The 57,671-nt window shown below is 37.1% G+C and carries 53 protein-coding genes (1 of these 53 running past the window's edge); 37 read left to right on the forward strand and 16 right to left on the reverse strand.

Features of this window, described 5'->3' with window-relative positions:
* Window positions 1-142: 142 nt before the first annotated feature.
* Window positions 143-1,189, forward strand: coding sequence for a TonB family protein (locus CDA10_RS13540; protein WP_089606110.1), 1,047 nt, complete (start codon window positions 143-145; stop codon window positions 1,187-1,189).
* A gap of 190 nt (window positions 1,190-1,379) precedes the next feature.
* Here the strand turns inward: CDA10_RS13540 and CDA10_RS13545 are convergent, their stop codons facing one another.
* From CDA10_RS13545 to CDA10_RS13560, 4 genes are all read right to left on the reverse strand, one after another.
* Window positions 1,380-2,123 carry an amino acid ABC transporter ATP-binding protein gene (locus CDA10_RS13545; protein WP_089606111.1) on the reverse strand — a complete coding sequence of 248 codons (744 nt, stop codon included), beginning with the start codon at window positions 2,121-2,123 and terminating at the stop codon, window positions 1,380-1,382.
* A 13-nt stretch (window positions 2,124-2,136) separates the two neighbouring features.
* Entirely contained in the window at window positions 2,137-2,814 is a 678-nt protein-coding gene (locus tag CDA10_RS13550) for an amino acid ABC transporter permease (protein ID WP_089606112.1), read from the reverse strand.
* A gap of 2 nt (window positions 2,815-2,816) precedes the next feature.
* Window positions 2,817-3,659 (reverse strand): amino acid ABC transporter permease, encoded by an 843-nt coding sequence (locus CDA10_RS13555; RefSeq protein ID WP_089606113.1) that lies wholly within the window; start codon window positions 3,657-3,659, stop codon window positions 2,817-2,819.
* Window positions 3,660-3,753: 94 nt separating this feature from the next.
* Entirely contained in the window at window positions 3,754-4,605 is an 852-nt protein-coding gene (locus tag CDA10_RS13560; RefSeq protein WP_407640380.1) for an amino acid ABC transporter substrate-binding protein, read from the reverse strand.
* Between the two features lie 572 nt (window positions 4,606-5,177).
* On the opposite strand from CDA10_RS13560, the gene CDA10_RS13565 reads away from it, so the two are divergent.
* From CDA10_RS13565 to hisG, 5 genes are all read left to right on the forward strand, one after another.
* Entirely contained in the window at window positions 5,178-6,632 is a 1,455-nt protein-coding gene (locus CDA10_RS13565; RefSeq protein ID WP_089606115.1) for an RNA polymerase factor sigma-54, read from the forward strand.
* Window positions 6,633-6,814: 182 nt separating this feature from the next.
* Window positions 6,815-7,153 carry a ribosome hibernation-promoting factor, HPF/YfiA family gene (gene hpf / locus CDA10_RS13570; RefSeq protein WP_089606116.1) on the forward strand — a complete coding sequence of 113 codons (339 nt, stop codon included), beginning with the start codon at window positions 6,815-6,817 and terminating at the stop codon, window positions 7,151-7,153.
* 140 nt (window positions 7,154-7,293) lie between these two features.
* Window positions 7,294-7,545 (forward strand): BolA family iron metabolism protein IbaG, encoded by a 252-nt coding sequence (gene ibaG, locus CDA10_RS13575; RefSeq protein ID WP_089606117.1) that lies wholly within the window; start codon window positions 7,294-7,296, stop codon window positions 7,543-7,545.
* Between the two features lie 6 nt (window positions 7,546-7,551).
* A complete protein-coding gene (murA, locus tag CDA10_RS13580) occupies window positions 7,552-8,817 on the forward strand; it encodes a UDP-N-acetylglucosamine 1-carboxyvinyltransferase (RefSeq protein WP_089606118.1) in 1,266 nt (421 codons plus the stop codon).
* Window positions 8,817-9,506, forward strand: coding sequence for an ATP phosphoribosyltransferase (gene hisG, locus CDA10_RS13585; protein WP_089606119.1), 690 nt, complete (start codon window positions 8,817-8,819; stop codon window positions 9,504-9,506). Before murA ends, hisG begins: the two co-directional genes overlap by 1 nt.
* A gap of 78 nt (window positions 9,507-9,584) precedes the next feature.
* On the opposite strand, the gene CDA10_RS13590 is transcribed toward hisG, so the two are convergent.
* Window positions 9,585-9,926, reverse strand: coding sequence for a hypothetical protein (locus CDA10_RS13590; protein ID WP_089606120.1), 342 nt, complete (start codon window positions 9,924-9,926; stop codon window positions 9,585-9,587).
* A gap of 193 nt (window positions 9,927-10,119) precedes the next feature.
* Here CDA10_RS13590 and hisD point away from each other — a divergent pair, with 193 nt between their 5' ends.
* Both hisD and hisC read left to right on the forward strand, forming a co-directional pair.
* Window positions 10,120-11,421: a histidinol dehydrogenase gene (hisD, locus tag CDA10_RS13595; RefSeq protein WP_167374969.1), complete on the forward strand. Its 1,302-nt coding sequence runs from the start codon at window positions 10,120-10,122 to the stop codon at window positions 11,419-11,421.
* A 214-nt stretch (window positions 11,422-11,635) separates the two neighbouring features.
* Window positions 11,636-12,733: a histidinol-phosphate transaminase gene (hisC, locus tag CDA10_RS13600; protein ID WP_089606122.1), complete on the forward strand. Its 1,098-nt coding sequence runs from the start codon at window positions 11,636-11,638 to the stop codon at window positions 12,731-12,733.
* Between the two features lie 24 nt (window positions 12,734-12,757).
* Here the strand turns inward: hisC and CDA10_RS13605 are convergent, their stop codons facing one another.
* Window positions 12,758-14,089 carry an anthranilate synthase component I family protein gene (locus tag CDA10_RS13605; protein WP_089606123.1) on the reverse strand — a complete coding sequence of 444 codons (1,332 nt, stop codon included), beginning with the start codon at window positions 14,087-14,089 and terminating at the stop codon, window positions 12,758-12,760.
* 260 nt (window positions 14,090-14,349) lie between these two features.
* Here CDA10_RS13605 and filA point away from each other — a divergent pair, with 260 nt between their 5' ends.
* From filA to filF, 6 genes are all read left to right on the forward strand, one after another.
* Window positions 14,350-15,330, forward strand: a complete 981-nt coding sequence (filA, locus tag CDA10_RS13610) for a putative pilus system protein FilA (RefSeq protein WP_089606124.1) — start codon at window positions 14,350-14,352, stop codon at window positions 15,328-15,330.
* Window positions 15,331-15,525: 195 nt separating this feature from the next.
* Window positions 15,526-16,362: a putative pilus system C39 family peptidase FilB gene (gene filB, locus CDA10_RS13615; protein ID WP_089606125.1), complete on the forward strand. Its 837-nt coding sequence runs from the start codon at window positions 15,526-15,528 to the stop codon at window positions 16,360-16,362.
* A 51-nt stretch (window positions 16,363-16,413) separates the two neighbouring features.
* Window positions 16,414-17,664, forward strand: coding sequence for a putative pilus system protein FilC (gene filC / locus CDA10_RS13620; protein ID WP_089606126.1), 1,251 nt, complete (start codon window positions 16,414-16,416; stop codon window positions 17,662-17,664).
* Window positions 17,665-17,675: 11 nt separating this feature from the next.
* The gene (filD, locus tag CDA10_RS13625; RefSeq protein WP_089606127.1) at window positions 17,676-19,340 is read left to right on the forward strand and encodes a putative pilus system OmpP1/FadL family transporter FilD; all 1,665 of its coding nucleotides are present in this window, start codon (window positions 17,676-17,678) and stop codon (window positions 19,338-19,340) included.
* Window positions 19,340-20,689: a putative pilus assembly protein FilE gene (gene filE, locus CDA10_RS13630; protein ID WP_089606128.1), complete on the forward strand. Its 1,350-nt coding sequence runs from the start codon at window positions 19,340-19,342 to the stop codon at window positions 20,687-20,689. The genes filD and filE overlap by 1 nt, the downstream gene beginning before the upstream one ends.
* Before the next feature lie 10 nt (window positions 20,690-20,699).
* Window positions 20,700-22,646 (forward strand): putative pilus system protein FilF, encoded by a 1,947-nt coding sequence (gene filF / locus CDA10_RS13635; protein ID WP_089606129.1) that lies wholly within the window; start codon window positions 20,700-20,702, stop codon window positions 22,644-22,646.
* Window positions 22,647-22,734: 88 nt separating this feature from the next.
* Here filF and CDA10_RS13640 read toward each other — a convergent pair whose 3' ends face one another.
* A complete protein-coding gene (locus CDA10_RS13640) occupies window positions 22,735-23,283 on the reverse strand; it encodes an NUDIX hydrolase (protein WP_089606130.1) in 549 nt (182 codons plus the stop codon).
* A 124-nt stretch (window positions 23,284-23,407) separates the two neighbouring features.
* Between CDA10_RS13640 and CDA10_RS13645 the strand changes: the two genes are divergently transcribed.
* From CDA10_RS13645 to CDA10_RS13725, 17 genes are all read left to right on the forward strand, one after another.
* On the forward strand, window positions 23,408-24,022 hold the full coding sequence (locus CDA10_RS13645) for a CoA pyrophosphatase (protein ID WP_089606131.1): 615 nt from the start codon (window positions 23,408-23,410) through the stop codon (window positions 24,020-24,022).
* A 24-nt stretch (window positions 24,023-24,046) separates the two neighbouring features.
* The gene (locus CDA10_RS13650; RefSeq protein WP_089606132.1) at window positions 24,047-24,583 is read left to right on the forward strand and encodes a gamma carbonic anhydrase family protein; all 537 of its coding nucleotides are present in this window, start codon (window positions 24,047-24,049) and stop codon (window positions 24,581-24,583) included.
* A 155-nt stretch (window positions 24,584-24,738) separates the two neighbouring features.
* Complete coding sequence (gene tsaB, locus CDA10_RS13655) at window positions 24,739-25,404, forward strand: tRNA (adenosine(37)-N6)-threonylcarbamoyltransferase complex dimerization subunit type 1 TsaB (RefSeq protein ID WP_089606133.1); 666 nt, start codon at window positions 24,739-24,741, stop codon at window positions 25,402-25,404.
* Between the two features lie 33 nt (window positions 25,405-25,437).
* The gene (locus CDA10_RS13660; RefSeq protein WP_089606134.1) at window positions 25,438-26,262 is read left to right on the forward strand and encodes an undecaprenyl-diphosphate phosphatase; all 825 of its coding nucleotides are present in this window, start codon (window positions 25,438-25,440) and stop codon (window positions 26,260-26,262) included.
* Window positions 26,256-27,074 (forward strand): class I SAM-dependent methyltransferase, encoded by an 819-nt coding sequence (locus tag CDA10_RS13665; protein WP_089606135.1) that lies wholly within the window; start codon window positions 26,256-26,258, stop codon window positions 27,072-27,074. Before CDA10_RS13660 ends, CDA10_RS13665 begins: the two co-directional genes overlap by 7 nt.
* 121 nt (window positions 27,075-27,195) lie before the next feature.
* Window positions 27,196-28,632 (forward strand): C13 family peptidase, encoded by a 1,437-nt coding sequence (locus CDA10_RS13670; protein ID WP_089606136.1) that lies wholly within the window; start codon window positions 27,196-27,198, stop codon window positions 28,630-28,632.
* Window positions 28,633-28,687: 55 nt separating this feature from the next.
* Window positions 28,688-29,524 carry an S-formylglutathione hydrolase gene (gene fghA, locus CDA10_RS13675; RefSeq protein ID WP_089606137.1) on the forward strand — a complete coding sequence of 279 codons (837 nt, stop codon included), beginning with the start codon at window positions 28,688-28,690 and terminating at the stop codon, window positions 29,522-29,524.
* Between the two features lie 237 nt (window positions 29,525-29,761).
* Window positions 29,762-30,868 (forward strand): YjgN family protein, encoded by a 1,107-nt coding sequence (locus CDA10_RS13680; RefSeq protein WP_089606138.1) that lies wholly within the window; start codon window positions 29,762-29,764, stop codon window positions 30,866-30,868.
* Between the two features lie 33 nt (window positions 30,869-30,901).
* Window positions 30,902-32,035 carry a M48 family metallopeptidase gene (locus CDA10_RS13685; RefSeq protein ID WP_089606139.1) on the forward strand — a complete coding sequence of 378 codons (1,134 nt, stop codon included), beginning with the start codon at window positions 30,902-30,904 and terminating at the stop codon, window positions 32,033-32,035.
* A gap of 193 nt (window positions 32,036-32,228) precedes the next feature.
* Window positions 32,229-32,915: a ribulose-phosphate 3-epimerase gene (gene rpe / locus CDA10_RS13690; protein WP_089606140.1), complete on the forward strand. Its 687-nt coding sequence runs from the start codon at window positions 32,229-32,231 to the stop codon at window positions 32,913-32,915.
* 445 nt (window positions 32,916-33,360) lie between these two features.
* On the forward strand, window positions 33,361-33,741 hold the full coding sequence (locus CDA10_RS13695; protein ID WP_228704640.1) for a hypothetical protein: 381 nt from the start codon (window positions 33,361-33,363) through the stop codon (window positions 33,739-33,741).
* A gap of 58 nt (window positions 33,742-33,799) precedes the next feature.
* Complete coding sequence (locus CDA10_RS13700; RefSeq protein ID WP_089606142.1) at window positions 33,800-35,695, forward strand: copper resistance system multicopper oxidase; 1,896 nt, start codon at window positions 33,800-33,802, stop codon at window positions 35,693-35,695.
* Window positions 35,682-36,755, forward strand: coding sequence for a copper resistance protein B (locus CDA10_RS13705; RefSeq protein WP_089606143.1), 1,074 nt, complete (start codon window positions 35,682-35,684; stop codon window positions 36,753-36,755). Before CDA10_RS13700 ends, CDA10_RS13705 begins: the two co-directional genes overlap by 14 nt.
* Before the next feature lie 251 nt (window positions 36,756-37,006).
* A complete protein-coding gene (gene sugE / locus CDA10_RS13710) occupies window positions 37,007-37,324 on the forward strand; it encodes a quaternary ammonium compound efflux SMR transporter SugE (protein ID WP_089606144.1) in 318 nt (105 codons plus the stop codon).
* A 214-nt stretch (window positions 37,325-37,538) separates the two neighbouring features.
* A complete protein-coding gene (locus CDA10_RS13715) occupies window positions 37,539-38,018 on the forward strand; it encodes a methylated-DNA--[protein]-cysteine S-methyltransferase (protein ID WP_089606145.1) in 480 nt (159 codons plus the stop codon).
* A 14-nt stretch (window positions 38,019-38,032) separates the two neighbouring features.
* Window positions 38,033-38,833, forward strand: a complete 801-nt coding sequence (locus CDA10_RS13720) for a hypothetical protein (protein WP_089606146.1) — start codon at window positions 38,033-38,035, stop codon at window positions 38,831-38,833.
* A 92-nt stretch (window positions 38,834-38,925) separates the two neighbouring features.
* On the forward strand, window positions 38,926-39,591 hold the full coding sequence (locus CDA10_RS13725; RefSeq protein WP_089606147.1) for a nuclease-related domain-containing protein: 666 nt from the start codon (window positions 38,926-38,928) through the stop codon (window positions 39,589-39,591).
* Window positions 39,592-39,656: 65 nt separating this feature from the next.
* Here CDA10_RS13725 and CDA10_RS13730 read toward each other — a convergent pair whose 3' ends face one another.
* Window positions 39,657-40,139 carry a hypothetical protein gene (locus tag CDA10_RS13730; RefSeq protein WP_089606148.1) on the reverse strand — a complete coding sequence of 161 codons (483 nt, stop codon included), beginning with the start codon at window positions 40,137-40,139 and terminating at the stop codon, window positions 39,657-39,659.
* 593 nt (window positions 40,140-40,732) lie between these two features.
* Entirely contained in the window at window positions 40,733-41,500 is a 768-nt protein-coding gene (locus CDA10_RS13735; RefSeq protein WP_089606149.1) for a hydroxymethylpyrimidine/phosphomethylpyrimidine kinase, read from the reverse strand.
* A gap of 104 nt (window positions 41,501-41,604) precedes the next feature.
* Here CDA10_RS13735 and CDA10_RS13740 point away from each other — a divergent pair, with 104 nt between their 5' ends.
* Entirely contained in the window at window positions 41,605-42,249 is a 645-nt protein-coding gene (locus CDA10_RS13740; protein ID WP_089606150.1) for an HAD-IA family hydrolase, read from the forward strand.
* Window positions 42,250-42,308: 59 nt separating this feature from the next.
* Here the strand turns inward: CDA10_RS13740 and CDA10_RS13745 are convergent, their stop codons facing one another.
* Window positions 42,309-43,052: a sporulation protein gene (locus tag CDA10_RS13745; RefSeq protein ID WP_089606151.1), complete on the reverse strand. Its 744-nt coding sequence runs from the start codon at window positions 43,050-43,052 to the stop codon at window positions 42,309-42,311.
* Window positions 43,053-43,131: 79 nt separating this feature from the next.
* On the reverse strand, window positions 43,132-43,596 hold the full coding sequence (locus CDA10_RS13750) for an Lrp/AsnC ligand binding domain-containing protein (protein WP_089606152.1): 465 nt from the start codon (window positions 43,594-43,596) through the stop codon (window positions 43,132-43,134).
* 138 nt (window positions 43,597-43,734) lie between these two features.
* Here CDA10_RS13750 and CDA10_RS13755 point away from each other — a divergent pair, with 138 nt between their 5' ends.
* The 5 genes from CDA10_RS13755 to CDA10_RS13775 all read left to right on the forward strand — a co-directional run bounded on the left by CDA10_RS13755 (window position 43,735) and on the right by CDA10_RS13775 (window position 49,408).
* A complete protein-coding gene (locus CDA10_RS13755) occupies window positions 43,735-44,994 on the forward strand; it encodes a D-amino acid dehydrogenase (protein WP_089606153.1) in 1,260 nt (419 codons plus the stop codon).
* Between the two features lie 81 nt (window positions 44,995-45,075).
* A complete protein-coding gene (alr, locus tag CDA10_RS13760; protein ID WP_089606154.1) occupies window positions 45,076-46,179 on the forward strand; it encodes an alanine racemase in 1,104 nt (367 codons plus the stop codon).
* 32 nt (window positions 46,180-46,211) lie between these two features.
* The gene (locus CDA10_RS13765; protein ID WP_213062851.1) at window positions 46,212-46,583 is read left to right on the forward strand and encodes a RidA family protein; all 372 of its coding nucleotides are present in this window, start codon (window positions 46,212-46,214) and stop codon (window positions 46,581-46,583) included.
* A 139-nt stretch (window positions 46,584-46,722) separates the two neighbouring features.
* A complete protein-coding gene (locus CDA10_RS13770) occupies window positions 46,723-48,153 on the forward strand; it encodes an amino acid permease (protein WP_089606155.1) in 1,431 nt (476 codons plus the stop codon).
* Between the two features lie 142 nt (window positions 48,154-48,295).
* Complete coding sequence (locus tag CDA10_RS13775) at window positions 48,296-49,408, forward strand: acyltransferase family protein (protein WP_089606156.1); 1,113 nt, start codon at window positions 48,296-48,298, stop codon at window positions 49,406-49,408.
* 62 nt (window positions 49,409-49,470) lie between these two features.
* Here the strand turns inward: CDA10_RS13775 and hemJ are convergent, their stop codons facing one another.
* From hemJ to CDA10_RS13800, 5 genes are all read right to left on the reverse strand, one after another.
* Complete coding sequence (gene hemJ, locus CDA10_RS13780; RefSeq protein WP_089606157.1) at window positions 49,471-49,923, reverse strand: protoporphyrinogen oxidase HemJ; 453 nt, start codon at window positions 49,921-49,923, stop codon at window positions 49,471-49,473.
* Window positions 49,924-49,999: 76 nt separating this feature from the next.
* A complete protein-coding gene (locus CDA10_RS13785; RefSeq protein WP_010115198.1) occupies window positions 50,000-51,232 on the reverse strand; it encodes a beta-ketoacyl synthase N-terminal-like domain-containing protein in 1,233 nt (410 codons plus the stop codon).
* 286 nt (window positions 51,233-51,518) lie between these two features.
* Window positions 51,519-55,352 (reverse strand): DUF4132 domain-containing protein, encoded by a 3,834-nt coding sequence (locus tag CDA10_RS13790; protein WP_089606158.1) that lies wholly within the window; start codon window positions 55,350-55,352, stop codon window positions 51,519-51,521.
* A gap of 117 nt (window positions 55,353-55,469) precedes the next feature.
* Window positions 55,470-57,614, reverse strand: a complete 2,145-nt coding sequence (locus tag CDA10_RS13795) for a hypothetical protein (RefSeq protein WP_089606159.1) — start codon at window positions 57,612-57,614, stop codon at window positions 55,470-55,472.
* A protein-coding gene (locus tag CDA10_RS13800; protein WP_089606160.1) for a VWA domain-containing protein crosses the window boundary here: on the reverse strand, window positions 57,611-57,671 show its 3' end. 1,136 nt of this gene lie beyond the right edge of the window; only the last 61 of its 1,197 coding nucleotides appear in the window; its start codon lies beyond the right edge, outside the window; the stop codon is at window positions 57,611-57,613. Before CDA10_RS13800 ends, CDA10_RS13795 begins: the two co-directional genes overlap by 4 nt.

Below are 57,671 nucleotides of genomic sequence, written 5' to 3' on the forward strand. Positions count from 1 at the left end.
CAATAGCAGAGGGTGTTTTTTTATGTTTCGTTTTTCTATTGAAAAATAATCTTGCCCATAAATTAAAAACTAAATACAGTATAAATAATCCGTGATTTAGATTTGCTAATCGTGTTTATTGAAAAATAAAAATGGAATTCTTATGAAGTTTGTTTGGGTATTAGCTGCATCAATATTTGTTAATTTAGCGGCATACGCACAGCCTGAAGCTTTGCAAGATGCAAGTCCAAAATTATCAGAAATCAAAGGATCGAGTCTAGAGCCATTAATAATACCTAAAATGGTTTATCCGAAAAACTTACTTAAGGTAGGAAATGGTGGGAGGGTAAATATAAAAGTTGTAATTAATAAGCAAGGGGAGGTGAGTAAAGTTATAGTCTTAGAATCAATTCATCCCGATTTAGAAAAAGTGGTTGTTCAAAATATTCTAGCGGCTAAATTTAAGCCTATAAAAGAAGAAGTTGAAATTGAAATACCATATGATTTTATGATTCAGGAGCTAAAAGAGAATAACGGAGATGCTCCATTTAAAACATCAAGTGCTTCTGTTCATTTACAAGAAAAATTTCAGTTTGATGTCGCGCCACAAATAAAAATTGTTGTCCCTGTTGTTTATCCTTTGGATTTATTGGAAAAAAATCAAACTGGCAAAGCAAATATAATGATCATTATTGATCCTAATGGTCATATTGTGGAATCTAAAATATTGTCATCAACACAACCTGAATTTGGTTTATCAGCCCAAGCTTCATTTAGTTCATGGGTTTTTGAACCAGCAATTAAAAATGGGCAACCAAGTTGGGCTGCACTATCGAAAGAGTATAATTTTAAACCAATGAACAGAGATACTGGGGTAAATCCTTCAGCTAAAAGAATTTTAAAATATATTGAAAATAATGATGGAAGACTGGTTAACGCCAATCAGTTAGATTCGATCCCAGTAGCATTGTATAGTCCATATCCAAATATACCTTCAGAACTCATTAATAGTAAAAAGTACAAAGAGGTTCTTATTGAATTTTATTTGGATGAAGAGGGAGTGGTTCAGTTACCTAAAGTTATTTCTGCAGAAAATGATGATCTTACGTGGTTGTTGCTTACACAGGTGCAACGTTGGCAATTTCAGAAGCCTTTGAAAAACGGAAAGCCCGTCATTACTAAATTACAATTACCAATCTCGATTGAGTAATTAAAAGTAAATTTGTTGGTAAGTTATTGATATTAATATTTTTTGTGTGTTGAATGAAACTGGTCTTTGCAGAGAATTAATTATTTAAAAGATCTTACTTTTTTGTTTTGATAATGTGTTAATCATCTATTTGAATTGCAATTTCCTAGATAGAAAAATGCCTCAACAAATGATGTTGAGGCATTATTTGTTAATGCACCATCGAAATCTTATCTAAGAAAAATTTAGTTCTTTCATGGCGTTCTTCAGGTTTGTTAAAGAAGTCTTCTGTTTTACAGTCTTCAATAATTTTTCCTTGATCCATAAAGATAACACGACTTGAAACTTTACGTGCGAAGCCCATTTCATGGGTAACACACATCATCGTCATGCCTTCTTTCGCAAGCTGACTCATTACATCAAGCACTTCACCGACCATTTCCGGATCAAGAGCAGAGGTCGGTTCATCGAATAACATGCACACAGGATCCATGCATAGACCACGAGCAATCGCAACACGTTGTTGCTGACCACCTGAAAGCTGACCAGGGAATTTGTCTTTATGCGCAGATAGTCCAACTCGATCTAAATATTGTAATGCTTTCTTCTTCGCTTCTTGCTCAGAACGTTTAAGCACTTTCATCTGACCAATAGTTAAATTGTCAAAAACAGTCATATGCGGAAAGAGTTCAAAGTGTTGGAATACCATACCTACACGTGAACGAAATTTAGCTAAATCTGTTTTAGAATCTTTTAGGGTAGTTCCATCTACAACAATATTGCCTTCTTGAAAAGGCTCTAATGCATTCACTGTTTTAATAAGTGTTGATTTTCCAGAACCAGATGGTCCGCAAACTACGACAACTTCACCTTTTTCAATAGAGGTTGTGCAATCAGTTAGAACCTGAAAATCTCCATACCATTTTGAGATATGTTGTATTTCTATCATTGGCATATCGATTCTCCAATTAACGAATAATTGCTATTTTTTGATGTAAACGCTTCACAAGTCTAGAAAGCGCAAAGGAGATACAGAAGTAAACAACAGCTACAACTAGGTAGAAAGTTGCTTTTGTTTCAGCACCATAAGTATTTGCTAATGTATTAGCATTGCCTAAGAAGTCGGGAGCACTAATGACGTAAACCAATGATACATCTTGGAAAAGTACAATGGATTGAGTGAGCAATACAGGGAGCATGTTTCTAAATGCTTGTGGTAAAACAACATTTGACATGGTCTGTCCATAAGTGAAACCAATTGCATAGCCTGCATTGACTTGACCTTTGGATACAGACTGAATACCTGAACGCACGATTTCCGAGAAGAATGCTGCTTCAAAAATTGCAAATGTTACGACGCTTGAAAAAAGTGGTCCGTAATATGTGTCTGACTGAAACTCAAAAAACTTTGGCAGTAGAAAGTAGAAAATAAAGATGACTTGAATCAGTGGTACACCACGAAAGAAATCAACATAAAATTTAGCAAAACTACTGGCAATTTTATTATTAGACAGTCTCATCATTGCAAGTGGCGTACCGATGAGGATACCGCCAATCACAGAGAGAACTGTAACTGTAACTGTGAATTTGAATCCTGCGAGCAAAGTTTGGATGACATCTTCATTTTGTAATATGCTGAAATCCATAATTATTTACCCCCTGATCCAAGTCCAGGAACTGCCATGCGTTTCTCAATCCAAGCCATGATGTATTTAATAGAATAGGTAATAATTAGATACACTGGAGTAGAGAGAATAAGAATAACAATATCTTGGGATGTTTCTTCACGCATTGTTTTGGTATAAGCAAAGAAATTCAAAACACTCAATGCATATAAAACAGCTGAGTTTTTAAATACGTTCATTGCCTCAGAGGTCAAAGTCGGCCAAACAATACGATATGCGACTGGCAATACAACGTAACGATAGCTTTGGCTTTGAGTCAAGCCAATTGCGAAAGCTGCATTTTTTTGCCCACGTGAAACGGTATTAATACCTGCACGAACTTGTTCCGCGATTCGGGCTGCGGTATATAAGCCAAGTGCGAAGACACCAATTGCAGCAGGATTATCATTGAGAATGTTCTGCCACCATCCGCCATTGACTATTTCTCCACTCCCTGTACTTAAGCTTTTTGGGAGTAGCTCGGGAAATACAAATGCCCAGAAAAATAGTTGAACAATGAGTGGGATGTTACGAAATAATTCGACATAACACGTACCAATAAAAGACAAAGGTTTATTGGGTGCTGTGCGCAATATACCAATAAGAGATCCAACTGTGAAGGCAATAATAAAGGCGAGAACAGCAGTCCAAACCATCGTCCAAACGCCAGAACCTAGGAGTTGTAACCAAGTTGGTGCATCAGCAACAGGGGAGTAACTTTCACCACCAATTGCTTTACATACAGACTCTGCCCATGCCGCTTTTTCTAAACTGTATTCGTTGGAAGGTAGACAATATGCTGTCCAGTTAAGTGAGCCTACTGACATGCGTGCTCCTTGCAATTTTAATTTTTTAAAAAATTATAGATCAAAACATGAGACATATTTTGATCTATACACTATTTTTCTAATCAAAGGGTGCTTAGTTGATACCAGCATCAGTAGGTTTAGCCATAAGCGCTTTATAAGATGAGCTCATAGGCATGTTCATGTTAACATTTTTAGGTGCGATTGGAGACAAGAACCATTTTTTATACAAAGCAGTCATTTGTCCATTTTTCCACATACCTGTTACAACACGGTCTGCAATGGCTTTATATGCTGCATCACCTTTAGGCAGCATAATGCCATAAGGTTCTGAAGATAGAACAGGTCCTACAATTTTGAAATCTTTAGGATTTGATGATTTTGCAATTAAACCTGCAAGGATGTTGTCATCCATAACGAATGCAGCAGCACGACCTGAAGCAACCATTGCAAATGAGTCTGAGTGGTCTTTGCCGTAAACGTTATTTACATTTACTTTTTCGCCTTTTTCACCCATTTTGATGTATTTGTCAGAAGTTGTACCTTGAGTTGTTACAACAGCTTTACCATTTAAATCAGCAATTGATTTGATTGGTGAATTTGCTTTTACAGCCATGCGAACTTCTGTTGCATAGTAGTTTGTAGAGAAACTCACTTGTTGCTGGCGTTGTACAGAGTTTGTGGTTGTACCACATTCCATATCAATATTGCCTGCTAAAATTTCAGGAATACGAGTAGAAGAAGTAACAGCTTTATATTCAACTTTGAGGTTTGGCATTTTTAAGGATTTTTTCAGTTCATTTGCAAAATTGTTACAAATATCTACTGCATAACCCATCGGTTTTCCACCAACGACATAAGAAATCGGATCTGAAGATTCACGATAACCAATGATGACTTTTCCTGATTGCTTAATTTTTACAAGAGTATCTGCTGCTTGAGCTTGTGAAAAAGCGCCACTCGCCATAAGTACGCCAAGTGTTGTTGTTAGTACCTTTGTCGATAATTTCTTCATCTTTGAAGTCTCCATTTGCTTTTATCTTTGAGCAATCTAGCTTAGGTTTCGAATTGTTACATTTTTGGTGTTATGTATTTTGCAATACATGATCCGTCAAACACCGTATCCCTATTTATTTTTATACCTACCCTTTAAATAAGTAAAGGATAAAACATAATAAATAGTAAATTTTGATCAAAATATAATGTGATACCGATCACGATAGGTTTGGTATTGTATTTAAAAAAAATTAAATAAATAGAGGCTAAGGCATTTATTTTAGCTTATGCATTTTTAAACAGTATTTCTTTGATTGATAATGAAATTGACAATATTAAATTTCAATCTATTGATTTTATTTTTAATAAAATCAATACAAGAGCTAAAATTTATTTTAGTTAATAAATAATAAATATTTTTTTAGCAATTCATTCTTTTTTGTGACTAGGCGCATATCGTTGCATATGCTATAAAATACAAATAGGCATGAATTTTGCTTGTTTGTAATTGATACGTGTTAAAACAGTGTGGGGCGCATTTTTATGAAGTTATCGGTTGGATTAAAGGTTGCAAACTCGTTGTCGCTTACGCCTCAATTGCAACAAGCCATTCGATTGCTCCAATTATCGAGTTTAGAGCTTGAGCAAGAAATTCAAATACAACTGGATAGTAATCCACTACTTGAAAAAGTAGAGGAGGAAAGTCATGAAATTGAAAGTTTAGATGAAACTAAAAAAGAACAACAAGAATATGAACTTTCTGAGTCTTTAAATGCAGATCATTTACCCGATGAATTACCTGTAGATACCGATTGGGACGATGTTTATACGCACCAATCCACTGCAATGGAACGCCCTGAATTTGATGATCGTGAAGATAATCGCCATGCTGAAGCATCACTTAAAGAACACATGCTTGGACAGGTTAACCTCTTACATTTTTCACCAGTCGACCAACTCATTGCATATTGTCTTGTTGATGCTTTGGATGAAAAAGGTTTTTTAGATGCAGATGTAGAAGAAATTGTCAGTTCAGTTCAGCATTTATTACAACAAATGGATTATGAAATAGAAGTTGAAGTTGACGAGGTTTTGGTTGTTTTAAAACATATTCAACGGCTAGAACCGATTGGAATCGGGTCTAGAAATTTAGCAGAATGTTTATTTATACAAATAGATACTTTGCCGAATACAACTTTATTTAGAAAAGAAGCTTTAATGTTATTGAAACATTATGAGCTATTGGTGAGTAATGATTTAAATAAACTCATTAAACAAACTGGTTTAAATGCAGACCAATTAAAATCAGCTGTTGATTTATTGAAGACTTTAAAGCCTTATCCGGGTGCTGAATTTGAACAAAAAGAATCAGATTATCAAATTCCAGATGTGGTGGTTTCTAAAAAAAGTGAACACTGGCATGTACAACTAAATCCCGATATTTTGCCTAAATTAAGAATTAATACTTTTTATTCTGGAATGATTAAGCGCGCTGACCAAAGTGATGATAATCAATATTTACGTAATCAAATGTTGGAAGCTAAAAACTTTATTAAAAGCGTTGATGAGCGACATAAGACATTGTTGAAAGTTGCTACATGTATTGTGCAGCATCAAAGAGAGTTTTTAGAAATTGGTGCTGAGGGAATGAAACCTCTGGTACTACGTGATGTTGCGGAGGAGGTGGAGTTACATGAATCTACAGTTTCTCGAGTAACAACCAATAAGTTTTTACTTACTCCACGTGGTTTATTTGAGTTAAAATATTTCTTTTCAAGTCATGTGGGAACAACAGCAGGTGGTGAGGCTTCTTCAACAGCGATTCGTGCAAAAATCAAAAAACTGATTTCAGATGAAAATCCACGGAAACCTTTGTCAGATAATACGATTGCAAATTTGTTGAAAGATGATGGGATCGAAGTTGCTCGAAGAACGGTCGCAAAATATCGTGAATCGTTACATATTCCTTCATCTTCAGATCGAAAAGTCTTGATCTAACTTTTAAAATGTGGCAATTCTAAAGGTTCATTATGACAAAATAATGAACCGCTTGTTAGTTTTTTGGAGTAGTTAAAATGATTGCATGATGTAAGGTACAGTATTTTCCTCGGTGAATTCTGGCATCAGATCATTTTGATTATGACGATCATATCTTCATTACGAAGGAGAGGGATGGAACTATGCAAATTACAATTCGTGGACATCATTTAAGTATTACACCTGCAATAGAAGAAAGCATTCGAGATAAATTTACACAGATGACCAAGCATATAGATCAAGTGAATAGTATGCAGGTGAAGCTAAGTAAAGATCATCAATTGGATAAAAGATCAAAAAAAGGGAGTGCAAACCATATCGCAGAGGCGATTGTACGATTACCGGGAATTGAGCTGTTTGCTCAAGCTTCTGCTGATGATATGTATAATGCGATTGCAAAGCTCAGTGATAAATTAAAAAGACAGTTAGAGCGACATCGTAAAATGCAGTTAAATTATCAACCGTTGTTGGTATCTGCTTAGCATAGAAAAAGAACTAAAAAAAGAGGTTGCAAATACCTCTTTTTTTTATTGATAATTTTGTACGAGATAATGAATTATTTTGCTGAGTTATAGTAAAATAGTCGGTTTTTACACTGTCAGTCCTATAAGAGGTCGATGCAATGAATAGTGAACAGCTCACTGAAATATTAAAAGCAGCTTTTCCTGATGCTGAGGTTGCTGTCAGTGGACAAGCAGGTAAATTTGACCTCCGTATTGTAGACGAACAATTTGAAGGGAAGCGTCCCGTTGCTCGTCAGCAGACAGTGTACCAACCACTAAACTCCTATATCGCAAGTGGTGCAGTACATGCTGTGACTATTCGTGCAATGACTAAAGAAGAATGGCGCAAAGCCAGTATGTTTGGAGCTTAAGCGTCAATGGATAAATTTTTAATTCAAGGCGGTGTAAAATTAGAAGGTGAAGTTCGTATCTCAGGTGCGAAAAATGCTGCTTTGCCTTTATTGGCAGCCATGATCCTTGCAGATACACCCATTACTCTAACCAATGTTCCAAATCTTAAAGATGTGAATACTTTGGTTAAATTGATTGGTGGCTTAGGTGTCACTATGAGTTATCAAGGGGATACAGTTGTTGCTGATACCTCTACATTAGATAACCAATTTGCACCTTATGAATTGGTAAAAACTATGCGTGCATCAATTTTGGTGCTTGGGCCTTTGTTGGCGCGCTATGGTAGTGCTAAAGTTTCGCTTCCAGGTGGATGCGCCATTGGCTCTCGTCCTGTAGATCAACATTTGAAAGCACTTGAAGCTTTAGGTGCGGAAATTGAGGTTGAAGCAGGTTATGTACATGCAAAAGTTGATGGTCGCTTAAAAGGCGGTGAAGTCGTTTTTGATATGGTGACTGTAGGCGGAACGGAAAACATTTTAACAGCCGCTGTTTTAGCTGATGGTGTCACTACAATTCGTAATGCTGCACGTGAACCTGAAATTACAGATCTTGCGCAAATGCTCATTAAAATGGGTGCAAAAATTGAAGGTTTAGATACAGATACATTGGTTGTTACTGGTGTTGAAAGTTTACATGGTTGTGAATATGCAGTTGTTGCAGATCGTATTGAAACAGGTTCGTATTTAGCAGCAGCAGCGATAACTGGTGGTCGAGTTAAAACCACACATACCGATCCTAATTTATTGGAATCAGTACTCGATAAATTCGAAGAAATGGGTGCAGAAGTCACGCGTGGAGACGACTGGATCGAACTAGATATGATGGGTAAGCGTCCAAAAGCGGTAAGCTTCCAAACTCTGCCACATCCTGATTTTCCAACAGATATGCAAGCACAGATCATGGCAGTCAATGCGATTGGTCGTGGGTTTGCAACAATTTCTGAAACGATTTTTGAAAACCGTTTTATGCATGTTCCTGAATTGGCACGTATGGGCGCAAATATTCAGGTTGAAGGTAATGATGCAGTTGTGACTGGGGTGGATAAACTTTCTGCTGCACCAGTGATGGCAACGGATTTACGTGCTTCATTCTCCTTGGTACTGGCTGCTTTAGCTGCTGAGGGTGAAACAATCATTGATCGTATTTACCATATTGATCGTGGCTATGAAGATATTGAGGCGAAATTACAAAGTATTGGTGCCCAAATTCAGCGTGTGAGCGAGACAAGTTAATGAGTGATATGAGAAACGATGATCCAAACTTTGACGTAATGGGCAATTTTGATCATGGTTTAACTTTAGCATTAAGTAAGGGGCGTATTTTAAAGGAAACTTTACCTTTACTTGAAACTGCTGGAATTAACTTGCTGGAAGATCCAGACAAATCTCGTAAGTTGATTTTCCCAACAACACATAAACAAGTTCGTATTCTTATTTTGCGTGCTTCTGATGTACCAACTTATGTGGAAAATGGTGCGGCGGATATTGGTGTAGCAGGTAAAGATGTTCTGATGGAACATGGTGCACAAAATGTCTATGAGCCATTGGATTTGAAAATTGCGAACTGTAGATTAATGACAGCAGGCAAGGTTGGCATGGTACGTCCAAAAGGGCGTTTAAAAATTGCAACCAAGTATGTAAATTTAACCCGTCAGTATTATGCAAGCCTTGGTGAGCAAGTTGATGTGATTAAACTTTATGGATCGATGGAGCTTGCGCCATTGGTGGGTTTAGGTGATTACATTGTCGATGTTGTAGATACAGGCAATACTTTGCGTGCCAATGGTTTAGAGCCATTAGAAGAAATTTGCAAAGTGTCTTCACGCTTGATTGTGAATAAAGCCAGTTTTAAACGTAAACAAGCTTTATTAAGTCCAATTCTTGAACAGCTTGAAAAAGCAGTTGCAGAGCGTCAAAAGTAAAACTTATAAATTAAGTCTACTTTTGCGAATAAATGACCGTCCATATTTGGGCGGTTTTTTATTCATGATTTAAAATATTTAAAGTGTTATGCAATAGGATTCGATCAGTATGAGTTTGTTTGAGTGATTAAAAGTATAAAGGTCACATGCTTGAATAATTGTATTCTTATTTGAATGATAAAATTCAGCAGATCCTTGAATAATGACTGTATTTAAAGATTGATATTGTGCATGAATAGTGAACTTATGTGGTGTTTCATTAAAGTGAGATTGTATTAAATTACAGTGATTTATTGTGTGTTCTAATCCCTTTATATGCTGCTCTCCAATAATATGCCATTCAATATCTTCAGCGAAATATTGAAAGACAGAACTAAACTGACCTAATGAGAATGTCTGAGCTATTTCCTTTATTTGCATCTTAAATCCTATGATGGTTTTTAATTTTTAAATGGATATATAACATTATTTTGGTAAGTGCATTCAGTTAACTTGCTATCTAAAATATCATTTGATGAAAGTATTTTTCTATAAAACTAAATAGAAATGACGATGTTATCTTGCCCACAAGATAGCCAAAACAAGGTAAACTAAATCTTTCCTAAACAACCTTGTGGGTAAATTGATGCGACGTTTATCGACTCAAGAGCTAAACTTTAAACAAGTCTTTGCTGACTTGCTAGCTTTTGAAACAGTGAGTGATCCTGAACTTTTAAAAACAGTAGACCAAATTATTGCAGATGTACGCCAATATGGTGATGCACATGTACTTAAACTCACTCAACAGTTCGATCGACATCCAGCACATCAATTTTCAGATTTAGAACTGTCACAAGAGCAACTTAAAGCAGCATTTGAAGGTTTAACGACAGAAGTACGTGATGCTTTAGAAATGGCTGCACATCGTATTCGTACTTTTCACCAAGCTCAAAAACAAGAGGGCTGGTCTTACGTAGATGAATTGGGGAATACACTCGGACAGAAAGTAACACCATTAGATCGTGTTGGAATCTATGTTCCGGGTGGTTTGGCATCTTATCCATCTTCTGTGTTAATGAATGCGGTTCCTGCACATGTTGCAGGTGTACAAGAAATTATTATGGTTGTACCTGCACCGGATGGTGAATTAAATCCACTGGTATTGGCGGCTGCATATTTGGCAGGTGTACATCGTGTGTTTACCATTGGTGGTGCACAAGCTGTTGCAGCATTGGCTTATGGTACGGAAACCATTCCCCAAGTGGATAAAATCACTGGACCGGGGAATCGTTTTGTCGCAGCTGCAAAACGTGCAGTATTTGGTCAAGTCGGTATTGATATGATTGCAGGGCCTTCTGAAATTTTAGTCTATGCAGAAGGTGAAAATAATGCGGAATGGTTAGCGATGGATATCCTGTCACAAGCAGAACATGACACCGTTGCTCAAGCTATTTTTATTACCCCTGATGAGCAACTTTTAAATGACGTTGCGCAAGCCATTGAAGCACATTTGGCAGCTTTGCCTAAAGCTGAAATTGCACGAACCTCAATTGCGAATCGTGGTGCATTGGTTTTGGTGAAAGATCGTCAAGAAGCAATAGATTTGATTAATCAAGTTGCACCTGAGCATTTAGAACTTTGTTTGGATGAAGCTGAACAAATGTCAGAAAGTATCCGCCATGCAGGTGCAATCTTCATGGGAAGATATACACCTGAAGCGATTGGGGATTATTGTGCAGGTCCAAACCATGTCTTACCTACTTCAGGCACAGCACGTTTTTCATCACCACTGGGTGTATATGATTTCCAAAAACGTTCAAGTTTGATTATGTGTTCTGAACAAGGTGTGAAACCGCTTGCTAAAGCTGCTGACATTCTTGCACAACAAGAAAACTTAGATGCACATGCAAGATCTGCAAGATACCGTTATCAGTAATTGAATTATAGTCTAGGTGAAAAACCTAGTTTTCTAAAACTCTAAGCCTCTCCCTAACCCTCTCCTGAAAGGAGAGGGTATTCTAGTGATGAAAATCGTTTTGATCATTTAGAAGATGGAGATTCCTTTTCTTTGGGGGAGGTTAGGAGAGGAAAATATAAAAAACCTCACCCTAACTCTCTTCTAGAAGGAGAGGGAATATTGAGAAATTAAAATGTCAAATATCACAACTGAGCAAATGCGTTTTTGGAGTCCATCTGTACGTGAATTAGAGCCATACGTACCGGGTGAGCAACCTAAAATTCAAAACTTATTAAAATTAAATACCAATGAAAATCCGTATCCACCTTCACCAAAAGTGGTGGCTGCTGTTCAGACCGTTTTAGTGGATTCAGCAGATGCATTGCGTCTCTATCCCGATCCTGATGCAACCGCATTGAAACAGGCGATTGCAAAACAACAGCATGTTGATGTTAGTCATGTTTTTGTTGGAAATGGTTCGGATGAGGTTCTAGCACATATTTTTAAAGCATTTTTTGTGCAGGATAAACCGATTTTATATCCTGATATTACCTATAGTTTTTATCCAGTTTATAGTCAGTTTTTTCAAATCAGCTCGCAAACTAAAATTTTGCCATTGAATGATGACTTTGAAATAAATATTGATGACTACAAACAGCCGAACGGTGGCATTATTATCACCAATCCAAATGCACCGACCAGTATTGCATTAGGCTTAGAAGCGATAGAGCAAGTGTTACAGGCAAATCCAAATTCGGTGGTTTTGATTGATGAGGCTTATGTCGATTTCGGTGCAGTATCAGCGGTAAGTTTGGTTGAAAAATACGATAATTTAGTGGTGTGCCAAACCACGTCTAAATCGCGCTCTTTAGCTGGTTTACGTGTCGGTTTTGCAATTGCACAACCCCATTTAATTGCTGCTTTAGAAGCCGTGAAAAATAGTTTTAACTCCTATCCAATTGATCGTTTTGCAATAGCTGCTGCTGTAGCATCATTTGAAGATCAAGCATATTTTGAAGCACATTGCCAAAAAGTAATTGATAGCCGTGAGAAATTAACTGCTGATTTAGAAGAGATTGGTTTTAAGGTATTGCCATCAAAAGCTAATTTTATCTTTGCTTCTTTACCCTCAAAGGATGCAGGCGAATTAACAAAACAATTACGTGAAAGAGGTATTATTGTACGTTATTTCAATAAGCCACGAATCAATCAATTTTTACGTATTACTATTGGTACAGATGAGCAAAATCAACGTCTAGTGGATGCGTTAAAAAATGATATCTTGGCTTAAATTAGCCAAGATATTGAATTGAAATTATTCAGGTCGATGCCATGTATTGAGTAAATCAAGCATGGCGGAGACTTTATCGAAACATTCTTGATATTCTGCGTCACAATCAGATGCAATGGTGATTCCGCCACCTGCCCATACAGACACTTCATTTTTGTACTTCTGGATTGAACGAATTAAAATATTCCAAGAACCCGTCCCATCAAAATTGAAATATCCCATAGATCCACAGTATGCACCACGTGGAGCACTTTCTAATTCTTCAATAATTTGCATTGCACGAATTTTGGGTGCGCCTGTAATCGAACCGCCGGGAAGGGCTGAAAGTAGCATTTCAAAAGGATTGACGTTTTCTTTTAAAGTGGCAGTGACCTCGCTCACCATATGATGCACTTGATTAAATGATTCAATATTAAAAAGTTTTGGGGTTTGAACAGAACCGACTTCTGCATAAACACTTAAATCATTTCGCAACAGATCTACAATCATGACATTCTCTGCTTGATCTTTTTGAGAATGGATCAAGGTTTGCTTCGATTGTTCATCCTGAGCAGAATCTTCATAACGAGGCATGGTTCCTTTAATCGGTTTTGTCACGATTTTCCGATTGGCTTCAAAATCTATAAATAATTCAGGCGAACAACTCAATAATTCAAAATCATCAATTTTTAAATAACCTGAGTAGGGCGCATCTGTGAGCTGCCAAAATTGTTCAGCCGTATCAAGTAAACTACCACTCGCTTGAGCTGAAAACTCTTGAGTTAGGTTGATTTGATAACAATCACCAGCTTTGATGTAATCTTGGATTTGATTAAATGCATGAGAATACTGTGATTTAGACCATGTAGGATGGCAAGGTGTGAGTAATTTGAAATCTTGAGAATTATTTTTTGTGGTTAAGAGTAAATCTTGAATATATTGGAATAATTCTTCTGCGCAAGACTCAGTGCTATAGAAAAACCATTGATTTTGTTCAAGTTTTATAAATGTCTTATATTTACCAATAAATAGATTGGGTTGATTTTTAAATTGAGCATAAATGTTTTGCTGACTTGCATAATTATAATCAATAAACCCAATATAACCGCCTTGGAAAGAATCTGAATGTATTGTTGGCGCAGAAAATTCAATGAATTTATTAAGTTGCATTATATTTTTATTGAGTTGATAGTTAAAAACATTGTCTCTTTGATAAAAATAAAGTTGGTCTTTTGTTGCAATACAATAACTTTCAGGTAAAAACGAAACCAATATTTCACCTGAGTTTCTCAAATAGGTACAACCGAATAACAGTTTAAACTTCTGCAATGTATCTGAAATGCTTTTTGAGGAAAAATCTAATGGCTTCCGAAACATAGGGAGTTTTAACTCGATAAAATGCAAAATAATACCGACTATTTTACCTGAAAATTAAGCTTTAAAAAGTGTTTACCGTTTATCGGTTAGTTATCGTTTTTGACAAACAGCAGTTGAACAAAAAGTAACATGCAGTTAATTTAAAAAGGCAAAACGGACTACTCAAGGATTGAAGTTTCTGTTGTAAAAAAACAAAAACAACATGGAACTGCGGAGAGTGGTTAAAAATGAAAAAAAATGCTCTTGGGAGAGTACATATTATGAAATTATTCACTAAACTTGCTTTAGTTTCTGCAGTGGCTATCAGTTCAAACGCAATGGCTATGCAAGCAATGGATGATGCTGCACTAAGCGCAACAACTGGTCAAGATGGTATTTCTATTGGTATCGGTATTACTAAAGTTGATATCGCTAAAGTTCACGTTTTTGATGGTGATGGTTTAGCGGCGGGTTATACAGATACAGTTAATCAAACTGGTACACCGGCGGCTCCAACTGTATATACATCAGGTCATGCAGGGGCGATTACTATTAATAATGTTGTTGTGTCTGCGCCTACAACAGATGGTCTACCGCTTGCTAGTACTGGGGCTAACTTAGACACTACTCGTACTTTAGCTTCACATAACTTGGCTGATTTAACGATTGATACTGATGGTGGTAATGGTCACCCATTCTTAAATATAGCAGCGGCAGTATCTGGTTTAGATATTTCTTTAGGTAAGATAGAAGTCAATGATGTAACAGGTACAGCTGGTGCATATGTTGCTGGTTCTAGCTCTGCGGAAATTTTAAGTGGTTTAAGCTTAAAAACAGGTAAAATGACTGCAAATATCCAATTGGGTAATACACCTCAAGGTGCAATGATTAAAATGAATGGATCAATGATTGGTGGTCTTTCAATTAACAATCTAGCGCTTAAAGATGCTTCAACAGCTGGTGGTGGTTATGTTGCAATTGGTGGTATCAAACTTAATGATACTGGCAGTTCAAATTTAGCGTTGGATGCAGATATCGCTGTTAAATCTACTGGTCTTGCGATTACAGCAATGAAGAATGCTACAGGTACTGATATCTATTTGAAATCGGTTGTATTAGGTGGTGGTACAGGTACAACGACTGGATTCGGTGGTACAGGAGTGGGTAGTGCATCTATTGGTGATGTTGCGATTTCTGGTATGAAAGTATATAACGGTTTAGGTATGACTCCAGGCGCAGTAATCACTATCGCTGGTCACTAATTCAAATTTAAAAAAAGCGCGTTTTATACGCGCTTTTTTTTACAAAAAAACTTAGAAAAGCGACAAAAGTTCAAAAAAATACTGTTTTTTTTTTCAAAAAGCGTTATCTTCTAGTCACAGGGATGTAGAGTGTTCACTCTAAAAATAAAATTAACACTATAGGCAAAACACTGCCGCTACTTGATAGTTAGAATTATGTTAGAAATTACTTTAGGTTCGGCATTAATCTATTATTTTGCCAGCCACGCCTTAGATGTGAAACCCAAGCCAAAAGATGCTGTCTACTATACAGAGCTTGCGGATTCACGAGATAAATCATTTTCACGAAACCATCGTGAAATGGTGACCATCAAGCCCGCCTTAGAAAATCAGTTCCGTGGAATTGTACGTCAAGCGTATGACTACAGTTGTGGCTCTGCCGCACTCACCACATTACTCAATGGCTATGTGGGAACTAACTTAACTGAACAGCAAACCATGGAAGGCTTACTTCGTTTTGGGGAATACAATCGTATTGTAGAGCGAAGAAGCTTTTCACTTTTAGACATGAAGCGTTTTGTTGCTGCAATAGGGTATGAGAGTGGTGGTTTTAAAGGTGAGTTTACGGATCTGATTAATCAAAATCAGCCGGTCATTGTGCCTATTTCTTATGCTGGATTTAAACATTTCGTGGTTTTCAAAGCTTATAAAGATGGTCGAGTTTATGTCGCTGACCCTGCATTAGGTAATATTAGTTTCGACCAAGAACGATTCAAACAGATTTGGGAAAATAATACTTTATTTATTGTCAATGTTGCAAAAGACCAACAGCGCAATATGCTTGCTTTACAAGATGCAGATTTGCGTCATGTCGATGATGCAACAATAAACCGTTATGCATTGGTAGATGCTCAGTTTTCTACTCCCGATTATGCGAATCGAGTTGCAGATAAAGCATCAACAATGCGTAAGGTCATTGACCGAGATGTTAACTCTGCGACATATAATCAGCCAATTACAACGTATATGCGACTCTATTATAAACGTAAGTAGAAGATGGACTAAAAAATTAAATAACGGAATTGAATCTTGGGTAGGAATAAAATGAATAATCAATGGATGAAAAGAACTTTACTTGCAATTAGCATTCAATTTGTAATGGGGAGTTTGTATGCAGCGGAAGAGGATGTCAGTGCTGATGTTGCAGATACTGCTACTGAGGTAGCACAGTCAGATCAAGCAGCATCGGTAGATACAGCACCAAGTACAAGTTCAGAGAGTGTTAGTACAACGAGTGCTGCTACATCACCTAGTCAAGAAGTAGCAATCAATAAAGATGAAACAAAATCTTTAGCGCCAAAACCAGGTACGCAAGCTGCAGCAGCTTTACAAAAGAAAGAAGGTGATGCGACTCAAGAAACTAACCTTCAAGAGGTTTTTACTTCAAATGAGCGCCAATACTCGCTGATTAAAAAGAATGAATTTTCTACTTTTTATGATTTAGATTATTCTTATTATCGCGATAGCCAAATTAATGCAGGGATGAATGAAGGTCAACTCTACCAATTGCGAGTTGATGAAGATGCCAATCATACGATTACCAATACGTTTACTGCTCAGTACGGCATACTTGATAATTTAACCTTTACAGCTTCAATTCCGTTTGTTGCAAAGTCTGATAATTTAAAAGATGCAACCACAGCAGGATTAGGTGATATTAACCTAGGTGCGCGTTGGGAACCATTCCCATTGAAAGCAGGTCGTTTACCTTTAATTTTGTTCGGAAGCCTTTCAACCAAGACTGGTGATAGCCCGTATGAAATTAATCCAAATACGGATTTATCAACTGGTAAAGGCTATTATTCTGTTGGGGTTGGTGCAAGTACCCGTAAATATATCGATCCAGTCGTATTATTTGCATCAGTTTCAGCGAACTATGGTTTTAAAGAAACTGGGCTGAATCAGGTACGTGGTGGTGGTAATGCAGAAGGGGAAGGCGGAAACCAAGCTGGCGGACGTATTTTAGATGAGTTCGATCCTGGGATGACAGGTGGTTTCTCTTTCGGTTTTGCTTATTCATTTAACTACGATGTGTCGATGACAATGTCATATCAACAGTCGTTTAATATGAATACGTCTTTTAAATATAAACCTGTTGCAGGTCAATCTGACTCATATGATGCAGCAGATCAGTCTAGTGGTATGTTCTCTATCGCGCTCGGTGTACGTGTAAATCCTGAAACGATTGTAAACGGTACATTGGGGATAGGTTTAACGGAAGACTCACCTGATATTTCATTAGGTTTATCATTCCCGCTTGATATTTTGGGTTTTGGTAAGAAGAAAGCTAAATAAGGGAGTAATGTATGAAAAACATACGTTTGCGCCCATTGGTTACAGCGATCTTTTTGACAGGGTGCTCAACACAGGCGTTTGCACATTTAGGTTTAAATCTATCTGTAGACATACGTTCATTAACGATGGGGAATGCTGTTACTGCAGATCCTCCTGGTATTAGTGCAATTCATTTTAACCCCGCAGGTTTGACTAAACTAAAAGGCTTACAAACAGATGTACAGGGAATTATTGCGGACTTTAGTGTTCAAAGAGAGTTTTCTGCGCCTGTTGGCTACAACGTATTTGGCTATTCAGACGATCCTCTTGTTTGTAATGATACGCCAGACAATCCATCCAATCTTTGTACAGATTATAAAGGTTCGGTCAGTGGGGACGTTGAATACGCGAGCCTTTATGTTCCAATTCTAAAAAAAGTTGTCGATTTAGGTCCGGGGTGGCCTGTTGTAGCACCTACAGCTGGCGTTTCTTATAACCCGCCAGGATCAAAATTGACCTATGCAACTGCGGCATATGCGCCAATGGTTGCGGGGTTTGGTGCTGAAGATGGTAATCCCGGTAACTATATGGGACAGCAGATTGCAATTGAGCGTATTACTTATTTATCACCATCGATTGCTTATCAGGTGAATGACGAACTCTCGATTGGTGCTTCAGTCGGTATGTCATATAACGCGATGGCGTTAAAGACTGATTTGAGATTTCCCAATGAAATGATTGGTGTATTACGGATGATTGATGAATCTGTTTGTGCGCCATTTCGTAATAATTCGAATGCGATTACAGACTTACTGTTATTTGGTATCTGTAATGCAGACGAAGGGATGAATCCATTTGGCAAATTCGGCAAAATGGAAGTATCGCTCGAACAAAGTCTAAGTCCAAGTTATAACTTAGGTTTAATGTGGGAACCAACTGAAGAATTTGGTTTCGGTATGGTGTACCAAAGCTCGGCTAAAATGCGTATGAAGGGTAAATACTTCATTGATAATGCCAACGCACCAAGAGAACTCATTAAAGGTTTAAACTCATCAGCTACAGGACAAATTTTAGCAGCGATTTTAGGCTTCCCTGGTTATATTCCACCCACAGAGTCTGGTTTAATTGCAATGGATTTAGAATATCCTGCGCATTTTCAGGCGGGTATTAAATATAAAGTTTTACCTGATTTACAAGTTAACTTCGATGTAGGTTGGACTGATTTTAAAGCATGGGAAAAATTCAAATTTGAATTTGATCGTCAAATTTCAGCGCTTAAAATTGCAAAATTATTATCAAATAATGTAACAGACCAATCTTTATCTTTACCATTAGGCTTTAAATCACCATGGAGTTGGGGAATCGGTTTTGAATATTCAGCCAACGATCGTTTAACGTTACGCGCTGGCTATGAGCCGCGTGCCAGTTCCATTCCAGATGATAAACGTAACACGATGGTACCGATTAACAATGCACAGTTATATGGTCTAGGACTCACTTATCGTTTTGATGAAGATACGGATATTGACTTATCCGCTGGTTATTTACGTAGTAAAGATAATATCCCTGCAAATACCAGTAGTTTAGCAAACCAAACAGGTGTGGATAACTTATTACTTAACCCATACGCAGGCTTAAATGTAAAAACAAAAACAGATGTAATTATTTTAGGTATTAACTATAGAACGAGATGGTAATGCGTTTGAAAATGAGCAATACACAAGCTTTAAAACCATTATGGCTAGCCTTGGGAATGAGTCTAGCCATAACAACACCTTATGCTGCAAATTTTTATACAATCATTGGACCAGATGGTCATCCAATGATTGTACAAAAACCTGTAGATGTGCCTAAAGAAATATCTAAAAAACAACCATCTAAAAGTGAGGAATCTAAAAAGGAAATCCCTAAAAACGCTGAAATCAATCCAACGAATATTGAGAATGTTGCATCTGAAAAGGCTCAAAAAAAACAGTCTATTGATCCATCGATTAAGTCACAACCTATTATAAAAACAAAGCCGAATGAAGAAAACCAAACGAGAGTGTATGCAGAACCTGTTGTTATTCAAAAGAATAAATCTGAACCAGTACAAAAGCATCAACATCAAGTAGTGCAACAGCAAAAACCAATCGTTGCTGAACAAAAAGCAATTCAAAATAATTCAAATCAGAATGCAAAAGTAGACAATTCTTTAGCGTCAAAGACACAGCAGAAACTAGTTATAAAATCACCTTCTGCACCCGTTACTATGCAATCTAAAAGTTCTGAGCAAAAAATTGTAGGGACTGAAGCTCCGATGCAAATCTCTAATACAGCCCAAATTCAAGCTGCGCAAGAAGACACGGACAATAATAATTTCACTGTTATTGATGGTGAAAAATATGTCAATAATGAATACTTGGAAGATCGAGAATTCAACTTAGAAGGCAAAAAACGATTCTATATGACACCTGAAGTTGGGGCAGTTCATGGACGTTATGAAACAATCGAACGCCAAAAAGGATTGAGTGCGAGTTTATTAGACCGTATACGCGGTGATTCCAAACCTATAGAAAAACAAGCCATTGTTTTAGCGTCTACTTATTATCGTTTACCACAAAATGAAGTCGTTCAGAATCTTGAGAAAAGTTGCTTTACTGGCAAGAAAGTTTTAAAAGCAAAAAAACTATCCACAAAAAATCAAGAGGTTGGCATTTGGCCTGTTGCTCCGATTAAAGAAAGTTTTGCCTATGAAATTGTTGAATTAGATTCACAAGTGCAAAATGTTTTACTTACTTCATATGCATCCTCTTCAAAAGTTCCTTCATATTACTGGCCTTTGGTGGTTTTTCTTGACCAACAAGGTTGTGTATTGGAAGGTGTAAGTGGCTTTAAAAATGAAGATATGCAAGATAACAATTTACAATTTTCTGCGATGGAAGGCGTATTAAGAAAGCCTGAAAAAGCAGTTTATATGTTTTTAACCCCTTTATCCTCAGCAATCGATGTTGAAAATAAACAATTAACAAATCATGGACAAATTAAGCTGAGTGTTATTCAGTAAGGACGTAATGATGAAAAAAAGATTTTTAGCCCCTTTTGCTTTAACTGGTTTAACGCTCGCTCTCATTGGCTGCGGTGGTGAAAGTTCAACGGTACATGAAAATCCATATCAAGGGATAAAAACCTATACCAATGGATGCGATGCAGATTCGACAGAAAAATGCTTAGGTTTTTATGTAGATTATCCTGTTGAAGGTCTAAATTTTGATTGTAGTACAGATACGCAAAATCACTATACAACAAAAATAGAAGGTGGTTTAGCTTCAGGTGGTTGTTTAATCGGAGATAAAGCCAAGTTCTTTATTCAAGGCTCTGAATCTGTACGTAAAATTACATTGGGTGATGTTGACCTTGCTAAAATTAGACCATTAAAAGTTGCTGGACAGCCTGCAGCAATTGGTTTAATCGATATTGCGAGTGCAATGACAGGAAAAGCACCGACCAGTATGACCATGAGTGATGATACTTTCAAAGTCATGGTGGGTTTAGTTCGTGTACTACAAGCGGTTGCTGTAGGACAAGAAGCGAACCAAGCCGGTGATGTACAACCAATGGTGTTGGGTGAAACGCTTAAAAATAATTTAAAAAATTTGGCAACAGACATTGGACCTGCTGATTTCCTAGATGGGACTTATGTCGAGAAATTAAAGCCGTGGTTAAATGTAAGTGCAATCGATGAAAATACAGCAAAAGTAACTGCACAGCGTTTAATTCAGCAATCTCTAGTGAATATTTATTCAACTAATTTCCTGATTTTTAGTGGGGCTAATGTTGATATTCAAGGCTTTACAGGCAAGAGCGATTTAAGTACAAAGAATGAATCGATTGCCAATATGTACCTTGTGACAGACCGTCAAGGTTATTCAATGGGCTATGGAATGCAGTGGGTGGGAATACCTAAAAAGGTAGAGGGAAGCCCATTTTCAGATTCATTATTAAAATTTGATTTATTAAATCAAGTGCTTCCACAAAAGTTGAATGTCAATGCACAGCAAGGCTGGATTAGTCCATTATCACGTAAAATTGCCAAACCGTTGGAGTTTAAATCTGATAGTACTGTCACAGATAAGTTAGAAATATATCAAGGTACCTTAGTCAACAATACTAATATTGCTGGTACAGAATATATGTACAAGCGTGCATCTGGAACAACGACTGCACCAACGGATAACACGGTATATGGTAAATGGCGTCAAACTTTAAATGGTGATCAACTTTCAGGAAGCATTGATGTTTATAAAACCAATCCTGCCAACTATTTAGATAAAAAGGTTTTTCTCACCCCAAATACGGTAAAAACGGGTGAAAAATATTATTTCCCATTGTATGTAAATTTAACCTTTACTTTTGATAATCAAGATATTACGCCAAAAACACAAACTTTAGGTATTGTGATTGATGAGAATGGTGATATTCGTACCAATATGACCTCTGCAACGGATTTGTCAGGAACACGTTGTGATAGTGAGAATTTTGATAAAGCCACGTATCGTTATAACAATTCTGATGTACAACAATATCGTGTAGGTACAACAGGTACAGCCTATATTAATGGTAATGTAGAAAAATCAATCACGTTACGTATGATTTTAGCAAATCCAGTTTTTGGTAAGCTTGATGGTGCTTTACTTGGATTAAATGAAACTTTAATTATCAGAGCTACCGATGGTGCAAACATTTCTTCGGGCAATACTGTTGCTTCAGGCGGTATTCGTTTAAATCTTCAAAGATTGATTAATGAACAAAATACGTCGAGTGGTGTCAATATTACCAGTTGGAATGGTGATACCACGACTCAAGCGACTTGGTTGAATTTACAAGCAGTTTACCAAGCGATTTATAATGAAGCTAATAAAGATAAGATAACACCTACACCTGATCAAACTGAATTGGCAAAACGAGTTTCAGGAACTTTATCAGTCAGTTTACCAAGCTGTTATACGGTGAAGACGAAATAACGACGGTGGTTTATAGAATACTGTCTTAAAAAATACCCTCCAATCAAATTTGATTGGAGGGTATTTTTATTGTATTTCAATAAAAAACTTAACCCGTTTGATCTAAACGAGTGCCTAAAGTTTCTAAATGCATAGGGAAAACATCGTTTTTACGATCTTCAAAATAATGTCTTAATGTGCGTTCTACACTTGGAAAAGCCAAATCATTCCAAGGAATTTCATGTTCTTCAAATAAACGACTTTCAATGGTTTCTTCACCGGCTCCAAACACACCATCTTTAATTTGTGTTTTGAATAATACGTAAATTTGACCGATACGCGGAATATTATACATACAATAAAGCTGTTCGATGTCTACTTCTGCCTCAGCTTCTTCACGTGTTTCACGTGCTGCGCCTTGTTCCATGGTTTCGAGCAGTTCCATATATCCCGCAGGCAATGTCCATAAACCATAACGAGGTTCAATCGCACGACGACATAACAAAACTTTATTTTCCCAAATGGCGAGCGCACCGCAGATCACTTTAGGGTTAACATAATGAATCGTACCGCAGTTGGTACAGACTTTACGGACTTTTTGATCACCTAATGGTATTTTTTCTATTGTCGTTTGACCACAAGCAGTACAAAAACTCATAAGCTTCATTGAAAATTTGAGATATCTCAGCATAACTGAAAAAATTTAGTTTCGCATCATTTATAGCCTTATCTATAAAATTTCATATATGATGTAAAGAGAATTAAAAGTAAGAGTGTCACCAATGCTGGATCAAGAGTTAACCCAAGTATTGCAAAATCGGTTACGTTTTGGCAAAAGAACACATCCTGCCAATGCCGCAGTTCTTGTCGCAATCACTCAAGAAAAAGATCCTAAAATATTACTTACAAGACGGTCTGCTTATTTATCCAATCACGCAGGTGAGGTTTCTTTTCCTGGCGGTAAACGTGATCCCAATGACACAAGTAATATTGTTGTTGCATTACGTGAGGCGTGGGAAGAAACCGCACTAAATCCTTTTGATGTGCAGCTCATTGGTGATTTACCCATGGAGCGTGCGAAAAGTGGAATGACTGTAAAACCGGTTGTAGGTTTAATCCCTCCAGATACAAACTTAATTGCTCAACCCACCGAAATAGATCGTATTTTTTATGCGCCTATTAAAAAAATGATGGAAGCTCAGCCGATTCCTTATGAAGTTCGTCTTGCGCATCAGTCTGTTTATTTTCCAAGTTTAAGAATTGAAAATGAAGTGATTTGGGGCTTAACTGCACGAATTTTAATTTCGCTGTTTAAGTATGGTTTGGATTATCAAAAAAACTGGCCTTTTTTGTTGAATTCTCCAGCATTTAATTCACAAGTTTTTAATAAAAAGTAATAAGTTACACAAGGATTGGTTGTTATGATGTACAAATTTAAAGGTTATGTACCAAAGGCATTACATGAACCTTTTGATGGCTGGGTCGCAGATAATGCAACCGTGATTGGTCAAGTTGAATTTGGTCAACAAGTCAGTGTTTGGTTTGGTGCGGTGATTCGTGCGGACAATTCTAAAATTCGAATCGGTGATTTTAGTAATGTTCAGGAAAATGCTGTGCTACATACCGATGCAGGCATTGAGCTGAACGTCGGGAATTATGTGACCATTGGACATCAAGCAATGTTGCATGGTTGTACGATTGGCGATAATAGCCTGATTGGGATAAATGCAGTTATCCTCAATAATGCTGTGATTGGAAAGAATTGCATCATTGGTGCAAACAGCTTAATCCCGGAAGGGAAGGTGATTCCAGACAATTCACTGGTGGTAGGTTCACCGGGTAAGGTTGTGCGTACTTTGGATGAAAATGCAGAAAATTTATTGAAAATGAGTGCCTTGCACTATGCATCTCATTATAAAGATTTTATTGATTTAGAAGAATTTCAATTTGAAAAATAATTTTTAGATCGTTTTAGCGTTGATAGAAAACCAAGAATTGATTCTTGGTTTTTTTATGGAATATTTTTATATCTTTCGCTTTGGTGCTAAGCGCTCGCACTCTTGAAATGAGTGGAGTATCATAGTCAGCATTTTTAATACAGTTAAGGTTGTGCATGAAATTGCTGGCATTGGAAACTGCCAATGAGCAGTGTTCCGTTTCAATTGTTGATGAAACAAAAACGCTATATTTTCAACTTGATGAACGAGCAAAGGCACAAACTCAAACCATTTTACCAATGATTGAGCAGGGCTTTGAGCAAACTCAAATTAAAAATGAGCAACTCACTGCGATCGCTTTTAGTCGGGGGCCAGGCTCATTTAGTGGTGTTCGAATTAATGCTGCTGTGACGCAAGCCTTGGCGTGGGCAAATGATATTCCAGTCATACCTGTTTCAACTTTACAAGCTTTGGCTCAAGCTGCATTTAGATTACAACAACTGACTGAAGTCACTGCTGTATTAGATGCGAGAATGAAAGAAGTCTATATGGCGAGCTTTAAGCTTGATCAAAATAATATCATGCAACTTGTAGATGAAGAAAAGCTACTCGATTATCAACATGCCGCTGAATATCAAAAATACACATTGATTGGCTCTGGTTCAGCTTTAGTTAAGGAAGCGGCGATAGAGTTTCAGCGCATTACTGCAACAGCCGAAGATATTGCAACCATTGCACGTCAAAATGCAATCGAAAGACACTGGTTCAGTGCCGAACAGGCTTTGCCCGTATATCTGCGTGATAATGCATGGAAAAAAATTCCAGAACAAGGCAAACCATAAGCGGTTTTTAGATTTTATTTTTTAGGATTGAACATGGATCTTTTACTGCTCCTTAAAGCAGCCATCATGGGTATTGTTGAAGGTATTACTGAATTCTTACCTATTTCAAGTACGGGGCATTTAATTCTCGCTTCTGAATTAATGAACTTTTGGACCAAAGAAAAAAGTGATTTATTCGTTGTTGCGATTCAAATGGGTGCAATCGCCGCAGTAATTTATCAGTATTGGGGCAAACTTTGGGGGGCTGCTATCGGTTTATTTTCAGGTGAACCTCAAGGGCGCCATCTTGGTATCAGTATCATTGTCGCTTCTATTCCGATCATGATTGTAGGGCTAACTTTTGGTGATACTGTAAAGGCTTTACTATTTAATGATATTTCCGTTGCAATTGGTTTAATTGTTGGTGGTTTAGTTATTTGGTGGGTTGAAAAGCATCCACCTAAAGTTAATGCTGCTGAAGTTGAAAATATTTCGATTAAAGAAGCAGTTTATATTGGTTTAATTCAGGTATTGGCACTTATTCCAGGAACTTCTCGTTCAGGCGCAACCATTATTGGTGGTATGGTACTTGGTGTGTCACGCAAAGCAGCAACTGAGTTTTCCTTTTTCCTTGGTATCCCTGTAATTGTCGGCGCGGGTATATTGGATCTGCTCAAAAATTATCATATTTATCAAACAACACAAGATTGGACCGTATTTTTTGTTGGTTTGATTGTGTCTTTTGTTTCTGCTTTGATTTTGATTCGTGTTTTGGTGGCTTATGTTTCTAAGCGAGACTTTATGGTTTTTGCTTGGTATCGTATTGCATCGGGACTATTGATTTTATTGTTTGCATTAACAGGTTGGAGATTATGGTAAGCGATATTCGCTTATTTACTGAATCCACATTTTTAGAGGAAGCACAGTCTTATCAAGCTGTGCTTTCTTCACGTGGCGTGACTGTAAATGTTGAAGTCATTGAGAAATTGAATGCACGGTTTTTAAGGCTAAACCCTGAACTTGCGTTATGCGTAGATACATTGGGTTTAAGTTTATCTGCCAATGGCATGAAAATGCAGCCAGATTGGAAAGCCGAAATTCCACGACTGAAACGTGCCAGTATCAAGTCTGAAATGATTGCTCGGGCATGTAATATTGCTGAGAAGCCGTCATTGATTGATGCAACAGCAGGTTTAGGGCATGACACTTTATTGATGGCATATTTGGGTGCAGAGGTGAGTTTAATCGAACGTCATCCGATTTTATTTACATTATTAGAAGACTCAAAAGCTCAAGCTGAAAAAGATCCATTTTTATCAAAAGTGGTGAGTCGTATTCAATTGGTTTTTGCTGATTCAAATGAATATCTTCGTCGATCAATTCTTGAAAATAAAAAAGTGGATGTGGTTTATTTAGACCCAATGTTTCCACAACGAGATCAAAATCAACAAGCGATTAAAAAACAAGCGCAAGTAAAAAAACAAATGCAATTGTTACATATGCTTTTACCTGAAGATGGTGAAATGGATCTAGGAGATCATCTTTTAGTCTTAGCACAGCAAATTGCCAAGCGTGTTGTGGTAAAACGTCCTAGACTGGCTATATTTTTAAATGATCAACAGCCTGATCATCAATGGCAAGGTGATGCATGTCGTTTTGATGCTTATTTTAGTAACATGGTTATTGAGTAATTTGGTAACTGTTTCAATAATAGCCGAATTATTGATATATAGTTAAATGAAGCATTGATAAAATTTTAACCGAGCATAAACTAGGTATGCTGATTCAAGCCACCGCCTTTAAAGAATCTTTATGATAGATCTTAAACCCTCAATTAACTTCTGGCATGATTTAAAAAGTAACCAACGTGCAGGGATTTGGTTATTTTTAGGGTCTAGAAAGTCCTTACAAATCGTTCGACCCTCTATTCTTCAGCTTATTTTTTGGGGATTACTTGGTGGTTGTGCCAATACATTATTCAGTTGGTTAGTAGCAGGCGATGGTGGTGTATTTAATCAACAAGGTTTGGTCAGCTACGCATTATGGCCATTTATTGCACTCATTGTCGGTATTTTTCTTTCTCAGCGAACCAATAATCCACGTTTGATGCTCGTTCCTGCGTTGTTGTGGCTAGTTCTTGATACACACATCATGTTGTTTCAATGTCTATTACAATATTTGGGCAATCAAGATCTTCTACCTTATGTTTTTTATGATGTGATTCCACTGCTATTTTTTGCTTTGTTCATTTGGCAAAGCCTTGCAGTGGTTTGGGTGATTTCTAGAGAGCTACACTGGCCGTGGTGGGAACGCGCCTTGATTATGTTTGCTACAGTTGCAACATTATTTACATGGCAAGTTTCGATTAAGGAACAACCGATTTGGAAGGTTGAAGAAGTTCCACCAAGTTTGAGTGAAAAAGCCTTTTATGGACAAGGACTTTTACTGAATAAAGCCTTAGAACAAGTTCAATTTGGTGAATTTGCTCAAACACATTGGTATTTTTTAGGTGTTGCAGGCGCAAGTTACCAAGATGTTTTCAAATTTGAAATAGATCGTATTAAAGAACAATTTGATACTCGTTTTGGTACTTTTGGGCGTTCTATCGAATTGGTAAACAATCCAGCAAGTATCAATGAAACCCCGATTGCCTCGAAAACCAGTATGGATCTTGCTTTACGCCGTATTGGTCAACAGATGAATCGTGAAAGTGATGTGTTGTTTTTATATATGACTTCGCATGGCTTGCCAAATCAATTTGAAATGGAAAATGAGCCAATAGATTTAGATGATGTCGATCCTAAATGGCTGAGAGAAAGCTTAGATAAATCTGGAATTCGTTGGAAAGTCATTGTGATTTCTGCTTGTTATTCAGGTAGTTTTATTTCAGCTTTGCAATCCCCTGATACTCTGATTATTACTGCATCCGCCGCAGATCGTGCTTCTTTCGGTTGTTCAAATGAAGCGGATTATACTTATTTTGGGCGAGCGTTTTTTGATCAAGCTATGCGAGAACAAAGCACATTGAAAGCTGCGTTTAATGAAGCAAGTGAAACGGTCGCTAAGTGGGAAAATGCGCAAGGTTTTGAACCGTCAGAACCGCAATGGGTGATTGGTAAAAACATAGAAATGATGTTGCCACAATTGGAACAACATTTATTTCCACAACAAGGGGCTAGCAATACTGCACAAGCTAAAAGTGCAAAATTGGATGCTCAACAGAAGCCGCTTTTAACTGCAACGCCTTAAATCGTATATTGTTCGTATTAAATATTAAATAGTATCAAAACTTAGGAAAGTTAAAATGGAACTGCTGAATAAAAATATTTGTTTTGATGGTGAACAAAGAGTTTATCAAATGCAATCTAAGGCTTTAAAAGGAACGACGAAGTTTGCAGCTTTTATTCCACTACAAGCGCTAGATGGGCAAAAGTGCCCAGCTTTATTTTATTTGGCAGGTCTAACTTGTACAGAAGAAACTTTTATTATTAAAGCTCATGCACAACGTTTAGCTGCGCAATTAGGTTTGATTCTGATTGCTCCTGATACCTCACCACGAGGTGAAGCTGTTGCTCAAGGTGATTCATGGGATTTAGGGCAAGGTGCTGGTTTTTATTTAAATGCAACGCAAGTGCCTTGGGCTGAACATTTTCAGATGGAAAGCTATATTATCGAAGAACTATATCCTTTACTGATTCAAGAGTTACCGATACAAGCTGAAGCGATTGGTGTATTTGGACACAGTATGGGAGGGCATGGCGCATTGACCTTGGCTTGGAAATATCCTGAGAAATTTAAATCAGTATCTGCGTTTGCTCCAATTTGTGCTCCTTGTGAATGTCCTTGGGGTGAAAAAGCATTTTCAAATTATCTCGGTGAAGACCGAACTGAATGGGCAAAGCATGATGCAACACAATTGCTTTTAGCCAAAGGACAATTATTTGATGAGGTTTTAATTGATCAAGGTGTTAATGATCAATTTTATAGCCAATTAAACTCTGAAAAATATCAGCAGGCCTGTAGCGAAGTGGGACAGAAACTGACGCTAAGATTTCAAGAAGGCTATGATCATGGTTATTATTTTATACAAAGTTTTATTGATGATCATTTGCAATTTCATGCGATTCAGTTGCAGAAATGATTTTTTATTAAATCATTAGATTGTTTAAAAATGATGGATTCAAGATTCGAAAATTCTAAAAATACCTAAAAAATAAGGCTTTTTATTCGATCTATTTATACTGGATTGTAGAAGTTTATTTATCGATAGACTTCTACAACTGAGAAACTATTTCATTATGCTGTTAAAAAATATACACTGAGTTAAACAACTTTTTGAATTAAAAATCAAATAATATTTGGCAATAAGAGAAGAATGATGCAGAACCCAACAACGTCAGATTTTCCTGAAAGTTCAACTTTAAACTTAAATAAAACTCCGCCGCCTATTGAAGTGCCAACGGAGCAACAATATCCAAGAGTTCGCCGTTTTAAATTTCATGGCGATGCGATGGAATATTTCGGTATTTGGATCGTTAATATTCTACTGACTATTGTGACTTTGAGCTTATATGCACCGTGGGCAAAAGTACGTCGTTTACGTTATTTTTACGGCAATACTGAGTTTTTCCGCAGACGTTTTGACTTTACAGGTATACCGACAAAAATCTTAATCGGCCGTCTCATTGCTTTAGGCATTTATGCTGCGTTTAGTATTTCATCGCAATACTCTGGAATCGCAACATTGGTTGGTCTTGTTTTACTTTATATGGCTGTGCCTTGGTTGATTCGTGCCACGATGCGTTTTACTGCCAGAAATAGTAAGTTCGGAAATAGTCGCTTTTATTTTGATGGAACAACCAAAGAGTCGTATAAAGTCTTTTTCCTCAGTATTGCTGTTTATATTTTTTCTTTGGGTATTTTCGCACCTGTAGCGATTTGGTTGTATAAAAAATATTATATTAATCATTTGTATGCTGGACAATTAGAGTTCAAATTACATGCGGATTGGCCTGCGTATATGAGTGCAGTTTATATTCCAATCTTTATGTCTTTTGGTGTGATGATCGCGTTTGGAATTGTCTACTTTTCAATTGTTGGTGCACTTGCAGGTTTCTCGCCAGAGATGGTGATGATTGGTGTGTTCGCTATTTATGCGATCGCAGGATTATTTATTTATCCACTGAGTGCAGCCCGTATTTTTATTACCACTTGGAATAATACGACGGTTGGGCATAGTCAATTTAAAACAGACTGTAATCAATGGCGATATGCATGGATTATTGCATCGAACTGGATTGCAAAAATTTTGAGTATCGGCTTATTGTCAGCTTGGGCTGCGATTCGTATTCACAAATATCAAGTTGAATCGATGAGTCTTATTTTACATGATGATCCTGATCAGATGATGAATCTTGCTCAACAAGACCATAGTGCGCTTGCAGAAGAAATTAGTGACATCTTTGATATCGATATTTCTTTATAACCACAGAAACCTATGAGCTGAATTGGATGATATATGTCGCAATCTATTGACGTAATTTTCTATGATGGTGTGGTGTCTAAGCCGCAACATGCACGTATTTCTGCATCATCACCATCAGAAATTCTGATTCGTTATGGTGAGCAATTACAACAGCAACGGCGCTATTTGTACGACGATATGGTGCTTATTGGTGCTTTAGGGAAATTACACCCTGTGATTGAACTCAAAGATGATGCTCGAATTGAGTTTCAAGCTCCGTTACCTGAGTGGTTCAATTATGGGACGAAAGGTGTTCAGCATTCAGTTTGGAAATTAGAGCGTTCTCCAAGTTTGATCATTTTTAGTCTCGTTTTTGTGGTGGCTTTTTGCTTTGCTTTAATTAAATGGGGTATACCTGCGGCTTCTCATTATGTCGCATTTAAATTACCTGCAAATACTTTGGATAAAATTGGTGATGAAGTTGAAGAATATGTCATTGAAAATATGACTCAGCCAAGTCATCTTGCCCAAGGGCAACGAGATCAGATCAAGGCGCAATATTTAGCTACGATCGCAGAAGGTCAGCCTGCTAAATTAATTTTCCGAGAAGGCGATCATTTAGGTGCAAATGCAGTCGCGCTTCCAAATAATACGATTATTATTACAGATGAGTTGATTGAATTAGCGCATAGTGATCAAGAGATTCTTGGGGTTTTGGCGCATGAGCAAGGGCATTTGATTGAGCGACATAGTTTGCAGCAAGGGCTTTCTAGTTTGGGAATGAGCGTGTTGTATATTGCAATGACAGGGGATAGTTCAGATTTATTGACCTCTCTACCCGCAGCAATGATTGGTGCGAATTATTCACGTAAATTTGAAAAAGAAGCTGATTTATATGCTTTAAAATTGATGGATCGTAAACACATAGAAGTGGCGCATTTTGCGAACTTTTTACAGCGTTTAAATGATGAAGTCGCAGCCGAAGAAAAAGCAGAAGATTCTACTCATTCTACTAAGAAGTCAGATTCGGATAAAAAGACCGATCCAAGCAAAACGCAAACACAGAAAGAGCAAAAAGAAGAAAATACGCATTTAGCGGTTTTAGATGCCCTATCTTCACATCCTGCGACTGAAGAACGTATTCAAATGGTTCGTGATTTTGAAAAGCAGCAACAATCCAAACATTAATCAAGCGATATGAAGGGTTTAAATTTTAAATCCTTCAGGTCATTTTCATATGGTTCATATAGATCGTAATCTTTGATCATGCTTGTCTTTATTTCTCAATGATCAAGATCGGTAAAACTGTTGGTTTTTGAAACAATTCAGCGTTTTAAGTTTGTTATACTATGTTAAATCCAAATTTACGCTAGGTTGATTCATGTCCAAGCCATATCTGATTGCACCTTCAATTCTTTCTGCAGACTTTGCTCGTTTAGGTGAAGAGGTTGAAAAAGTATTGGAAGCGGGTGCTGATGTTGTCCATTTTGATGTTATGGACAATCACTACGTTCCAAACTTAACTTTTGGTGCAGGTGTATGTAAGGCGTTGAAAAAATACGGAATCAAGGCACCGATTGATGTACATCTCATGGTTTCACCTGTAGACCGTATGATTGGTGACTTTCTAGAGGCAGGTGCGGATATTATTACTTTCCATCCTGAGGCGACGCATCATATTGACCGTTCTTTACAGTTGATTAAATCTGGTGGCGCAAAAGCAGGTTTGGTCTTTAATCCTGCAACACCATTACATTATTTAGACTATGTTTTAGATAAAGTTGATCAAGTGTTATTGATGAGTGTTAACCCGGGTTTTGGTGGTCAAACATTTATTCCAATGACTTTAGATAAATTACGCCAAGCGCGCCAAATTATAGATGCATCGGGTCGAGATATTCGCTTAGAAGTTGATGGTGGCGTTACACCTGCCAATATTCGCGAAATTGCTGAGGCTGGTGCAGATATGTTTGTTGCTGGTTCTGCTATTTTTGGCAAACCTGATTATCAAGCTGTCATTGATGAAATGCGTGCAGAACTTGCAAAAGTTGGCAGCGTAAATGTCTAAATCGTTCTACTGTTTAGATAGAGTGTCTGTGGATAACTTTGACGATAACTCTATGGATAACTGTGTTGATAACCGCATGGATAAATTGGTTTTAAAATAACCAATTGAATATCAATGGTTTGTAAAATAGACATATTGTGTGTAAAAAGAGCTCAAATGAGCTCTTTTTTATATGATTTATAAAGTTAAATAGCGTATTTATTTCGAGCAATTTTTAGGGAAATTAAAAGCTCAATCATTAAGCAACTGATTTATGGATGTTTTGTTAAGTGTATTTGCTACACATCCAATAATTCTATATGCTTAGTCTATATCTATTGATCGTTTTCATTTGGTTTCTATGCTGACTCAACTCTGCAAACAGGCTTGGTTTGTTTGTCTTATGGTTTTTGCCATAGGCTGGAGTAGTGTGTCTGTTGCATCAGTAAAAACAATGCATATAACCATGCAAATGCAACATGAACAAATGAATCAGTCAGATGCAGCACATCAGCAAATCATGCAAGGTATGTCTGTTCAAGACATGAAAGCACATTGCGCCGATCTGAAAACGCAATTAGAAAATCAACATGCACATTCAGATGTGCAAAAGCAAAATTTGACGGATTGTCATAAACAGTTGATTCAATCTAAACAAGTTCAGCATTCTGAATGTCAGGATTGTGCTTTATTCTCATGTCAATCTTCAATTGTTTGGTTTAATACTGATATTCCTCAGATCAGTTCGCCAGAACATTCACAGCACTTAAATTCTCTACAAAGTTTTTATCAGGCCCAACATCTTGCTGGGCATTGGCAAGAAATTTTACGTCCTCCCAAAGCTTAATTCTTAATTTTTAAATCATTAATTTTTTTAATATTTTTTAAAATTTCAGGATTAAGTCATGTCTATAAAATTATCGCGGAGCGTCATGCTCGCTGTTGGTTTAATGTCCTCATCGTGGGGATTTGCAGCAGTGAAAGAGTATCATTTAACCATTGATGAAGGGACTGTCAATGTGACAGCTAAGCCCTTACAACGGATTACGGTGAATGGAAAGTTTCCAGCGCCACTTCTTGAATTTGAAGAAGGTGATGAAGCTGTTATTCATGTGCATAACAATCTAAAAAATCAGGATTCATCACTACATTGGCATGGGTTACTTTTACCCGGAATTATGGATGGTGTACCTGGTTTTAATGGGTTTAATGGCATTAAACCGAACCAAGATTTTACTTATAAATTCAAGGTTCGCCAAAGTGGAACGTATTGGTATCATGCGCATTCAAAAGGTCAGGAACAAGATGGTTTATATGGTGCTTTAGTCATCTATCCAAAAGATAAAAAACCTTTGGCGACACATGAAAAAGCTGAACGTGATTATGTGGTGATGCTTTCAGATTTTCATGAGCAGAAAAGCGATGAGATACAAAAAAATCTAAAAATTTCAGCTGAATACTATCAAAATCAACGTGAAACTTTGGGCGATGTTTGGAAGCAAGCCAAACGTGACGGCTTAAAAGCTACGTGGTCTGATCGTAAAATGTGGAATCAGATGCGTATGCTAAAAACAGATTTGTCTGATGTAACGGGTTATACCTTTTTGGTGAATGGTAAAACGCCTGAACAAAATTGGACAGCTCAGTTTAAACCGAATGAAAAAGTACGTTTGCGTTTTATCAATGCCTCAGCCATGTCTTTCTTTGATGTGCGTATTCCCAATTTAAAAATGACTGTGGTGAGTGCAGATGGTCAGCCAGTGAAACCTGTAAATGTCGATGAATTCCGTATCGGGGCAGCTGAAACCTATGATGTGATTGTCGAGCCAAAAACTGCGCATTATCAAATCGAAGCTGAATCAATTGATCGTTCAGGTTTTGCCATAGCGACTTTGCAAAACGAACTTGCACCTAATATCGCTACGCTACAAAAACCTCAAGCCCGTCCACGTGCTTTACTCAATATGGCCGATATGGGACATGGCAGTGATGATTCAAATGTAGATCATTCAAAAATGAATCATGCTGATATGCAGGATATGGATCACGCTAAAATGAATCATGCTGATATGCAGGGTATGGATCATTCAAAAATGGATCATGCTGATATGCAAGATATGGATCATTCAAAAATGGATCATGGCGATATGCAGGGTATGGATCACGCTAAAATGAATCATGCTATGCAAGCTAATGATCATTCACAGCATAAACAAACAACATCTTCTAAAAATGATGATGTGGTTGAAGGTTGGGCAAATGCATCTACACCTAAAGGTGATAAAGCACTGCAATACAGTGATTTAAAATCTTTAACACCGCAAGCTGATACTCGTGAAGCGACCAGTGAATTGGTGATTCGTTTAGGTGGAACCATGGAACGCTATATTTGGACCATCAATGGCAAGAAATTCAGTGATGCAGAACCACTCAAAGTGAAATATGGTGAACGTATTCGAATCAAATTTATCAATGACAGCATGATGGCGCACCCAATGCATTTGCACGGTATGTTTATGCAGTTGGAAAATGGTCAAGCTGCTGTTGATATGCCGAATAAACATACTATCGTCGTGCCACCTGCAAAAACGGTTACTGCATTGCTTACCGCAGATGAATTGGGAGAATGGGCAATTCATTGTCATTTGTTGTATCACATGAGTGCAGGCATGATGAATAAATTGATCGTTGCCAATGTGACAGATGCGAAGCAATCAACTACGCCAATACTTAAACCCAATAGCACGATAGAGGCAAATTCAACAGCTGAGCAGAAAGGAGATGAACATGCACATCACTAATTTATTTCCTAAAACGTTTCCAAAAACACTGTTAGCGAGTTCATTGTTATTGCTTTGTGGTGTAGCTTTTGCTCATGAAGGGCATGCGGATATTTCACCGCAACAGCTATCTGAACAACAGCATGATATGTCTGAAATGGATCATTCCAAAATGAACCATGATGATATGCAACCGATGGATCGTTCGAAAATGATGCATCACACTATGCCAACTGTATCGAGTAAGAATGCTGTAAAAGTTGATGATTCAATAGAGCAATATTCTCTAGATAAAATGGATCATTCTCAGCATCCATCTTCTCAGACCCAGTATGCTCAAACTGAATATTCTCAGACTAAACATTCCCAAACAAAGAAGATGGCTGAAAACCATCAAGGACATGACCATCGTACAGAACACGGCGCACAGATTTATGCAGTTACCACTGTGGATAATAAATGGTTAGTCAATGAAGATGGTAAAGGTGCACTAAAATCTGAGTTTGAAACACGTATTGGTACAGATGAAAATAAGATCTTCATCAAAGCACATGTAGATAAACATGAGTCACATGATGCTGAATATGATGTCAAAGCACTCTATAGCCGTATGATTTCAGACTTTTGGGATGCGCAAATAGGTACGCGGTACCGTGTAGAAAAAGTTGAATTAGATCAGCATCGTAAAGATACTGAGGAAAAATTGGATGCTGTAATTGGTTTGCATGGTATGGTGCCGTATTTCTTTGAAACCGATGCCTATTTCTATGCAGGTGAAGATCATTATGCTGGGTTTAGTTTGGAAACTGAACGTGATCTCTTATTCACGCAAAAACTCATTGTTAAACCCTATTTAGATTTGGATATTATTTTCAGTGATGATTCTAAATATGCCAAGAAATCAGGTTTAAGCAATGTCACTGCTGGTTTAGAAACACGTTATGAAATCAGTAAAAAAGTCATGCCTTACCTTGATATTGCCTATGAATATTCTAAAGGTAATGATTCAACGGCTTGGCAGTTAGAAAGCGATTCTGAAAAAGGTTGGCTTTACGGTGCAGGGATTCGCTTTAAGTTCTAATACTTAATTTTAATATTTTGATTCAAGATCATTAAGTAAAAGGGTTTTAAACTTACGACTTTAAAGCCCTAATTTTTATAGGTGTATTTTGGGTCATTAAATGTAAAAAGGCATCCATTTAAAATAATTTGCAGTATAATTTTAAGCATCATTAGGAGGAACGACCTCCCTGAGTGTTTTATCCGTAATGGAAAACTCACTGAGAAAATTCGTCAGGACGACCTGATTCTCATTAAAATTTGGAGGTCGTCATGGCTTGGATTGTACTTATTTTTGCAGGTGTGTTTGAAATCGTTTGGGCATATTCTATGAAAATGTCTGAGGGATTTACTAAGCTAACACCGAGTATTATCACGATATTTTTCATGATTTTAAGTTTTGCGCTTTTAGCTTATGCAATGAAAACCTTGCCCTTGGGAACAGCCTATACGATTTGGACAGGAATTGGGGCAGTGGGTTCATTTCTTATCGGGATTTTTATTTTAGGTGAACCTGCTACGGCTATGCGTATGGTTGCAGCTGTATTGATTATTTCAGGTTTAATTTTGATGAAACTGTCATCTTCTTAATCAGCGTTTTTATTTCAAATCCAAGTTTATTCAATGGATAAGCTTGGATTTTTTATGTCCAAAATTCTTATATTTATATTTTCGTGAATTATTTTTCGCAAAAGCTGTTTTGGTAACGAATGTATTTGTCGTGCTGATTATTTCAGATTTAATTTTAATGAAATTATCTTCTCGCTGAGTTAATCTGATTAAAAATTGAATATAAGGTAGAAAGATGCAACTTTCTTTTATGGAAATGAATTCTCCAGTTGGTTTGTTAAAACTTGTGGCCAATGATGCTGCTTTGGTTGCTGTGCTTTGGGAAAATGAAAATCCAAAACGGGTTCGTTTAGCAGAATTGATTGAAGATCAACAACATCCGATTTTGTTAGAAACACAAAAGCAGCTTAATGAGTATTTTGCAGGGCAACGTCAAAAGTTTGAGTTAGCTTTAGATTTTGAAGGAACTGAATTTCAACAAAAAGTTTGGCAGGCTTTATTGAGTATCCCTTTTGGCGAAACGCGTAGTTATAAAGATATTGCAGAACAGATTGGCAATGTAAAAGCAGTTCGTGCAGTGGGTGCAGCGAATGGTAAAAATCCGATTTCGATTATTGCACCGTGTCATCGTGTGGTAGGTGCAAATGGTAAGTTGGTAGGTTTCGCAGGTGGGTTGGAGAATAAGGATGTTTTACTTAAACTTGAATCAAATTAATCAAGGCGAATTAAATGGAATGTATTGAACCTTGGCATTTAATTGATATTGATAAACAAGATTTTTTTAATATTGAACTGAGTAAAGAACTTTATCCATCACACATTTTGTATAATTCTAAGTTAAATGCAATTGCAAAAAATTCATCGAATGATGATGTTTTATATGCATTTGTTGATGGCACTTTTAGAGTGGCAGATGTTCATTTATCTTGGAAACAAAAAGTAGAAGTTTTCCCTTATCCTATATCAATTATTTATTGTAGTTTTGAAAAATGGAAAGCTACAGTAATCTATGAAAATATATTACCTCCAATGGATTACTCAAGCACAATTTGTGTCGTTGGTTATTTTTTGATTGAATATTTTATATATGAAGATTATTTCAAATGGGCAGAAAACTTGGTCAATGAAGATTTTCATTCAAGCGAGTTAGATATATTTCTAGGATATTCTTTAGATAAGAACTTAGAGCATATTGAATTTTTAAATTTATTAAAAATGCTTTTTGTAAAATTGGATGTAAACATTAATGATATAAAGCAATGTTTATTTTCTTTTATGAGCTATTTATGTGATCGAATAATATCGAATATTGAACAGTTAGATGAGGCTGTCAGAATATTCAAAAAAATTTATTATAAATATATAGATCAATACGATTTTTTAGAAGATTGGAAGAAGCTAAGCATTGATTTATATTATATTTATACATTTGAAGATCCTGTTTATTTCGTAGAATTAACTTTGCAAAATTATCATCAATTTGTGATTCAATTTGCTAAAAAATTTAAAGCAAAATTAGTAATTTTATAATCGAAAGGGTTTTGATTAGACTTTAGCTATTTGAAAAGTTGATTAATTTCTCTAAACTTATAATAAATTCTTTATCACATTAAAAATTAGCAATGATTTCTCAGATTTTTACACCATTATTATCGAATCTTTGGTGGTTGGTTTTACTTTTTGCAGCTATAGCTGTTATTAAGCTCTTTAAGCCCTTTCTCAAAGGGAAAGTTGGAGAGTTTGCAGTGAGTGCGCATGTAAAGCTGTATTTAGATAAAGAAAATTACATATTACTGAATGATTGTACATTACCCGATGAGCAAAATCAGACGACTCAAATTGATCATATTTTATTAAGTCCTTATGGTATTTTTGTGATTGAAACAAAAAATTATAAAGGTTGGATCTTTGGTAGCGAGCGCCAAAAAATGTGGATTCAGAAGATTTATAAAAAGACGTATAAATTCCAAAATCCATTACATCAAAATTATAAACACCAAAAAGTATTGGAACAGGTATTGGCTGATATTGTTGACCCAACAATGATTCATTCGGTGATCGTTTTTATGCCTGATTGTGAGTTTAAAACGCAAATGCCTGAAAATGTTTTCCGTGGAGCAGGTTGGACAGATTATGTAAAAAACTTTAAGGACGCTGGAATCCCTGCAATGAAATTGAAGCGTATTCAATTGCGTATTGAAAAAGAAATTTTAGAAAAATCATGGAAAACCAATCGACAACATGTACAAAATTTAAAAAGTAAACATGCCGAAAATATAGAAGGGTGAATTGCTGATTGTGATTTAAAACTTTTCACCATTTATATTGAATATGTTTAAACGACAAGTATCAGTCAGCTTAACGATTTGGGCTGATCTAAAAGTTCTAAAACCATTTCTAAAGAAGTAGATTCTCGGTTCTTTAATTCTCTATTGGCAAATTCATGGATACTTTTTTCATGGTTCAGTACATATTCAAAGAAAAGTTTTGAGTCCTGATCAGCATGAGCACACAATCGTTCAAAGACTTGCATAAAAGGCTGAGTGCCATCTTTGACTAAATACATCGCCACAGACCAAGGTAATTTTGATAATAGATAACCCAGTGCAACGCCTTGTGCTTTGATATGAAAACGTGAAGAAGCTTGCAACTGATTTGCTTGTAAGAATACTTCTAAACGATGCAAAGTTTGTGACTCTAAAGCAGTCAGTGTTAGCCATTTTTGTTGTTTAGCTTCGGATTTAGTGTGCTTTGCAGCGGTCTTAAATAGCGCTTCACCAAAAATCTCCGATTCTAAAATTTTATTTAAATCTTCTTGATATTGTTCATATTTCATATTCTAATCCAATAAAAATTATTCAACTTTTTATAAACCTTTTAGATTTCTTCTTTCAATCGCTTTCAAAAAGACAACAAAAGGATGTGTAAAGAATGATGAAAAATTCATCACTAAAAATATTTTAGAGTAATTACTCTAAAATTGAAAGGAAAACGATTAAGTAAATTAAAAAATGATTTTAAAGTGATAGTAATCTATTGTTTCTTATCTATTTTTAGGTAATTCTAACGTCAGTTCGGGATAAACTCTGATGTAAGTTATTGAAAAGATTGATCCGGTGTAGCGGAGTCTTACCGTTTAAAGTCAGATATAAGGATTAACCTTCGGTTCGACCTACTTTTCTTTCGGGAAAAGTAGGCAAAACCATTTGTCAGTCGCCAACTCGACAGATACTATCAAGTACCAAATATATTGCAAAAACAGTATATTACAGATCTTGCGGAATATATTCCTCATGCCTCGAACAATGCGACTGACGTTTCCGCGTATCATATAGTTGGGCATATATCTTATCCCGAGCTCAGGTTAATTCTAGTTATCGAGTTTCAAGCTTCAACAAGGGGTGAAACTTGAAACACTATTGCAAATAATCAAAAACGCTTTGGAATCTTTTGTCCGCCTTCAATCGGTGTTTCAGCATTTTTTAATACGCCAAATAGCCATGTTTCAGCATGTTGAACAGCGGTTTTTAGATTATCTCCAAGTGCTAGACGACCTGCAATAAAACTGGCCAAAGAACAGCCTGAACCATGATATTCACCAGCTAGGCGAGGGCATTTCGATTCAGTCACCATTTCACCATTCACATATAGTGCGTTGCGAATATAGTCAGGCGTAGCTTCATGTCCACCTTTGATGAGAACGGCTTGCGCACCCATTTCAAATAGCTTTGTAGTGGCTTTTTCAATATCCATTTCACCCGTTAAAGCACGTAGTTCAACCGTGTTTGGTGTGAGTATGGTTGCCAAAGGAATCAATTCAACAAAAGCCTGAACCAAGGTTTGTTGATCTCCCAAAGACCCCCCACTATTGGCCACTAAAACAGGGTCAAGCACATATAAATACTCAGGATGTTCACGTAAAAATTCAGCCAAAGCAGCAATATTATCCGTGGTACCTAACATGCCCGATTTAACCACTTTAATGGGCAAATCACCGACAACAGCATTGGCTTGAGCAAGAAGTAATTGTTTTGAGGTTGCTTCAAAACCAAAAACTTGTTGTGAGTTTTGAATGGTTAAGGCTGTACAAGCAATTGCAGCATGCGCACCACTTTGACCAATCGCTTCAATATCCGCCTGTAACCCTGCTCCACCAGAAGGGTCAAGACCTGAAAAACAAAGTACTGTAGGGCGCACGATGATGTCCTTAATTCACAAATTTGCGTTAGTATAGGCAACTTTAGAAAAACTCTCGATAGTATTTTTATAGATATCGGTCTACTTGAGCGCAAGGTGAAGTTGTGATTAAAAATATTTTGATTGATTTGGATGGAACATTGACTGACCCTAAAGTTGGTATTACCACTTCTGCACGTTATGGTTTGGCCAAAGTAGGGCATGCTATTCCAGAGTCTGAAAATATTGATTGGATTATTGGCCCACCGCTAAAAGCTTCACTGGCTAAAATCCTCAATGTAGATGCGAATGATGTGCTAGCAGACCAAGCTTTACTTGGCTATCGTGAGCGTTTTGCAGTTACAGGCTTATTTGAAAATCATGTTTTTGAAGATGTTGCTGAAACTTTGGTAGCGCTAAAAGATAAAGGATATCGTTTATTTTTAGCCACGGCTAAGCCTGAAGTCTATGCACGTCAAATCCTTGATCATTTTGATTTATTACAATATTTTGAATATCCGTATGGTAGTGAATTGAATGGTGAGCGTACCAATAAAGGAGATTTGATTGCTTATATTCTTAAAAAAGAGCAATTAAATCCTGAGGAATGTTTAATGGTCGGAGACCGTGAGCATGATATTTTTGGTGCACGAAATAATGGAATTGAAACCATTGCAGTTGAATATGGTTATGGTTCAAAACAAGAATTAGATCAAGCGCAACCGAAAGCAAGAATTCAAAAATTTTCAGACCTATTGAATGTGATTTAAAAGTTCTATTCACATCACTGAATTAAACGCCACTTTAAGTGCAAAAGTGGCGTTTAATTTTAGATTCCAAGCATTCTTCTAATTTCATTGACTAAAAGTGCTGGGTTGGCATGTTGATGGGGAATGGTTAAACTTTTAAAACCATTACCTCTAAACTTGCGATCAACTTCGAGTAGCACATGTGTTTGATGTTGTTCAGCAACAAATGAAACTTCAATTTCGTTGATTCCATTAAAAAACGCTGTCGGCTTAAACTCTAACTCTTGGTAACAACCAATGGTTGAGTGAAAACCATGCCCATGCAGCTGTCCTTTTTCTACATCTACAGTTGCCAAATGAAAGCCACATTGTTGCATTGCTTGAATAAAAGCTTGCATGGTCGGTGTCGGTAAAATCTGTAGATGGTCTTTGTCTGTTGCATCAATTCCCCAGTCGACATCTAAATGAGTATGTAACCAAACACGAGTTTTATTTACATGACAAGGCACTTGGGTAATGGGTGTTTCAAAAGGCAATTGGATTGAAAATGGCAAACTGTGCGATTGATTTGCTTGTAATTCGAAAGCTCCGCTAATATGCCATTGGGCAATGGTTAAAGCCGTATTGTATTCAGAATCATCAGTCTCAACTTCAGCAGTCGTCATCAATTTTAAAAAGATACCATTGATATTCTTATTGGATGAAGCACCTTTAAAAATCACGTCTCCGTTGATCACTTGACCTGCTTGTGGTGTTGCTGTGTAAATACAGGTATTGACTTGAATACCTTGCATACCAAGACCAGACATCAGTTTATTGAACATTTATTTTGAACTTCCAACGTTTAGTTTGTTAATTTTCTGCTATTCAAATATGAGGCTAGAGCGATGTCAATATCACGTCTTAACGAACATCCAAATACAAAGATTCTTTAATTTCTTCCATCACAATATAGCTATGTGATGAAGCAGAGGAGGGTAACTTTTTCAGCAAATCACCTAACAGTCGGCGGTAAGCACTCATTTCTTTTAAGCGTGCTTTCACTAAATAATCGAAATCTCCTGAAATCAAATGGCACTCTTGTACTTCAGAAATTTCCATTAAATCCTTAGCAACTTGTTCAAAGACATCACCTGATTTTGCAGAAAGACTGATTTCTAAAAAGACCAATAAATTTCGATCCAGATGTTTAGGGTTTAGCCGAGCGTGATAGCCCATAATCACACCATCACGTTCTAGTCGTTTCACACGCTCAGAACAAGGTGTCGTCGATAAGCTGACCCGTGAGGCAAGCTCACTGATGGCAATTCGACCTTCATTTTGTAGAATATCTAAAATCATCCGATCTATACGGTCTAATTTATGCATCAATAATTTCCTCTTTTTAATCTTTTTTCACGACAAAAAATTAAAACACCTAAATTATAACCTTAAAAACAGTGAAATAAACTATTGAACCAAAAATATACTAGTGAAATAAACTAGTAAATGCGTAAAGGATGAGAAATGCGTGTAATCGTATTGGGTAGTGGTGTAATTGGTGTAGCAAGTGCATATTACCTCGCGCAGCAGGGAGCACAAGTTACAGTTTTAGATCGTCAAGCAGGACCGGCAGAAGAAACCAGTTTTGGTAATGCAGGTCAGATTTCTCCTGGATATTCGACGCCGTGGGCTGCTCCGGGTATTCCATTCAAAGCTGTGAAGTGGATGTTCCAACATCATGCACCACTTGCAATCAATATCGATGGTAGCATGTGGCAGTTACAGTGGATGGCACAAATGCTGAAAAACTGTAACTCTGAAAGTTATGCAATTAATAAAGAACGTATGACACGTGTTGCTGAATACAGCCGTGATTGTTTACGTGAACTAAGAAAAGATACTGGTATTAGTTACGAAAACCGTTCAAAAGGAACATTACAAGTTTTCCGTAACGAAGCTCAACTTGAAATGGTACAACGTGATATTGCTGTACTGAAAGAATGTGGCGTACCACATGAACTTTTGTTGAAAGATGATTTAGCCAAAGTTGAACCTGCTTTAGAACATGCCAAAGATAAATTGGTTGGTGGTTTACATCTTCCAAATGATGAAACAGGTGACTGCTATTTATTTACCAACGCTTTGGCAAATTTAGCAAAAGATTTAGGTGTAGATTTCAAATTCAATCAGAATGTTGAAAAGCTGATTACCGAAGGCGATGAAATCAAAGGCGTGTTGGTCAATGGCGAAGTTTTAACAGCTGATCGTTATGTACTGGCTTTTGGTAGTTATTCACGTGATTTCTTAAAACCACTTGAATTGAATTTACCTGTTTATCCTGTGAAAGGTTATTCACTCACCATTCCAATTGTTGACGCAGCTTATGCGCCACAATCGACTGTGCTCGATGAAACTTATAAAATTGCGATTACACGTTTTGATCAACGTATTCGTGTAGGTGGTATGGCTGAACTCAGTGGATTTAACCACGGTTTAAATACAGATCGTCGTGGTACTTTGGAAATGGTCACTCAAGACTTATTCCCGGGTGGTGATTTGGCGCAAGCGTCTTTCTGGACAGGTTTACGACCAATGACGCCAGACAGCACGCCAATTATTGGTGCAACACGCTTTAAGAATTTATTCCTCAATACTGGACATGGCACATTAGGTTGGACAATGGCATGTGGTTCAGGAAAATTGATTAGTGACTTAGTATTGAACCATAAAACGGATATTAGTACAGAAGGCTTATCTATTCAGCGCTATCCGCACGCTGCATAAACGCAATAAGCCGTGAAGTATCGATTAATTCATTCAAAGTTATCCAACAAGATAGACGTTTAAGATTCAAGGACGAATGCAATGCCTAGACCCATTACTGCAATTATTCATCAGGATGCATTGCAGCATAATTTAAATGTTGCTCGACAATTCATGCCTGATAGCAAAGTTTTTGCTGTGGTAAAAGCCAATGCTTATGGGCATGGTCTCGAGCGGGTTTATGATGCATTTAAGTCTGCCGATGGATTTGCGTTATTAGATATTGCAGAAGCAAAACGTATCCGTGACTTAGGTTGGACTGGCCCTATCTTATTGTTAGAAGGTATCTTTTCAGCTGAAGATTTGCTGGATTGTGAACGCTATCAGCTCAGTTTTAGTATTCATAATGAAAATCAACTACATTGGCTTGAACATTATCAAGGTCCTGCACAATTTGATGTGTTTTTGAAAATGAATACTGGCATGAATCGTTTAGGTTTTAAACCACAGGTTTATCCAACGGTATGGCATACATTAAAACAGTGTAAGTCTGTGAAATCCGTTACGCATATGATGCATTTCTCTGATGCAGATGGAGACCGCTTTGGTCAGTCTGGAATTGAATATCAATGTACACTTTTTGAAGAAACCATCAAAGATTTAGCTGGTGAACGTTCACTGTGTAACAGTGCTGCGATTTTAAGATATTCCAAAGTGTTACATTCCGATTATATCCGCAGTGGCATCATGCTATATGGCAGTTCTCCTGATTATCCAACGCATTCAATTTATGACTGGAATCTCAAACCAAGCATGAGTTTACGCAGTGAAATTATTGCTGTTCAAAACTTAGAAGCCAATGAAACTGTAGGTTATGGCTCTAAGTTTATGGCAACACATGCAATGAAAATTGGCATCGTGGCATGTGGTTATGCAGATGGTTATCAACGCATTTCTATGGATGCGCCAGTTTTGGTCAATGATGTTCGTACTCGCACGATTGGACGTGTCAGCATGGATATGTTGGCAGTAGATTTAACCCATATTCCTGAAGCAGACGTTGGAAGTGAAGTGGTGCTTTGGGGTACATCGTCCAAGGGTGCTGTGCTTCCAATTGATGAAGTAGCGGCAAGCTCAGGGACAGTCGGTTATGAGTTGATGTGTGGTGTCACCGCACGTGTTCAATTTATTACCCAAACGAATTAATCAAAACCATTATCAACGACAAGGAAATCTTCATGTCAAATGATTTACAACATACAGATATACAAAAAATCAACAGCACAGAAGTGATGAGTGCTGTGACAATATTCAATAAAGTCGTGTATTTATCTGGTCAAGTACCTAAAAATACCGATGCTGATATCACAGGACAAACACAGAACATTTTAGCGACGATTGATCAATTATTGGCATTGGCTGAGACCGATAAATCACGCTTATTGTCTGCACATGTTTATATTAAAAACCTTTCAGACTTCCAAACCTTTAATGCTGTTTGGGTTGATTGGTTAAAAGGTTGCGTAGCACCTTCACGTGCGACGATCCAAGCTGATTTGGTGAATCCAGATTGGTTGATTGAAATCGCAGTGACTGCTGCACAGAAATAACAACACCTGTTGTGAATTAAGACTGAACCATGTTTAAGCAATGTGGTTCAGTTTTGTAATAGGAAAAACGATAGAACGAGGATGTTCTGACGCCAAAAGCGAGTTTGACCTCCAAGAAAATGTCAAAAAGGATATTTTTATGACAACTTCAAGCCATTCAGATGACGCACAATCGTCGCCACATGAGCTACAACGAAAATTATCGAATCGTCATTTGCAGTTAATTGCAATTGGTGGTGCGATTGGTACGGGTTTATTCATGGGATCTGGGAAAACAATCTCCCTCGCAGGTCCTTCAATTTTAATCATTTACATGATTATCGGTGCGATGTTCTTTTTCCTGATGCGTGCATTGGGTGAAATTTTACTTTCAAATCTCCACTACAAATCTTTTATCGATATGGCACATGACCTGATCGGTCCTGCTGCTGGTTACTATATTGGTTGGTCATATTGGCTCGGGTGGATTCTGGTCGGTATCGCTGACTTAGCTGCCATTATTAACTATCTCAATTTTTGGCTTCCCGATGGGATGGCCTTTACACCCATGGGACAAGCGCTGATCAGTGCCGCCTGTGTGTTACTGGTCTTAGGCATTAACTTATTAACGGTTAAGCTATTTGGTGAAATTGAGTTCTGGTTTGCTTTAATTAAAATTCTTGCCATTATTGGACTGATTTTAATTGGTGGCTATATGGTCTTTACCCATTTCCAAGCACCAAGTGGTTCAGTTGCAAGCTTTAGCAATGTTTGGTCGCATGGCGGAATGTTCCCTAAAGGTGTCAGTGGGTTCTTAGCGGGCTTCCAAATTGCTTTATTCGCCTTTGTTGGGGTAGAGCTGATTGGTACGATGGCTGCTGAAACCAAAGATCCTGAAAAGAATTTACCGAAAGCGGTGAATGCGATTCCAACACGTATCATTTTGTTCTATGTATTGGCATTGTTTATTGTGATGTCAGTTACACCGTGGACAGAAATTCCAGCAGATCAAAGCCCATTCGTTTCTCTATTCTTACATGCAGGAATTGGTGGCGCTGCTCTTATTATGAATTTGGTGGTGTTATCTTCGGTAATGTCGTCAATGAATAGTGGTGTGTTCTCAACGAGTCGTATGTTATTTGGTTTGGCAAAAGAAGGGCAAGCGCCTGAGAAATTAGCTGAACTTTCTAAACGTGCGGTTCCTGCGAAAGGTTTGTTATTTTCATGCGGCTTTATTATGGCAGGTGCAGCATTACAGTACTTTGTTCCAAATACGGTTGAAGCATTTACCTTGGCAAGTTCTTTATGCGTGATTTTATTCATTAGCATCTGGAGCATTATCATGGTTTGTTATATTCGCTACAGAAAATTGACACCTCAATTACATGATAAATCAACATTTAAAATGCCTGGTGGTGTTTGGATGTCTTATGTTGTATTGGTATTTTTAGCGTTTACACTGGTGATTTTGAGTTTAGAGCCTGATACCTTAAAAGCATTAATGATTAGTCCTTTATGGTTGGTTATTTTAGCGGTTACATATCAAGTTTTATATAAACCTCGTATGAAAAAGCGTAATCAAAAGCTGTAATAATTCCAATAATCAGGAGATGAACTTTAGGGCATCTCCTGAATATGCTTTAATAATACGATCAAATTAAAATACTGAATTCATAGTGAAATAAATATAAAAATCTATTCTAATAACAGCATTCAAAATCTATAAGTGTGTTATGAGAAATTATAAAATTGATGTACTCCGTGGGATTTCCATTCTTTTGGTTTTGATCCACCATTTTAATATTCCTTATAAATTACATGACACCGTTTTGGGTATACCAATCTTTGGTGAAAGCCTGAGTACTTTAGTTGCTCGCAATGGTAATTATGGTGTGACCATGTTCTTTGTTATTTCAGGTTTTTTAATCACGCAACATACATTAAAACGCAGTCAATCTCTAATTCAAATCAATCTCAAAGATTTTTATATTCGCCGTATTGCTCGGATTATGCCGTGTTTGATATTGCTGATCGCTATGGTCTCAATATTGGGTGCAATGGGGCTTAAGCCATTTATGAATCAAGCACCGAATGGTATTGAAGTCTCCTATGGACTAACGGTTTTCTCTGCTTTTACATTTTGGATGAATATATTGATCATTGAAAATGGTTGGGTCAATTATGCACTTGGTGTTTTATGGTCATTGTCTGTTGAAGAGGTCTTCTATTTGGCCTTTCCGATTCTGTGTTTAGCATTTGGTCGAAGCAAAGGTTTTATTGTATTTCTGCTCGCTGTCATCATTTATGCACCGTATTTTCGTGCCCTACACTTTGGGGAGGAAAGCGGTGCTTATCTTTACCATTATTTTTCCAGTTTTGATGGAATTGCAATAGGTTGCTTAACTGCTTTAATTGCTCAGAATATGCATGGAAATATACAGATTCCTAAATTAACTATTCCCGTAGTTTCTATCTTAATGATTACATTGTATCTGTACGCACCAATTAAAGAAGTGAGCACTTGGGGGATCAGTCTTTTTGCAATATTATCTGCGATTTTACTTTTCTGTTTTGCACAGAATCCACAATCTGAATCAGCATCTATTTTCTCGAAAGCTATGCTATGGATTGGTCAGCGTAGTTATGAAATGTACTTATTTCATTTGATTATTTTGGGTTTATTTAAGGTGTTCTATTTGCCTAAAGAAACCTTGCCTATCGAAAAATTAATGTTATTACCCATTTATTTTATGGGTGTTTTTATTCTGAGTTGGGCGATTGAGAAGTATTATTCAATGCCGTTGAATGAGAAGATTCGACAAAAATTGATCACAATAAAGCATTAAATAGAGCAAGGTATTGTGTGTCTAATAAAAAACCTCCATTTAGGAGGTTTTCAATACATCGATTAAAAAGTCGGTTTAACCACAACCAAAATAATCACTGCTAATAAAATCAAGGTTGGCATTTCATTAAAGACACGCCAAAACTTATGTGATTTATAATGGGCATTGCCAATCAGCTTTTTACGATAATAACCACAAACAAAGTGATAAATCACCAGTAGCCCAACTAAACCCACTTTTAGGTAAAACCATAAAGCTTCATGGTAATGATAGGTTGCATCACCCCAATCGACCAAGAAGTGTGCCGTGATCAGTGTTGCGATCATCGCAGGCCACATAATGCCACGGTACAATTTACGTTCCATCACTTCAAAGCGTTGATGACTAACTGCATCATCACTCATGGCATGGTAAACATATAAACGTGGTAAATAAAATAAAGCAGCAAACCAACACACGACTGCAATGATATGTAAAGCCTTTACCCAAAGGAAAGCTTCAGAAGGAGCATCCATCAATTTACCCTTTTAAGGGCAGTGTGTCAGAAGTTGATCACTCAAATTTATACTTAAGTGATCAATATTTCTTTGCTTAGCCTTCCCATTTTTTGAAAATAAGACAAGCATTTACACCGCCAAAACCGAAACTGTTACTCATCACAGTATTCAATTTTGCGTCACGTTTTTCAAGTACAATATCAAAACCTTTTGCGCCTTCATCCAACTCAGTGACGTTGATGTTTGGTGCAATAAAGTCATTTTGCATCATCAATACAGAATAGATTGCTTCTTGAACGCCCGCTGCACCTAAGCTATGACCTGTCATTGATTTGGTTGAGCTGAACGCAGGGACTTTACCTTCACCGAAGGCACGTTCCATCGCTTTAAGTTCTGTGATGTCACCAGCAGGAGTCGAGGTACCATGTGTGTTGACATAATCTACAGTCTCTACACCATGTTGTTTCGCTTCTTCTAAAGCCATCAAGATACAACGTGTTGCACCTTCACCTGATGGTGCAACCATGTCTGCGCCGTCAGAGTTAGCCGCATAAGCAACAACTTCAGCAAGAATATTTGCACCACGAGCTTGCGCATGTTCAAGGGATTCAAGCACCACGAAACCACCGCCACCCGCAATCACAAAACCATCACGGTCTGCTGAATAAGGGCGTGATGCAGTTTCAGGTGTGTCATTATATTTTGAACACAATGCACCCATTGCATCAAACAACAAGCTTTGTGACCAGTGATCTTCTTCACCGCCACCTGCAAGCATTAAATCTTGTTTACCCAATTGAATCAGGTTGTATGCATAACCAATCGCATCGGCAGATGTTGCACAAGCACTGGTAATCGAATGTGCGATACCTTGCATTTTAAACGCGACACCAACGTTTGCCGTAATTGTATTTGACATATTACGTGGGACGAAGAAAGGGCCAATTTTACGTGCGCCTTTTTCTTCTAGGAGTTTCACCATTTCAGCAACAGAAGCCGTTGAGTTACCACCTGAACCGCCTGCAATACCATAACGTGGATTGCCACCGATTTGCTCAGGCGTTAAGCCTGCATTTTCAACAGCAGCAAGTGCAGCATTGTAGGCATACATAGCACAAACGCCCATGAAGCGTTTTAATTTACGGTCGATGCCATCAAAATCTTGTTCAGCTGCTGCACTGACATGGCTTTTGAAATTCAATTCTTCATAAGTAGGATTATGGCGTGTTCCAGAAATACCATTTTGCAAAGAATGTGTTACATCTGCTAGGGAATTACCAATACACGAATTAATACCCATACCCGTAATTACAACACGACGGTTCATGCAAAGTCCTTTATTTATAAATAGGGATACAATGGAGTCATTTAAACGTTTTTAGTTTTCTATCGCAATGGCGAAAGATACTGATTCGTCACTAAGCTTTCATTGAGCTGAAATTTGTATCAAATTTAGTGTAAAGCATGGTCATACTTAGTTTTATTGCTTATTTTAAAACGCATATTTCAGCCATTTTTTTAGCTAAAATTAGGCAAAACCATCCATAACGCTTATTCATTATAGATGGTTATTGCTTATGAGAGCCTAAAACGAGCTGACACTTTACAAGATTTTACCAAGGTGTTTTCTTTTCCCAATCAGGATCGAAGCCATGGGTTGCATCTGCCACTTTTAAATAATCGGCATAACTTTCAGCCAATAAAATAGGTGGGATTTCTTTGATTGGGAGTTCGTGATTATTCCAAGAACGGCTACCTTTTTTAGAAAATGCTAACTCATACAATACAGCAGGGATATTCTCCTCTGGAACGTAGCTACCACTAAAAGTAATTTCTACATCAATCCCCAATTGTTTAAAAGGTTTGGTATAACGATCAAATGATCCACCATCTTCAATACTGGCACGTTGGTAACCGAGTTTGGTAATGACACCACGTAAGGTAAAGGTATCGGTTAACCAGCCTTTACGATCGTTAATTTCAGTCACATTATCATTGTCCAGTTTAGGCACATGATGTGTCATCTGCTCAAACAAGAATTTCACTTTATAGTCTTTAAAATGTGCAATCCAAGCTTTGGCTTCATCTTCACCGACTAAAACGGCATGTGAAATTTGAATTTTACTATCAACACTCAGTTCAATTTCATCATCTTCAAGATTGAGTAAAGCGCCATCATCACTCGGTCTAAAGCTGACTTTCTCGCCGTTGGTTTTGACTTCTAACCAAACCAAACGCTGAATTAAACGTTTCATAATGGGATGTTCAAAAATATATTCTTGCCATTCAGCAACATTCCATTGGCGTTCACTACACATCGCTTCGTATAAGCGACCTGTTTGCATATCAACAACTTGTTTAAATTCTTTTTTACTGGTGCTAAATAGAGCTTTGGCTTCTTTAATTAAGCTTTCGTCATCGTTTTGGCGTGCAGCAGGCAGCGCTTTGATTTCTTTTCCATCTTCATTTCTGAGAATGAATTTGTCTTTATCATCCACAATTGCAGTAAATTGACGAGAACCATATTGCAAATTCAGGACAGCATTTTCATCCAAACCTGCGGTTGGAATAGTACGGTCTGCCAGTTCATCACTGCTCCATTGGTTTCGTTCTGCAATTTCAGAAACTAAAATATTTGCCAAAGTTTGAACGGAAGCTGTTCTATAGCGGCGTGATAAAGACAGCAAAAGCTGAATAATCAACGGATCATTGCTGAGGGATAATGCACTAATCATGGCTTCAATTTGTGAACGGCGAGGGTAGTGTTGTTTCATGTAGTTTTGCAGTTGTTTGACGGCAAAACTCCCTTGTGCATTTACAGTCAAAGCGAGCATACCTTTGCTCTTAATTGCAGAGCCTAAGTAAATCGCCAATTGTTCACGTTTAATTTCTTCAATGACTTCTTCTAAACTAATCGTGCCATATCTCCCGTAATATTCAGGGTATTTTTCACCATAACGTTTATACATGTCTCGATAATTGTTTAATCGAGCTGGTGCTTCTTTAGTGGCATACGCACTCGCTTCATCTAAACTTGGGCTTAACGTATCTTGGTGAATAAAGCTTTGTAATAGATGATTAGCAATGTGCTGTTGACTTTTTGCATCGAGTAACCCGATGTAGCGTTGTAACAATTCATTGGCTTTGGGTTCTTTGAGTTTTTCTGCTAAAACGACCCACCATTGAATAATATCAGGATCGACATCGCTGCCATCTTGCCATGTTGCTTTGGGTAAGGTTTTAAAATCGAACCATGTAAAACTTGCTGAAAGTTTGCCTTTTAAACCTTGCTCTGTTTCTTTGAGTAAAACAGCAGGTTTGAGATAAGCGCTAATATCTTCGCCTAATTTTTCCAGTGCAGTGAGTAATGCTGCACGAACCACTTCTTTTTTCTCTTTTTTCAATAATGCATTCAGTGGTTTAATGGCTTCTGGGTGCTGTAAACGAGCAAGCCATTCGATTGCTGTAATTCGAATTTCTTGTTTGCCAGACTCAAGTGCTTCAATCGCCCGCTGCTGAATATTTGGAATGTTTTGCAACGCTTGTTGTGCATCAAAACGTAGACGTTTATTTTCACCTAAAGCAAACTCGAGTAAGCGTGGAATAAATTGACTTGGAATAGAAGGGAAGCATTTTAAAACAAAGATTGCATCTGAGGCATTAAATGCTTGATATTGATTTTTCTCCAAAGAAGGAGAAAGCCCAAGTGCTTCCGTCAGGAAATCAGTATTTTCAGCAAAGAAAGGCCAAATCTTTTCAGGATCATTGATATATTCAGTTAGGCTTGAATAATAAGAAGAACCCATCAAAACGCCTTTGGCAACTTTACGTTTCGGTTCTGTAAATTTAGCAATTTCTAAGGCTTGAACCAAATCTCGTAATTCATATTTGCCATATTCAGCAGGGTTGATCATGTCAAATAAATTGGCCCAATAAATCCAATCTCTGTTCTGAGAACTGAGTAAACGTGCTGCATGCACAATTGAAAATTCAGGATATTTTTTATATTTATTCTTATAGGTAATAATATTTTCATACCGATAATACTTGCTCATCGGTTTATCTTCATTCAGCGCATCAACAGTCGCTAAAAGGGTACTTTCTTTGACTTCTTTCAGTTGTTTTAAGCCATCTTTTGCCCAGTGTCGTTTGTACTGCGGTTCAGCTTTATTGTATTCAACCTCATCCAGAAAGGCTTGTTCTGCCTTTTCAAGCAACTCTTTATAATTGTCTAAAACATCTTGTGTGAAGCTTTGTGGAATTTTACCTACAATTAGTGGGGTTCTTTCTGGAATATCAAAGTGTTGCACTTGGTCTGCTGAATCAACGGATTGAAGTCGTTGAATTGCCATTTGTAGATTTTGTTGCACAGACTTTTGCTTTTCTTGAGCTAAAGCCTGTTCTAAAATTTCTAAATTCTCTGTACCTAAACGCGCCAATAAATCTGCTGAAAAACCACGTTCTTGACTTGATCCTTCACGTAAGAATTCACCTAAATATTGTTGATTATCATGGATATCTAATTGAGCAAGTAAACTGGTGGCTAATGTACGAATTGTTTTGGATTTTCCAACAGCCAGTTTGATGATTAAATCAGGGATTTGAATCAATAAATCTTTCTTTTCAGCAATATATTCCAAGAATGTTTCTTGTCCAGTGACTGAAAGTGTGGGAATGACTTGTCTTAACTGGTCAAGGCGAGCGGTTATATATTCCTGACAATCTTTGATTTCTAAAATGCGATGGAAGTTAGCACGGTGATAACTATCTACTTGTTTACGTTCAAATAAATAGGCGAGTAAATCTTCACCTAAACCTTCTTGGTCATATTCAAGTAATTGTCTAAACTGTTCAAGTGATAAATTATTCTTAATTTCCTTGGCTGGATCTGCTTCAGAAAACTTTCTATTTTCAAACATGATGATGTAAATATCGATAGTAAGATAAATAAACCATGCAGGAATTTTGTCGTATAAGTTTTTAAAGTTTCTTTGTTGTGTTGCAGCTTCTAGTATTTTTGCAAAGCGAATGATTTGTGCAGCATCTAAATATTCAAACATTTTCCCATAGAATTGGCGACGAGCTTGCACAGAGTTGTTCGCAAGTATGTTTTGTTTTTTACCAAGCTGAATATTGCCCCAGTACCAAGCATAGGTGCCTGGTTTTCCTAAAAGAAGGAGTGCTTTTTCATCAGGTAATTGATTTAATTTAAGTAACACATTCGGGTTGTCACCTTCAACAATAAATGCCAAAACTTCCTTGTGTAAGTCTTGTTCAATTTCAGTCAAGGGTAAGAATATTTTATAGAGTGCTTCGACTTTTTTTTGGAAGTCCTCATTATATTGGTCAACGCTTTCTTGAGTTTTTGTTTCTATTGTTTTAGTTGCTTCTTTATTCTCTGATTTGGAAAATAAAGATTCAATTTTTGAAAATAATTGATTGAACATAATGATTTCCTAAAGTGACAAAATGCCATGACTTAAATATTAGATTTACAATTTCACTTGGTTATTCATCAAAATTATAGTGAAACTTAAGCAAATTTAAATGTTAAAAATAATCTATCACGACATAATTTGACCTTCTAAAATTATCCTTTGATTTAAACGTTGTAGTTGTAATAAAACGTGTCGCCATTTGAGTAAATGTGTTGCTAAGTTATTTTTAGCAAGATTGAACTTTAAACTATGTGCAATAAAATCAAGACCTAAGTCTGAAAACTGCTGTGCAATATTTTGGATTTTATGTAAATCCTCTTGATCGAGCACAGCACGCCCCGTATTGGCATAAAACTCTAAAAGTGTTTGAATTTCGATGACTAAAAGATCAATTGCAGAATAGTTTTGATGGTTTTTCCATTGTTTCTTCTCGGCTAAAAGTTTTTCAAAACGGCCTGTGATTAATTCAGCTAATGTGCTTTTCTTTTGTATTGGATAATCATAGTCCAAACTAAATATTTTTAAGCCTTTTGCTGTGTCTAGAAATACGCTGCATGGGATCAATTGAATCGCTTGTGTTGTGGTATCGATACGGACAAAACTTGCGACAATTTTGTCATTTTGAATCAACTGGGTTAAATGTTTAATACGTGCACGATATTCAGGTTCAATGGGCATGCATAATTTAACAGCAATACCTTGCTCATCGACCACACGATATTCAAAACTTTGTTCAAATTCATTTAAATCAGGTGCTGAAATACTTTTGTGGCGTAGTAATACATAACGAGACTTAGGTGGCTCTAAACTAGAGTGTGGTGTAATCAACGCCTGTAAGTCGTGCCATTTAGAAATACCGATATTCAATTGATCAAGATCGGCTTTTGTAAGATCACTGACTAAACCTTTCTGTATAAAACGGGTGTCATTACTGGCACTGAATGACGTCTCTGAACTGGCTTTCGCATCGATCAATTCAAGTTGGTGCTGTAATACATAGCTTAGAGAACTTCCCCAAATTCCAGTTGCAGCTGCACTATGCATATCAAAAGTACGATCTAAATGGTTGGCACGTGCTTGAGTAACTTCTTTGAGTTGATTTTGCTTGTTATCCCAAAAACATACGGTTAAGCCATGCGCACCACTTTCTGTATTCCACCATTCACAACCAAGCGGAATCAGATGCTCAACCGTTTCTTGTTGATAATCACGCTGAACTGAACCACGTAATTTTGTCAGTGCTTTTGTTTGTAGTTCTGGAGCGAGGCGCTGAACTTCAGACAATGCCACTAAATACGCATATAAATATGCAATTTGATTAAAAATTTGTTGTTCTTCGATTTGGACATTATTTTCTAAAAACTGCTTCATGGAGCCATGCAAAGTACGTAATATACTTCCAAGTCTTGGCAAACTTTGTGCACGAGCCTGCATATTATAGATGTGCAGTGCCATCACAGATTCTTTAGCAAGGTGCGAAAGTCCTTGTTGAATAAAGTTTTGACAAATGACTTTTAATTCATCAATAAACTCAAAATCATCGGCAGAAAGTTGGTGCTCTGAACCTTGTTCGTGTTGTGCTGTGTCAATTGACCATTGCCATGTTTCAGAGCTATTTTTAAGCCATAAATAAGCAATACAAGCTAAATGTCCTGCAATTTTCTGTTTATCTGGAATATCCGAAAGTATGCCTTCAAAACCTGCTGTAGGGTAGAGCAGCACTTTGTTTGGGCTTAAATCGGTAAGGAAACTAATTTTTTCAGCTTGAATATCAAATGTACAAAGCATTTGATTGGATTGCCAATTTTGTACAAATTCATAAGCAAGGCGAACATTGGCTTTGCCGACTTTTTTTTGTATTTTGACATGATCAAATTCTAAAATAAGATCTAAAGCACTTTTTGTATTTTCAATAGCTTGTGATGCTGAAATATTTGTATTTTGATCTTGTAGCTCATGCTGAGTGGTTTGCTCGATATCGTCAGTTTGTATAGTTGATTCGCTAAAAACAGCTGTATTGTCCTGAATCCATAAAATACTGCTTAAAATATGCTTACAGCTACCTTGGACAGAGCAGTTACATGTGGCTTTGGTAATGCCTTCATTGGGCAATTTAACTTCACATTCTTCAACTTTTAATAACAGCTCAGTCCTATTTTGCGATAGCAATTCAACTTCAGCCAAAGCCTTGCGTGCTCGTCTTAATAAGCCTGCATTGCTGTGCATGGTGAGACTATCTTCATCATATTGCGTATAAATTTGCCAACTCATTGCATCACCTCTGCAAACCATGTTGCTAAATGCTCTGGTGTCATGGCAGCGATTTGC

The sequence above is a fragment of the Acinetobacter piscicola genome, from assembly GCF_002233755.1.
In the GTDB taxonomy this organism is placed as follows: Bacteria; Pseudomonadota; Gammaproteobacteria; order Pseudomonadales; family Moraxellaceae; genus Acinetobacter; species Acinetobacter piscicola.

Excerpts from the sequence above, each read along its gene's own strand:
- CDA10_RS13725 (WP_089606147.1), top strand. The coding sequence starts at position 38,926 with ATGATTTCTCAGATTTTTACACCATTATTATCGAATCTTTGGTGGTTG.
- hisG (WP_089606119.1), top strand. The coding sequence starts at position 8,817 with ATGAGTGATATGAGAAACGATGATCCAAACTTTGACGTAATGGGCAAT.
- CDA10_RS13550 (WP_089606112.1), bottom strand. The coding sequence starts at position 2,814 with ATGGATTTCAGCATATTACAAAATGAAGATGTCATCCAAACTTTGCTC.
- hisC (WP_089606122.1), top strand. The coding sequence starts at position 11,636 with ATGTCAAATATCACAACTGAGCAAATGCGTTTTTGGAGTCCATCTGTA.
- CDA10_RS13605 (WP_089606123.1), bottom strand. The coding sequence starts at position 14,089 with ATGTTTCGGAAGCCATTAGATTTTTCCTCAAAAAGCATTTCAGATACA.
- tsaB (WP_089606133.1), top strand. The coding sequence starts at position 24,739 with ATGAAATTGCTGGCATTGGAAACTGCCAATGAGCAGTGTTCCGTTTCA.
- sugE (WP_089606144.1), top strand. The coding sequence starts at position 37,007 with ATGGCTTGGATTGTACTTATTTTTGCAGGTGTGTTTGAAATCGTTTGG.
- CDA10_RS13755 (WP_089606153.1), top strand. The coding sequence starts at position 43,735 with ATGCGTGTAATCGTATTGGGTAGTGGTGTAATTGGTGTAGCAAGTGCA.
- CDA10_RS13565 (WP_089606115.1), top strand. The coding sequence starts at position 5,178 with ATGAAGTTATCGGTTGGATTAAAGGTTGCAAACTCGTTGTCGCTTACG.
- murA (WP_089606118.1), top strand. The coding sequence starts at position 7,552 with ATGGATAAATTTTTAATTCAAGGCGGTGTAAAATTAGAAGGTGAAGTT.
- CDA10_RS13765 (WP_213062851.1), top strand. The coding sequence starts at position 46,212 with ATGTCAAATGATTTACAACATACAGATATACAAAAAATCAACAGCACA.
- filE (WP_089606128.1), top strand. The coding sequence starts at position 19,340 with ATGCGTTTGAAAATGAGCAATACACAAGCTTTAAAACCATTATGGCTA.
- CDA10_RS13680 (WP_089606138.1), top strand. The coding sequence starts at position 29,762 with ATGCAGAACCCAACAACGTCAGATTTTCCTGAAAGTTCAACTTTAAAC.
- CDA10_RS13730 (WP_089606148.1), bottom strand. The coding sequence starts at position 40,139 with ATGAAATATGAACAATATCAAGAAGATTTAAATAAAATTTTAGAATCG.
- hemJ (WP_089606157.1), bottom strand. The coding sequence starts at position 49,923 with ATGGATGCTCCTTCTGAAGCTTTCCTTTGGGTAAAGGCTTTACATATC.
- CDA10_RS13670 (WP_089606136.1), top strand. The coding sequence starts at position 27,196 with ATGATAGATCTTAAACCCTCAATTAACTTCTGGCATGATTTAAAAAGT.
- hpf (WP_089606116.1), top strand. The coding sequence starts at position 6,815 with ATGCAAATTACAATTCGTGGACATCATTTAAGTATTACACCTGCAATA.
- fghA (WP_089606137.1), top strand. The coding sequence starts at position 28,688 with ATGGAACTGCTGAATAAAAATATTTGTTTTGATGGTGAACAAAGAGTT.
- ibaG (WP_089606117.1), top strand. The coding sequence starts at position 7,294 with ATGAATAGTGAACAGCTCACTGAAATATTAAAAGCAGCTTTTCCTGAT.
- CDA10_RS13715 (WP_089606145.1), top strand. The coding sequence starts at position 37,539 with ATGCAACTTTCTTTTATGGAAATGAATTCTCCAGTTGGTTTGTTAAAA.
- CDA10_RS13685 (WP_089606139.1), top strand. The coding sequence starts at position 30,902 with ATGTCGCAATCTATTGACGTAATTTTCTATGATGGTGTGGTGTCTAAG.
- CDA10_RS13695 (WP_228704640.1), top strand. The coding sequence starts at position 33,361 with ATGCAAATGCAACATGAACAAATGAATCAGTCAGATGCAGCACATCAG.
- filD (WP_089606127.1), top strand. The coding sequence starts at position 17,676 with ATGAAAAACATACGTTTGCGCCCATTGGTTACAGCGATCTTTTTGACA.
- CDA10_RS13785 (WP_010115198.1), bottom strand. The coding sequence starts at position 51,232 with ATGAACCGTCGTGTTGTAATTACGGGTATGGGTATTAATTCGTGTATT.
- CDA10_RS13555 (WP_089606113.1), bottom strand. The coding sequence starts at position 3,659 with ATGTCAGTAGGCTCACTTAACTGGACAGCATATTGTCTACCTTCCAAC.
- CDA10_RS13775 (WP_089606156.1), top strand. The coding sequence starts at position 48,296 with ATGAGAAATTATAAAATTGATGTACTCCGTGGGATTTCCATTCTTTTG.
- CDA10_RS13545 (WP_089606111.1), bottom strand. The coding sequence starts at position 2,123 with ATGCCAATGATAGAAATACAACATATCTCAAAATGGTATGGAGATTTT.
- CDA10_RS13645 (WP_089606131.1), top strand. The coding sequence starts at position 23,408 with ATGCTGGATCAAGAGTTAACCCAAGTATTGCAAAATCGGTTACGTTTT.
- filA (WP_089606124.1), top strand. The coding sequence starts at position 14,350 with ATGAAATTATTCACTAAACTTGCTTTAGTTTCTGCAGTGGCTATCAGT.
- CDA10_RS13790 (WP_089606158.1), bottom strand. The coding sequence starts at position 55,352 with ATGTTCAATCAATTATTTTCAAAAATTGAATCTTTATTTTCCAAATCA.
- CDA10_RS13795 (WP_089606159.1), bottom strand. The coding sequence starts at position 57,614 with ATGAGTTGGCAAATTTATACGCAATATGATGAAGATAGTCTCACCATG.
- CDA10_RS13640 (WP_089606130.1), bottom strand. The coding sequence starts at position 23,283 with ATGAGTTTTTGTACTGCTTGTGGTCAAACGACAATAGAAAAAATACCA.
- CDA10_RS13705 (WP_089606143.1), top strand. The coding sequence starts at position 35,682 with ATGCACATCACTAATTTATTTCCTAAAACGTTTCCAAAAACACTGTTA.
- CDA10_RS13590 (WP_089606120.1), bottom strand. The coding sequence starts at position 9,926 with ATGCAAATAAAGGAAATAGCTCAGACATTCTCATTAGGTCAGTTTAGT.
- CDA10_RS13770 (WP_089606155.1), top strand. The coding sequence starts at position 46,723 with ATGACAACTTCAAGCCATTCAGATGACGCACAATCGTCGCCACATGAG.
- filF (WP_089606129.1), top strand. The coding sequence starts at position 20,700 with ATGAAAAAAAGATTTTTAGCCCCTTTTGCTTTAACTGGTTTAACGCTC.
- CDA10_RS13650 (WP_089606132.1), top strand. The coding sequence starts at position 24,047 with ATGATGTACAAATTTAAAGGTTATGTACCAAAGGCATTACATGAACCT.
- CDA10_RS13745 (WP_089606151.1), bottom strand. The coding sequence starts at position 43,052 with ATGTTCAATAAACTGATGTCTGGTCTTGGTATGCAAGGTATTCAAGTC.
- CDA10_RS13700 (WP_089606142.1), top strand. The coding sequence starts at position 33,800 with ATGTCTATAAAATTATCGCGGAGCGTCATGCTCGCTGTTGGTTTAATG.
- CDA10_RS13750 (WP_089606152.1), bottom strand. The coding sequence starts at position 43,596 with ATGCATAAATTAGACCGTATAGATCGGATGATTTTAGATATTCTACAA.
- rpe (WP_089606140.1), top strand. The coding sequence starts at position 32,229 with ATGTCCAAGCCATATCTGATTGCACCTTCAATTCTTTCTGCAGACTTT.
- filC (WP_089606126.1), top strand. The coding sequence starts at position 16,414 with ATGAATAATCAATGGATGAAAAGAACTTTACTTGCAATTAGCATTCAA.
- CDA10_RS13560 (WP_407640380.1), bottom strand. The coding sequence starts at position 4,605 with ATGGCGAGTGGCGCTTTTTCACAAGCTCAAGCAGCAGATACTCTTGTA.
- filB (WP_089606125.1), top strand. The coding sequence starts at position 15,526 with ATGTTAGAAATTACTTTAGGTTCGGCATTAATCTATTATTTTGCCAGC.
- CDA10_RS13720 (WP_089606146.1), top strand. The coding sequence starts at position 38,033 with ATGGAATGTATTGAACCTTGGCATTTAATTGATATTGATAAACAAGAT.
- alr (WP_089606154.1), top strand. The coding sequence starts at position 45,076 with ATGCCTAGACCCATTACTGCAATTATTCATCAGGATGCATTGCAGCAT.
- CDA10_RS13540 (WP_089606110.1), top strand. The coding sequence starts at position 143 with ATGAAGTTTGTTTGGGTATTAGCTGCATCAATATTTGTTAATTTAGCG.
- CDA10_RS13660 (WP_089606134.1), top strand. The coding sequence starts at position 25,438 with ATGGATCTTTTACTGCTCCTTAAAGCAGCCATCATGGGTATTGTTGAA.
- CDA10_RS13665 (WP_089606135.1), top strand. The coding sequence starts at position 26,256 with ATGGTAAGCGATATTCGCTTATTTACTGAATCCACATTTTTAGAGGAA.